62 protein-coding genes and 3 tRNA genes (2 of these 65 cut by a window edge) are annotated in these 55968 nt (G+C 53.3%); 29 read left to right on the forward strand and 36 right to left on the reverse strand.

Annotation, left to right across the window (positions count from 1 at the left end; all coding sequences use genetic code 11):
• On the forward strand, positions 1-156 hold the 3' end of the coding sequence (gene ydiJ / locus ACUTQ5_RS09715; RefSeq protein WP_445651077.1) for a D-2-hydroxyglutarate dehydrogenase YdiJ. The gene continues 2901 nt to the left of window position 1, outside the view; only the last 156 of its 3057 coding nucleotides appear in the window; its start codon lies beyond the left edge, outside the window; the stop codon is at positions 154-156.
• Positions 153-569, forward strand: a complete 417-nt coding sequence (gene menI, locus ACUTQ5_RS09720) for a 1,4-dihydroxy-2-naphthoyl-CoA hydrolase (protein WP_445651078.1) — start codon at positions 153-155, stop codon at positions 567-569. The genes ydiJ and menI overlap by 4 nt, the downstream gene beginning before the upstream one ends.
• 52 nt (positions 570-621) lie before the next feature.
• On the opposite strand, the gene ACUTQ5_RS09725 is transcribed toward menI, so the two are convergent.
• Both ACUTQ5_RS09725 and ACUTQ5_RS09730 read right to left on the reverse strand, forming a co-directional pair.
• A complete protein-coding gene (locus tag ACUTQ5_RS09725) occupies positions 622-1026 on the reverse strand; it encodes a hypothetical protein (RefSeq protein ID WP_445651079.1) in 405 nt (134 codons plus the stop codon).
• Between the two features lie 145 nt (positions 1027-1171).
• On the reverse strand, positions 1172-1531 hold the full coding sequence (locus ACUTQ5_RS09730) for a hypothetical protein (RefSeq protein WP_445651080.1): 360 nt from the start codon (positions 1529-1531) through the stop codon (positions 1172-1174).
• A gap of 50 nt (positions 1532-1581) precedes the next feature.
• Here ACUTQ5_RS09730 and sufA point away from each other — a divergent pair, with 50 nt between their 5' ends.
• The 7 genes from sufA to ACUTQ5_RS09765 all read left to right on the forward strand — a co-directional run bounded on the left by sufA (position 1582) and on the right by ACUTQ5_RS09765 (position 8548).
• Positions 1582-1953 carry a Fe-S cluster assembly scaffold SufA gene (sufA, locus tag ACUTQ5_RS09735; RefSeq protein WP_174352502.1) on the forward strand — a complete coding sequence of 124 codons (372 nt, stop codon included), beginning with the start codon at positions 1582-1584 and terminating at the stop codon, positions 1951-1953.
• 14 nt (positions 1954-1967) lie between these two features.
• The gene (gene sufB, locus ACUTQ5_RS09740; RefSeq protein ID WP_445651081.1) at positions 1968-3464 is read left to right on the forward strand and encodes a Fe-S cluster assembly protein SufB; all 1497 of its coding nucleotides are present in this window, start codon (positions 1968-1970) and stop codon (positions 3462-3464) included.
• 42 nt (positions 3465-3506) lie between these two features.
• Complete coding sequence (sufC, locus tag ACUTQ5_RS09745; protein ID WP_115184789.1) at positions 3507-4253, forward strand: Fe-S cluster assembly ATPase SufC; 747 nt, start codon at positions 3507-3509, stop codon at positions 4251-4253.
• Positions 4228-5514, forward strand: a complete 1287-nt coding sequence (sufD, locus tag ACUTQ5_RS09750; protein ID WP_445651082.1) for a Fe-S cluster assembly protein SufD — start codon at positions 4228-4230, stop codon at positions 5512-5514. The genes sufC and sufD overlap by 26 nt, the downstream gene beginning before the upstream one ends.
• Positions 5511-6731 (forward strand): cysteine desulfurase SufS, encoded by a 1221-nt coding sequence (gene sufS / locus ACUTQ5_RS09755; protein WP_445651083.1) that lies wholly within the window; start codon positions 5511-5513, stop codon positions 6729-6731. The genes sufD and sufS overlap by 4 nt, the downstream gene beginning before the upstream one ends.
• Before the next feature lie 95 nt (positions 6732-6826).
• On the forward strand, positions 6827-7240 hold the full coding sequence (gene sufE / locus ACUTQ5_RS09760) for a cysteine desulfuration protein SufE (RefSeq protein WP_445651084.1): 414 nt from the start codon (positions 6827-6829) through the stop codon (positions 7238-7240).
• Between the two features lie 294 nt (positions 7241-7534).
• Positions 7535-8548 (forward strand): L,D-transpeptidase family protein, encoded by a 1014-nt coding sequence (locus ACUTQ5_RS09765; protein WP_445651085.1) that lies wholly within the window; start codon positions 7535-7537, stop codon positions 8546-8548.
• A 147-nt stretch (positions 8549-8695) separates the two neighbouring features.
• On the opposite strand, the gene ACUTQ5_RS09770 is transcribed toward ACUTQ5_RS09765, so the two are convergent.
• From ACUTQ5_RS09770 to ACUTQ5_RS09800, 7 genes are all read right to left on the reverse strand, one after another.
• Positions 8696-8932, reverse strand: a complete 237-nt coding sequence (locus ACUTQ5_RS09770) for a major outer membrane lipoprotein (protein ID WP_005165631.1) — start codon at positions 8930-8932, stop codon at positions 8696-8698.
• A gap of 307 nt (positions 8933-9239) precedes the next feature.
• Positions 9240-10652, reverse strand: a complete 1413-nt coding sequence (gene pykF, locus ACUTQ5_RS09775; RefSeq protein ID WP_445651086.1) for a pyruvate kinase PykF — start codon at positions 10650-10652, stop codon at positions 9240-9242.
• Between the two features lie 401 nt (positions 10653-11053).
• Complete coding sequence (locus tag ACUTQ5_RS09780; RefSeq protein ID WP_445651087.1) at positions 11054-11359, reverse strand: cupin; 306 nt, start codon at positions 11357-11359, stop codon at positions 11054-11056.
• Positions 11360-11499: 140 nt separating this feature from the next.
• Positions 11500-11576, reverse strand: a tRNA-Val gene (locus ACUTQ5_RS09785).
• Between the two features lie 21 nt (positions 11577-11597).
• Positions 11598-11674: transfer RNA gene (locus tag ACUTQ5_RS09790), tRNA-Val, on the reverse strand.
• Positions 11675-11695: 21 nt separating this feature from the next.
• Positions 11696-11772 (reverse strand) — tRNA-Val (locus ACUTQ5_RS09795).
• A gap of 193 nt (positions 11773-11965) precedes the next feature.
• The gene (locus ACUTQ5_RS09800; protein ID WP_445651088.1) at positions 11966-13342 is read right to left on the reverse strand and encodes an MATE family efflux transporter; all 1377 of its coding nucleotides are present in this window, start codon (positions 13340-13342) and stop codon (positions 11966-11968) included.
• A 242-nt stretch (positions 13343-13584) separates the two neighbouring features.
• Here ACUTQ5_RS09800 and ACUTQ5_RS09805 point away from each other — a divergent pair, with 242 nt between their 5' ends.
• Together ACUTQ5_RS09805 and ACUTQ5_RS09810 are read left to right on the forward strand one after the other, a co-directional pair.
• Positions 13585-14235, forward strand: a complete 651-nt coding sequence (locus ACUTQ5_RS09805; protein ID WP_135316347.1) for a riboflavin synthase subunit alpha — start codon at positions 13585-13587, stop codon at positions 14233-14235.
• A gap of 29 nt (positions 14236-14264) precedes the next feature.
• Positions 14265-14561 (forward strand): I78 family peptidase inhibitor, encoded by a 297-nt coding sequence (locus ACUTQ5_RS09810; protein WP_174352494.1) that lies wholly within the window; start codon positions 14265-14267, stop codon positions 14559-14561.
• Between the two features lie 157 nt (positions 14562-14718).
• Here the strand turns inward: ACUTQ5_RS09810 and cfa are convergent, their stop codons facing one another.
• Positions 14719-15870, reverse strand: a complete 1152-nt coding sequence (cfa, locus tag ACUTQ5_RS09815) for a cyclopropane fatty acyl phospholipid synthase (protein ID WP_445651089.1) — start codon at positions 15868-15870, stop codon at positions 14719-14721.
• Positions 15871-16210: 340 nt separating this feature from the next.
• On the reverse strand, positions 16211-17419 hold the full coding sequence (gene punC / locus ACUTQ5_RS09820; protein WP_445651090.1) for a purine nucleoside transporter PunC: 1209 nt from the start codon (positions 17417-17419) through the stop codon (positions 16211-16213).
• Positions 17420-17542: 123 nt separating this feature from the next.
• Between punC and punR the strand changes: the two genes are divergently transcribed.
• The gene (gene punR, locus ACUTQ5_RS09825; protein ID WP_445651091.1) at positions 17543-18487 is read left to right on the forward strand and encodes a DNA-binding transcriptional activator PunR; all 945 of its coding nucleotides are present in this window, start codon (positions 17543-17545) and stop codon (positions 18485-18487) included.
• On the opposite strand, the gene purR is transcribed toward punR, so the two are convergent.
• Positions 18484-19509 (reverse strand): HTH-type transcriptional repressor PurR, encoded by a 1026-nt coding sequence (gene purR / locus ACUTQ5_RS09830; protein ID WP_135316351.1) that lies wholly within the window; start codon positions 19507-19509, stop codon positions 18484-18486. The genes punR and purR overlap by 4 nt on opposite strands.
• A gap of 323 nt (positions 19510-19832) precedes the next feature.
• Here purR and cydH point away from each other — a divergent pair, with 323 nt between their 5' ends.
• On the forward strand, positions 19833-19922 hold the full coding sequence (cydH, locus tag ACUTQ5_RS09835) for a cytochrome bd-I oxidase subunit CydH (RefSeq protein WP_004943739.1): 90 nt from the start codon (positions 19833-19835) through the stop codon (positions 19920-19922).
• Positions 19923-19975: 53 nt separating this feature from the next.
• On the opposite strand, the gene sodB is transcribed toward cydH, so the two are convergent.
• Positions 19976-20554, reverse strand: a complete 579-nt coding sequence (gene sodB, locus ACUTQ5_RS09840; RefSeq protein WP_445651092.1) for a superoxide dismutase [Fe] — start codon at positions 20552-20554, stop codon at positions 19976-19978.
• A 192-nt stretch (positions 20555-20746) separates the two neighbouring features.
• Positions 20747-21568, reverse strand: coding sequence for a C40 family peptidase (locus ACUTQ5_RS09845; RefSeq protein WP_445651093.1), 822 nt, complete (start codon positions 21566-21568; stop codon positions 20747-20749).
• Positions 21569-21982: 414 nt separating this feature from the next.
• Between ACUTQ5_RS09845 and ACUTQ5_RS09850 the strand changes: the two genes are divergently transcribed.
• Positions 21983-22330: a Grx4 family monothiol glutaredoxin gene (locus tag ACUTQ5_RS09850; protein ID WP_012144929.1), complete on the forward strand. Its 348-nt coding sequence runs from the start codon at positions 21983-21985 to the stop codon at positions 22328-22330.
• 70 nt (positions 22331-22400) lie between these two features.
• Here ACUTQ5_RS09850 and rnt read toward each other — a convergent pair whose 3' ends face one another.
• Together rnt and gloA are read right to left on the reverse strand one after the other, a co-directional pair.
• Positions 22401-23081, reverse strand: a complete 681-nt coding sequence (gene rnt, locus ACUTQ5_RS09855) for a ribonuclease T (protein ID WP_135316354.1) — start codon at positions 23079-23081, stop codon at positions 22401-22403.
• 78 nt (positions 23082-23159) lie between these two features.
• Positions 23160-23567 (reverse strand): lactoylglutathione lyase, encoded by a 408-nt coding sequence (gene gloA, locus ACUTQ5_RS09860; protein WP_153860638.1) that lies wholly within the window; start codon positions 23565-23567, stop codon positions 23160-23162.
• 338 nt (positions 23568-23905) lie between these two features.
• Here gloA and idi point away from each other — a divergent pair, with 338 nt between their 5' ends.
• A complete protein-coding gene (idi, locus tag ACUTQ5_RS09865; protein ID WP_445651094.1) occupies positions 23906-24445 on the forward strand; it encodes an isopentenyl-diphosphate Delta-isomerase in 540 nt (179 codons plus the stop codon).
• A gap of 69 nt (positions 24446-24514) precedes the next feature.
• Here the strand turns inward: idi and ACUTQ5_RS09870 are convergent, their stop codons facing one another.
• The 4 genes from ACUTQ5_RS09870 to ACUTQ5_RS09885 form a co-directional block, all read right to left on the reverse strand.
• The gene (locus ACUTQ5_RS09870; RefSeq protein WP_445651095.1) at positions 24515-25612 is read right to left on the reverse strand and encodes an alkene reductase; all 1098 of its coding nucleotides are present in this window, start codon (positions 25610-25612) and stop codon (positions 24515-24517) included.
• A gap of 87 nt (positions 25613-25699) precedes the next feature.
• Entirely contained in the window at positions 25700-26320 is a 621-nt protein-coding gene (locus ACUTQ5_RS09875; protein ID WP_012144934.1) for a TetR/AcrR family transcriptional regulator, read from the reverse strand.
• Between the two features lie 226 nt (positions 26321-26546).
• On the reverse strand, positions 26547-28184 hold the full coding sequence (gene eptA, locus ACUTQ5_RS09880) for a phosphoethanolamine transferase EptA (protein WP_445651096.1): 1638 nt from the start codon (positions 28182-28184) through the stop codon (positions 26547-26549).
• A gap of 156 nt (positions 28185-28340) precedes the next feature.
• Positions 28341-28982, reverse strand: coding sequence for an NAD(P)-dependent oxidoreductase (locus tag ACUTQ5_RS09885; protein WP_445651097.1), 642 nt, complete (start codon positions 28980-28982; stop codon positions 28341-28343).
• A 123-nt stretch (positions 28983-29105) separates the two neighbouring features.
• Here ACUTQ5_RS09885 and ACUTQ5_RS09890 point away from each other — a divergent pair, with 123 nt between their 5' ends.
• The 3 genes from ACUTQ5_RS09890 (at position 29106) to ACUTQ5_RS09900 (ending at position 31292) form a co-directional block, all read left to right on the forward strand.
• Positions 29106-30035 (forward strand): LysR substrate-binding domain-containing protein, encoded by a 930-nt coding sequence (locus tag ACUTQ5_RS09890; protein WP_445651098.1) that lies wholly within the window; start codon positions 29106-29108, stop codon positions 30033-30035.
• A gap of 21 nt (positions 30036-30056) precedes the next feature.
• A complete protein-coding gene (locus ACUTQ5_RS09895; protein ID WP_174352483.1) occupies positions 30057-30296 on the forward strand; it encodes a DUF1289 domain-containing protein in 240 nt (79 codons plus the stop codon).
• Positions 30297-30395: 99 nt separating this feature from the next.
• Positions 30396-31292: an aldo/keto reductase gene (locus ACUTQ5_RS09900; RefSeq protein WP_445651099.1), complete on the forward strand. Its 897-nt coding sequence runs from the start codon at positions 30396-30398 to the stop codon at positions 31290-31292.
• A gap of 67 nt (positions 31293-31359) precedes the next feature.
• Here ACUTQ5_RS09900 and ACUTQ5_RS09905 read toward each other — a convergent pair whose 3' ends face one another.
• Entirely contained in the window at positions 31360-33210 is a 1851-nt protein-coding gene (locus tag ACUTQ5_RS09905) for a polyurethane esterase (protein WP_445651100.1), read from the reverse strand.
• 241 nt (positions 33211-33451) lie between these two features.
• Here ACUTQ5_RS09905 and sodC point away from each other — a divergent pair, with 241 nt between their 5' ends.
• Positions 33452-33973: a superoxide dismutase [Cu-Zn] SodC gene (gene sodC, locus ACUTQ5_RS09910; protein WP_445651101.1), complete on the forward strand. Its 522-nt coding sequence runs from the start codon at positions 33452-33454 to the stop codon at positions 33971-33973.
• A 9-nt stretch (positions 33974-33982) separates the two neighbouring features.
• On the opposite strand, the gene ACUTQ5_RS09915 is transcribed toward sodC, so the two are convergent.
• Genes ACUTQ5_RS09915 through ACUTQ5_RS09925 form a run of 3 tightly spaced genes read right to left on the reverse strand, consistent with a single transcriptional unit; the run spans position 33983 to position 37117 of the window.
• Positions 33983-36010, reverse strand: coding sequence for an FUSC family protein (locus ACUTQ5_RS09915; protein WP_445651102.1), 2028 nt, complete (start codon positions 36008-36010; stop codon positions 33983-33985).
• Between the two features lie 9 nt (positions 36011-36019).
• A complete protein-coding gene (locus ACUTQ5_RS09920) occupies positions 36020-36877 on the reverse strand; it encodes an efflux RND transporter periplasmic adaptor subunit (protein WP_445651103.1) in 858 nt (285 codons plus the stop codon).
• Between the two features lie 3 nt (positions 36878-36880).
• The gene (locus tag ACUTQ5_RS09925) at positions 36881-37117 is read right to left on the reverse strand and encodes a DUF1656 domain-containing protein (protein WP_445651104.1); all 237 of its coding nucleotides are present in this window, start codon (positions 37115-37117) and stop codon (positions 36881-36883) included.
• A gap of 180 nt (positions 37118-37297) precedes the next feature.
• On the opposite strand from ACUTQ5_RS09925, the gene slyA reads away from it, so the two are divergent.
• Complete coding sequence (gene slyA / locus ACUTQ5_RS09930; RefSeq protein WP_445651105.1) at positions 37298-37732, forward strand: transcriptional regulator SlyA; 435 nt, start codon at positions 37298-37300, stop codon at positions 37730-37732.
• An 87-nt stretch (positions 37733-37819) separates the two neighbouring features.
• Here the strand turns inward: slyA and ACUTQ5_RS09935 are convergent, their stop codons facing one another.
• Positions 37820-38284, reverse strand: coding sequence for an outer membrane lipoprotein (locus ACUTQ5_RS09935; protein ID WP_445651106.1), 465 nt, complete (start codon positions 38282-38284; stop codon positions 37820-37822).
• Between the two features lie 368 nt (positions 38285-38652).
• Here ACUTQ5_RS09935 and anmK point away from each other — a divergent pair, with 368 nt between their 5' ends.
• From anmK to tyrS, 4 genes are all read left to right on the forward strand, one after another.
• On the forward strand, positions 38653-39774 hold the full coding sequence (gene anmK, locus ACUTQ5_RS09940) for an anhydro-N-acetylmuramic acid kinase (RefSeq protein ID WP_445651107.1): 1122 nt from the start codon (positions 38653-38655) through the stop codon (positions 39772-39774).
• 45 nt (positions 39775-39819) lie between these two features.
• Positions 39820-40122: an MliC family protein gene (locus tag ACUTQ5_RS09945; protein ID WP_017892676.1), complete on the forward strand. Its 303-nt coding sequence runs from the start codon at positions 39820-39822 to the stop codon at positions 40120-40122.
• 87 nt (positions 40123-40209) lie between these two features.
• Positions 40210-40863, forward strand: coding sequence for a pyridoxamine 5'-phosphate oxidase (pdxH, locus tag ACUTQ5_RS09950; RefSeq protein ID WP_445651108.1), 654 nt, complete (start codon positions 40210-40212; stop codon positions 40861-40863).
• 139 nt (positions 40864-41002) lie between these two features.
• Entirely contained in the window at positions 41003-42277 is a 1275-nt protein-coding gene (gene tyrS / locus ACUTQ5_RS09955) for a tyrosine--tRNA ligase (protein ID WP_115184778.1), read from the forward strand.
• Positions 42278-42374: 97 nt separating this feature from the next.
• Here the strand turns inward: tyrS and ACUTQ5_RS09960 are convergent, their stop codons facing one another.
• On the reverse strand, positions 42375-45473 hold the full coding sequence (locus ACUTQ5_RS09960) for a DUF4214 domain-containing protein (protein WP_445651109.1): 3099 nt from the start codon (positions 45471-45473) through the stop codon (positions 42375-42377).
• Between the two features lie 148 nt (positions 45474-45621).
• A complete protein-coding gene (locus tag ACUTQ5_RS09965) occupies positions 45622-45909 on the reverse strand; it encodes a hypothetical protein (protein ID WP_445651110.1) in 288 nt (95 codons plus the stop codon).
• A 229-nt stretch (positions 45910-46138) separates the two neighbouring features.
• Here ACUTQ5_RS09965 and pdxY point away from each other — a divergent pair, with 229 nt between their 5' ends.
• Positions 46139-46999: a pyridoxal kinase PdxY gene (pdxY, locus tag ACUTQ5_RS09970; RefSeq protein WP_445651111.1), complete on the forward strand. Its 861-nt coding sequence runs from the start codon at positions 46139-46141 to the stop codon at positions 46997-46999.
• A 48-nt stretch (positions 47000-47047) separates the two neighbouring features.
• Here pdxY and gstA read toward each other — a convergent pair whose 3' ends face one another.
• The 4 genes from gstA to ACUTQ5_RS09990 form a co-directional block, all read right to left on the reverse strand.
• Complete coding sequence (gstA, locus tag ACUTQ5_RS09975; RefSeq protein ID WP_445651112.1) at positions 47048-47653, reverse strand: glutathione transferase GstA; 606 nt, start codon at positions 47651-47653, stop codon at positions 47048-47050.
• Positions 47654-47745: 92 nt separating this feature from the next.
• Positions 47746-48630 (reverse strand): 4-hydroxy-tetrahydrodipicolinate synthase, encoded by an 885-nt coding sequence (dapA, locus tag ACUTQ5_RS09980; protein WP_445651113.1) that lies wholly within the window; start codon positions 48628-48630, stop codon positions 47746-47748.
• A gap of 201 nt (positions 48631-48831) precedes the next feature.
• Entirely contained in the window at positions 48832-49098 is a 267-nt protein-coding gene (locus ACUTQ5_RS09985) for a DUF3811 domain-containing protein (protein ID WP_445651114.1), read from the reverse strand.
• A 101-nt stretch (positions 49099-49199) separates the two neighbouring features.
• On the reverse strand, positions 49200-49865 hold the full coding sequence (locus ACUTQ5_RS09990; RefSeq protein ID WP_445651115.1) for an HD domain-containing protein: 666 nt from the start codon (positions 49863-49865) through the stop codon (positions 49200-49202).
• Between the two features lie 233 nt (positions 49866-50098).
• On the opposite strand from ACUTQ5_RS09990, the gene ACUTQ5_RS09995 reads away from it, so the two are divergent.
• Positions 50099-50494: a nuclear transport factor 2 family protein gene (locus ACUTQ5_RS09995; RefSeq protein ID WP_445651116.1), complete on the forward strand. Its 396-nt coding sequence runs from the start codon at positions 50099-50101 to the stop codon at positions 50492-50494.
• Here the strand turns inward: ACUTQ5_RS09995 and ACUTQ5_RS10000 are convergent.
• The gene (locus tag ACUTQ5_RS10000) at positions 50491-50760 is read right to left on the reverse strand and encodes a hypothetical protein (RefSeq protein WP_445651117.1); all 270 of its coding nucleotides are present in this window, start codon (positions 50758-50760) and stop codon (positions 50491-50493) included. The genes ACUTQ5_RS09995 and ACUTQ5_RS10000 overlap by 4 nt on opposite strands.
• 113 nt (positions 50761-50873) lie before the next feature.
• Positions 50874-51251 carry a RidA family protein gene (locus ACUTQ5_RS10005; protein WP_445651118.1) on the reverse strand — a complete coding sequence of 126 codons (378 nt, stop codon included), beginning with the start codon at positions 51249-51251 and terminating at the stop codon, positions 50874-50876.
• A 143-nt stretch (positions 51252-51394) separates the two neighbouring features.
• Here ACUTQ5_RS10005 and ACUTQ5_RS10010 point away from each other — a divergent pair, with 143 nt between their 5' ends.
• Complete coding sequence (locus ACUTQ5_RS10010; RefSeq protein WP_445651119.1) at positions 51395-52249, forward strand: aminoglycoside phosphotransferase family protein; 855 nt, start codon at positions 51395-51397, stop codon at positions 52247-52249.
• Here ACUTQ5_RS10010 and ACUTQ5_RS10015 read toward each other — a convergent pair.
• The 3 genes from ACUTQ5_RS10015 to ACUTQ5_RS10025 all read right to left on the reverse strand — a co-directional run bounded on the left by ACUTQ5_RS10015 (position 52214) and on the right by ACUTQ5_RS10025 (position 54571).
• Positions 52214-52717 (reverse strand): cupin domain-containing protein, encoded by a 504-nt coding sequence (locus tag ACUTQ5_RS10015; protein WP_445651120.1) that lies wholly within the window; start codon positions 52715-52717, stop codon positions 52214-52216. The genes ACUTQ5_RS10010 and ACUTQ5_RS10015 overlap by 36 nt on opposite strands.
• 76 nt (positions 52718-52793) lie before the next feature.
• Positions 52794-53273 (reverse strand): MEKHLA domain-containing protein, encoded by a 480-nt coding sequence (locus tag ACUTQ5_RS10020; protein WP_445651121.1) that lies wholly within the window; start codon positions 53271-53273, stop codon positions 52794-52796.
• Between the two features lie 104 nt (positions 53274-53377).
• Complete coding sequence (locus tag ACUTQ5_RS10025; RefSeq protein WP_445651122.1) at positions 53378-54571, reverse strand: benzoate/H(+) symporter BenE family transporter; 1194 nt, start codon at positions 54569-54571, stop codon at positions 53378-53380.
• Between the two features lie 113 nt (positions 54572-54684).
• Between ACUTQ5_RS10025 and ACUTQ5_RS10030 the strand changes: the two genes are divergently transcribed.
• Both ACUTQ5_RS10030 and ACUTQ5_RS10035 read left to right on the forward strand, forming a co-directional pair.
• Positions 54685-55248, forward strand: a complete 564-nt coding sequence (locus ACUTQ5_RS10030) for a helix-turn-helix domain-containing protein (protein WP_445651123.1) — start codon at positions 54685-54687, stop codon at positions 55246-55248.
• Positions 55249-55412: 164 nt separating this feature from the next.
• On the forward strand, positions 55413-55968 hold the start of the coding sequence (locus ACUTQ5_RS10035; RefSeq protein ID WP_445651124.1) for a prolyl oligopeptidase family serine peptidase. The gene runs 1535 nt beyond the window's last position; the window shows 556 of its 2091 coding nt (coding positions 1-556); it begins with the start codon at positions 55413-55415; its stop codon lies off the right edge, out of view.

The following is a 55968-nucleotide window of genomic DNA, read 5'->3' on the forward strand; positions in this document are numbered from 1 at the left end:
CTCGGCATTTATGAGCTATCATGGCACCAGGCGCTGCAACGTTTGCCACGGCAACGTTGCCTGGCGACCGGTTATTCCTGCCGTAGCCAGGTCAAACGCATTGAGGGTAACGCGGTACGTCACCCATTACAGGCACTTCTGGAGATGATCGAGTGAAACTGTGGAAAAGAGAAACGACGCTGGAGCAACTAAACCAGGCCGGTGAAGGCTGCATGGTCAGTCATGTCGGCATCCGGTTCACCCGGCTGGAGGACGACTACCTCGAGGCTACCATGCCGGTCGATCAGCGCACCCGGCAGCCATTTGGCCTGCTGCACGGCGGGGCATCGGTGGTGCTGGCAGAGTCGATGGGATCGATGGCCGGTTATCTGTGTTGCGAAGGTGAGCAGAAGGTGGTGGGGTTGGAAATCAACGCTAACCATTTGCGGGCAGCATTTGAAGGCGAAGTTCGCGGCGTGTGCCGTGCGCTGCACGTTGGCCGTCGTCATCAGGTGTGGCAGATAGAAATCTTCGATGCGCGCGATCGCCTTTGCTGCACCTCGCGCCTGACCACCGCCATTATCGACTAAGCGTTTCCCCCGCAGGCAGCCCTGTCTGCGGGTGTTTCTTCGTTGGGCTGGTTTACAGCTGAAAAGGCACCCGCTTGACGAAATCCTTCTGGAAGGCGTTGGCCTTCTCCCAGGTGCCTTCCATCGCATATTTCTGGCAGATAAGAGTCAGGGTACGGCGGGCAAAATGATAGCTCTGAACCCGGAACAGCTGGCAGCGCTGCGGATTGTTGATTTCCACGATCAGCCGGTTATGCAATTTGCTGAGCGCGTGCAGATAACTTTCATCATCGCCATTCTCCAGACACAGATTAGCCATGTTCAAACTGACATTGTTGTACCGTTTCAGGTGGTTGATATTGCATTCCGGCCGCCTGAGCGACGCCTCCGCCATGTAGAAATCTACCGTGGCGTCGCGCACGCTGAATTTGTAGTCATCAATTTTGCCCAACAGCCACGCATTCATCGAGATATTCATTTGCCCGCGCTCAATTGTAATTGAATGATAATTATTATCATATTTATTGGCGCGTTGGTGATCAATCATTCTGTTGAAATATTTATCATCGACAGGAGATGCATAGTGGCAGCCGCAACCCAATATAGCCAGCAACGACTAAACTTTAATCAGAGGTGGCCGCTTCTGTTGGTTCAGTTGGGTGAGTGGAATGGCGTGAAATGCGCCTTATTGTCGATAAACGCATTTTTAAGAAAGACAAAATGCAGAAATAGGTATTTTCTATGAATGTTTGAATCGACAGAAAAAGCACGGCCCTGTAAAGCGTTCGAGCCAATGGACAAGCGCAATGGTGATACAGGATGTGCAGTAAATTCATAAGGATAAAATGATTCCATTTCTGACCGGCAGCGCCTGGCGTGCTGACTGTCCCGCGCGCTTGCCGCATGCCGAAGTGAAAATCCAGGCTTTTAGCGGATACCCCTGTAAAACAAACGGTTGAAGTGATAATCGTTATCACTAACATAGTAGCAACCCAGATTGGCTGTGGAAAAACACGAGTGTGAGGTAGGCCATATGCAAACTGAAAATGTCGGCACCTTTTCTCTGGACGAAAATGTCTGGCAAGGCATTTTGCTCAGTGACAATGCCGTACAACAAATTACAAAACTCATGCAGCAGGACTCGCAGGTGAAAGGGCTGCAACTCGGGGTGAAGCAGTCAGGCTGCGCCGGGTTTGCCTATGTGCTGGATCTCACCCGTGCTCCTGCTGACGACGACCTGCTGTTTGAGCGTGATGGTGCCAAGCTGTATGTGCCGTTGAAAGCCATGCCGTTTATCGATGGCACCACGGTGGATTTTGTCCGTGAAGGGCTGAATCAGATATTCAAATTTAATAACCCTAAAGCTCAGCATGCCTGCGGTTGCGGCGAGAGTTTTGGCGTTTGAGCGATGCAATCAACATGACACGAAGCAATGTAGAAATGCCTAATGAAGTGCAGGCTTGGGTCAGCGAAGGTCGCTACAAAGAAGGTTTTTTTACCCAGTTGGCCACCGACGAGTTGGCGATGGGCATCAACGAAGACGTGGTGCGCGCGATCTCGGCCAAGCGTAACGAACCTGAGTGGATGCTGGAGTTTCGGCTGGAAGCCTATCGTGCCTGGCTGCAATTGGAAGAGCCGCACTGGCTGAAAGCGAACTATGAGCGCCTGAACTATCAGGATTACAGCTATTACTCGGCGCCGTCCTGCGGCAGTTGTGATGACGCTTGCGGCTCGCAGCCCGGCGCGGAGCAGCAACCTGGCGCGCCGACGGACAACAATTACCTGACCAGCGAGGTTGAACTGGCGTTTAACCAGCTCGGCGTCCCGGTGCGTGAAGGCAGCGAAGTGGCGGTAGACGCCATCTTCGACTCGGTCTCGGTTTCGACCACCTACCGTGAAAAACTGGCGGAGAGCGGGGTGATTTTTTGCTCGTTCGGCGAAGCTATCCATGAATACCCGGATCTGGTGCGCAAATACCTCGGTCGCGTAGTGCCTTCCAACGATAACTTTTTTGCTGCCCTGAATGCGGCAGTGGCCTCCGACGGGACCTTTGTCTATGTGCCGAAGGGCGTGCGCTGTCCGATGGAGCTGTCGACCTATTTCCGTATCAACGCCGCCAAAACCGGTCAGTTCGAGCGCACCATCCTGATTGCCGATGAAGGTAGCTATGTCAGCTACATCGAAGGCTGCTCGGCCCCGGTGCGCGACAGCTATCAGCTGCACGCGGCGGTGGTGGAAGTGATCCTGCACAAAGACGCCGAAGTGAAATATTCGACGGTGCAGAACTGGTTCTCTGGGGGGGACAGCAAGGGCGGCATCCTCAACTTTGTGACCAAACGCGCGCTGTGTGAAGGTACTGGCTCGAAGATGTCTTGGACCCAGTCGGAAACCGGTTCGGCAATCACCTGGAAATACCCAAGTGTGATCCTGCAGGGGGATAACTCTATCGGTGAATTCTTCTCGGTGGCACTGACCAGCGGCCATCAGCAGGCGGACACTGGCACCAAGATGATCCACATCGGCAAGAACACCCGTTCGACCATCATCGCCAAAGGCATTTCCGCCGGACACAGCGAGAATACCTATCGCGGGCTGGTGAAGATCCTGCCGGGTGCGGAAAACGCGCGTAACTTTACCCAGTGTGACTCGATGTTGATCGGGCCGGATAGCGGCGCTCATACCTTCCCGTATGTTGAAGCACGCAACAACAGTGCGCAGCTGGAACACGAGGCGACGACCTCAAAAATTGGTGATGACCAGCTGTTCTATTGTCTGCAGCGCGGCATCAGCGAAGACAATGCCATTTCGATGATCGTCAACGGATTCTGTAAGGACGTGTTCTCCGAGCTGCCGCTGGAGTTCGCCGTTGAGGCACAGAAGTTATTGGCCATCAGCCTGGAACACAGCGTGGGCTAACCGCCGGATTTACAGCGCGAAAGCGCGACCTAAGGACACTGCATGTTAAGTATCAAAAATTTAAAAGTCAGCGCGGAAGGCAACGAGATCCTCAAGGGCCTGGATCTGGAAATCAAACCGGGTGAAGTGCATGCCATCATGGGGCCGAACGGCTCGGGCAAAAGCACGCTTTCTGCGACCCTGGCCGGGCGCGAAGAGTACGAAGTGACCGCGGGTGAAGTGACCTTCAAAGGCAAGGACCTGCTTGAACTGGCACCGGAAGACCGTGCCGGTGAAGGAGTGTTCCTGGCGTTTCAGTATCCGGTGGAGATCCCCGGCGTCAGCAATCATTTCTTCCTGCAGACCTCGGTTAATGCGGTGCGTAAATATCGCGAGCAGGAGCCGCTCGATCGCTTCGATTTCGCTGATTTTATCGAAGAAAAAATCGAGCTGTTGAATATGCCGCCCGATCTGCTGACCCGTTCGGTTAACGTCGGCTTCTCCGGTGGCGAGAAAAAGCGCAATGACATCCTGCAGATGGCCGCGCTGGAACCGGACCTGTGCATTCTGGATGAAACCGACTCCGGTTTGGATATCGATGCGCTGAAAATTGTCGCCAACGGCGTTAACTCACTGCGGGACGGCAAGCGCTCGTTCATTATCGTCACGCACTACCAGCGCATTCTGGACTACATCAAACCGGATTACGTTCATGTTCTTTCTCAGGGGCGCATCGTCAAATCCGGCGATTTTACTCTGGTGAAACAGTTGGAGGAGCAGGGCTATGGCTGGCTTACCGACGAACAATAATTCGCGCGCGCTGCAGCAACTCTACAGTCTGTTTGAAGCCCGCGGCGGCGAGCATTCCGCCCATGCGCTGGCACACTGGCAACAGGCTTTGCGACTGGGCTGGCCGACCCGCAAGCATGAAAACTGGAAATACACCCCGCTGGAAGGCTTGCTGGCGCAACAGTTTCTTGAGCCGCAACTCGAGTCGATCACTGCCGCTCAGCGGGATGCATTGGCGCTGGATATCGACGCTTACCGTCTGGTGTTTATCGACGGGCGCTTCAGCGTGGCATTGAGCGACAGTGAACTGGGCGATTACCAGTTTGAGGTGGCTCCTTACGGCACGCTACAGGCCTTGCCGGAGCCGATCCAGGCTGAAATCTTCCTGCATCTGACCGAAAGCCTGGCGCAGGAAACTAGCATTATCCGCGTGGCGGCCGGCAAAATTGCAGAGCGGCCGCTGTATCTGCTGCATATCAGCAGCGGACGCGGCGCTGAAGGTGAAGTGAATACCGTCCATCACCGCCATCATCTTGAGATTGCGCGTAATGCGCAGGCTGAGGTGATCGAGCATTACGTCAGCCTTAACGACGCTGCGCATTTCACTGGCGCACGCCTGACCGCTAACGTGGGTGACAATGCTCAACTGCAGCACTGCAAACTGGCATTTGAAAGTCAGCCGAGTTACCACTTTGCCCATAACGATCTGGTGATTGGCCGCGACGCACGGGTGAAGAGCGACAGTTTCCTGCTCGGGGCGGGGCTGACGCGGCATAATACCAGCGCGCAGCTCAACGGTGAAGGCTCCAACCTGACGATCAACAGCCTGGTGTTGCCGGTCGGTAAAGAGGTCTGCGATACCCGCACTTACCTGGAGCACAACAAGGGTTACTGCGAGAGCCGCCAACTGCACAAAGTGGTGGTCAGCGATCGCGCCAAAGCGGTGTTTAACGGCATGATTAAAGTGGCCAAACACGCGATTAAAACCGATGGTCAGATGACCAACCACAACCTGCTGCTCGGCAAGGTGGCGGAGGTGGATACCAAGCCGCAACTGGAAATCTACGCTGACGACGTGAAGTGCAGTCACGGCGCGACCGTCGGGCGCATCGATGAAGAGCAGCTGTTTTATCTGCAATCGCGTGGGATCGACAAGCATGCGGCGCAGCAGATGATCATCTTTGCCTTTGCCGCGGAGCTGACCGAGGGGATTGGCAATGACACCATCCGTGAATCGGTGCTGGCACGGATTGCGCAGCGCCTGCCGGGGGAGGCTGCATGAGTTTTCCAATTGAACGGGTACGCAGTGAATTTCCGCTGTTGGCACGCGAGGTCAATGGCCAGCCGCTGGCTTACCTCGACAGCGCAGCCAGCGCGCAGAAACCGCAGGCAGTTATCGATCGCGAGCTGGATTTTTACCGTCATGGCTACGCGGCGGTACACCGGGGCATCCATACGTTAAGCGCCGAAGCGACGCAGGAAATGGAAGCGGTGCGTGAAAAGGTGGCGGCGTTTATCAATGCCGGCTCGGCGGAAGAGATTGTATTCGTCAAGGGCACCACCGAAGGCATCAATCTGGTAGCTAACAGTTTTGGCCGCCACTTTTTGCAGCCCGGTGACAGCATTATCATCACCGAGATGGAACACCACGCCAATATCGTACCCTGGCAGATGCTGGCGCAGGAACGCGGGTTGAACCTGCGCGTCTGGCCACTACAGCAAGATGGCACTCTGGATTTGGCTCAGTTGCCGGGCTTGATCGACGCGTCCACCAAACTATTGGCGCTAACCCAGATGTCCAACGTGTTGGGCACGGTGAACCCGGTGCAGGAAATAACGGCACAGGCAAAAGCGGCGGGCCTGAAGGTACTGATCGACGGTGCACAGGCGGTGATGCACCAGCGGGTGGATGTTCAGGCGCTGGATTGCGATTTCTACGTGTTCTCCGGGCATAAGCTGTATGGGCCTTCCGGCATCGGTATTCTTTACGGTCGTCAGGCGCTGTTGCAGCAAATGCCTCCCTGGGAAGGGGGCGGGTCGATGATCCAACAGGTCAGCCTGACGGCAGGAACTACCTACGTCGAGCCACCGTGGCGCTTTGAGGCCGGTTCACCCAACACAGCCGGTATGATGGGGTTGGGGGCGGCAATTGACTATGTGAATGCGCTGGGGCTGGAGGCGATTGGTGACTACGAGCAGTCGCTGATGCGTTACGCGCTGGAGGCTCTGCAACAGGTACCCCGGCTTAAAATCTACGGCCCGACAGAGCGTGCCGGCGTGATCGCCTTTAACCTGGGTGAGCACCACGCCTTTGACGTCGGCAGTTTCCTGGACCAGTACGGCATTGCCATTCGTACCGGACACCATTGCGCGATGCCGCTGATGGCGTTCTATAATGTGCCGAGCATGTGCCGCGCTTCGTTGGCGTTATATAATACGCGCGATGAAGTAGACCGGCTGGTGGCCGGGTTACAGCGCATCCAAAAACTGTTGGGATAGGACAGACCGGGGCTTAATCCCTCCGGGTGAATCAATACCTGTAGTCAGTGACATGGGGTCGGCATGCCGGCCCCTGAATGATTGAAAGGATCCTCATGGCGAATTTGCCGGACAAAGATAAGTTAGTGCGTAATTTCTCCCGCTGTCTGAATTGGGAAGATAAGTACCTGTATGTCATTGAGCTGGGCGCCAAGCTGCCGGCGCTTGACGATACGGAACGTCAGGCGGGCAATCTGATTTCCGGCTGTCAGAGCCAGGTATGGATTGTGATGCAGCTTGATGATCAAGGGCGTGTTGAATTCCATGGGGACAGTGATGCGGCCATCGTCAAAGGGTTGCTGGCCGTGGTGTTTATCCTTTATCACCAGATGACGCCGCAGCAGGTTGTCGATCTGGATGTTCGCCCTTTCTTCGCCGAATTGGCGCTGAGCCAGCACCTGACGCCGTCACGCTCGCAAGGGTTAGAGGCTATGATCCGCGCTATCCGCAGTCAGGCTGCCAAATTCTGACATAGCGGTGAGACTCATTGATACGTTTCTGGTATTTCCTGTGTCAATGAGTCTTTACAAACCCTCAACACCTCGTTCGTTCGCCCCGCAAATCAGTGACATATCAGCAGCTTACCCCTTGACGTTACATTGACAAATCCATAAAGCGATTACGTTATAACATGTTGATTTTTAGAGAACTTATTGCCTTTAACTGCAGCATTGCTAGTATTAATCAGGTCTTGTCTGATTTACCCGCCACCAAGTGCCCGTTAGCCTTGTGGCCGAACCGTAATAAGCATAATAGGGATGATAATGAAACGTGCGTTGAGTTTAATGGGCATGTTATTTGCCACCGTACTGACCGGCACCCAGGCCGCCAGTGCGAGCGAATACCCGCTGCCGCCGCCGGACAGCCGTCTGATTGGCGAGAACACCACCTATACTGTACCCAATGATGGCCGCCCGCTGGAGGCGATTGCCGCTGACTATAAAATTGGTTTGCTGGGCATGCTGGAGGCCAATCCGGGCACAGATCCCTTCCTGCCCAAGCCAGGTTCGGTATTAACTATCCCGACCCAGATGCTGTTGCCGGATACCAAGCGTGAGGGGATCGTGGTCAACCTGGCCGAACTGCGTCTGTACTACTATCCGAAAGGCGAAAATAAAGTGATTGTTTACCCTATCGGTATCGGCCAGACGGGGATGCACACGCCGTTGGAGGTGACCTCTGTCAGCCAAAAAATCCCGAACCCGACCTGGACGCCGACGGCCAATATCCGTAAACGCTACCTGGAAAAAGGGGTGAAACTGCCAGCCGTCGTACCGGCCGGGCCTGAAAATCCAATGGGCCTGTTTGCCCTGCGTCTGGCCATGGGGCACGGTGAATACCTGATCCACGGCACCAACGCCAACTTTGGTATCGGCATGCGCGTCAGCTCCGGCTGTATCCGCCTGCGCCCAACGGATATCGAAGCGTTGTTTAATATGGTTCCACGTGGCACCCGCGTGCAGGTAATCAATGATCCGGTAAAAATCTCCGTTGAGCCGGACGGTAAGCGTTACGTAGAAGTTCATCAGCCACTGTCGAGAGTTGAAAGCGACGATCCGCAGACCATGCCGATCACGTTGTCGAAAACCGAGAAAGCTTTTGTCGGGGATGCGCAGACCGATAAGGCCGTGTTCGATAGTGCGGTTGTACGCCGCTCTGGCATGCCGGTACTGGTTAACCTGGGGCAGAACCCATCTGAGGTCAGCTTAACGCCTGTAGCCCCACAGGAAGCGAAAAAAGGCCTATTCAAGAGCGCGCCCATCAGTTCGGTGAATTAAAACGCGGTCTTAATGGATAATCCTGAGGGGTTCAGCGTGCTGGGCCCTTTTTTCGTCTGTCGACAGGGGGGCATGGGGAGTAGGGGGAAATTTGCAGACAAAAAAAACGGCGCACATTGTGCGCCGTTTTCAATAACCGAAGCTATCTTACTTTTTGTAAGCGTGTGCTTGGTTGTCCAGACGCTGGTTAGCACGTGCTGCGTCGTCTTTGGCTGCTTGAACGTCAGAACGGATTGCGTTCACGTCGTTGCTCAGCTGGTCAACTTTAGCGTTCAGAGTCTGAACGTCAGAAGACAGTTGATCGATTTTAGCATTGCTTGAACAGCCAGCCAGCATAGTGGAAGCCAGGATTACCGCGCCCAGTACCAGTTTAGTACGATTCATTATAACACCCTCTAGATTGAGTTAATCTCCATGTAGCGTTACAAGTATTACACAAACTTTTTTCGAAAGAGAATAATTTTTTTGGATTGGAGTGCTTTATTTTGATCGTTCGCTCAAACTTGCATCTTCTTTTGAGGAGTAGTTAAAAAATGTAGGGAAAACAGCCGGATTCCATGGGACAACTCCGATTTGTAATTAGCCAAATAATGAGCAATCCACGGTTGCGTTTTTGAGGAAACGGTTTACCAGTGCTAAAAAAACGCCGCTAAGCGGCGTTTTTGTCAAAATAATTATGTCACGTTTTATATTAAAGCACGTGAACCGAGGCAGTATTGGTAGTGCCGCTTGGTACCAGTGCACCAGAAACCATCACTACAACGTCGCCTTTTTGAGCTAAACCGCTGGCCAATGCCGCTTCTTTACCGATGCGATAGAAGTCGTCGGTAGAGGCAATTTCCTTGACCATTTGTGGGATCACGCCCTTGGCCAGAATAAGCTGATGAGCAGTGGTTTCGTTGGTGGTCAGGGCCAGGATCACGGCATTAGGGAAGTATTTACGCACGGACTTGGCTGATTTACCGCCGCTGGTAGCAACCACGATCAGTGGTGCGTCCAGTTTCTCTGCGGTTTCAACGGCACCGCGGCATACGGCTTCGGTGATGCGCAGCTTGCGGTTGTCATGCAGGCTGTCGATACGGCTAGGCATCACGCGATCGGTGCGCTCACAGATGGTCGCCATGATGGTAACGGCTTCCAACGGGTACTTGCCCTTGGCGCTCTCGCCAGACAGCATCACAGCGTCGGTACCGTCCAGAATGGCGTTAGCAACGTCGCCGGCTTCTGCGCGGGTAGGGCGTGGGTTCTTGATCATGGAATCGAGCATTTGGGTGGCGGTGATCACCACTTTACGTGCACGGTTACATTTTTCGATCATCATCTTCTGAGCGAAGATCACTTCTTCTACCGGGATTTCAACGCCCAGATCGCCACGAGCAACCATGATGCCGTCAGAAGCTTCGAGGATTTCGTCGAAGTTGTTCAGGCCTTCCTGGTTTTCAATTTTGGAGATGATTTGGATCTGCGCGCCGCCGTGGGCCTTCAGGTGCTCACGAATTTCCAGCACGTCAGAACGCTTGCGGATGAAGGAAGCGGCAACGAAGTCCACGCCCTGTTCGCAGCCGAAAATCAGGTCGCGCTTGTCTTTCTCGGCCAGTGCAGGCAGCTGGATGGAAACGCCCGGCAGGTTAACGCCTTTGTTTTCGCCCAGGTCGCCGCTGTTCAGTACCTTACAGACAACTTCGCTTTCGGTCACATTGGTGACTTCCATGCCAATCAGGCCGTCATCCACCAACACGGTGTTGCCGATTTTCAGATCTGCGCTAAAGCCCGCGTAGGTTACTGCAACGCGTTCGTTGTTGCCGATAACGCTCTGATCGGTGGTGAAAGTGAAGGTCTGACCGGCAACCAGCGCCGCGTCTTTGCCGCCTTCCAGTTTCATGGTGCGAATTTCCGGGCCTTTGGTATCCAACAGGATGCCGGCGTTCTGACCGGTTTTCGCCATCACGGCGCGCATATTCTTGATGCGGTTGCCGTGCTCTTCATAATCGCCGTGGGAGAAGTTAAGGCGCATTACGTTCATGCCCGCATTCAGCAGGTTGGTCAGCATTTCTTCCGATTCGGTTTTTGGACCGATGGTACAAACAATTTTGGTCTTTTTCATGACGGAGTTTTCTACAAGTTGTGATGGATAATAAAACGAATAAAACCAGCGGTCAGGCCACTGATAAGGGATTTGAGTCGTGCCTGATGGTGCAAAACACTGTTAAGGATAGGTGACCAGAGTCGAAATGGGGCGGAAAAATTCAGCCCGCGCCGGGATGCGGGGATGCTGCGCAACGTGATGAGATGAAAATGTGTTGTTATTGCGTTTTCGCAGATCAAGGGCTGAAACCATTCAACTGAAAGACGTTGCGCATTATAAAGGCATTGTTATGGGAAACAAAATAAAAAACCGATGCAAAACCTCGGTTCTGTCAAATCAGTAGTAAATATGGCGAAATGCAAACCCTTAGCCGGTGTTTGTTGCGCAAATAACCGCTTTATTAATGCAGGTATTATCGATCAGTTTGTGGTGACAATTTCCCATAGGGTGCCTGCCGCCAGACAGAAACAACCGCTGGCGGTGTTGGCAGGAATCATGATGCTTTCACCGGCTACCACCACCTGAATGTCATTGCCCAGAGTGAATTCGAACTCACCGGAAACCACCTGCGTTTGCAGAGCGAAATCGCGCTTTTGCAACTGGCCAAAGGTTCCGGCATCAAATTTCACTTCGGTGGCACGGGCGCCGTTGCTCATGATGCCTTGTCGACGGATGAGGCCGTTGTCGAGTTTTTCGAACGGGGTCTGGGCGGTAAATGTCAGCATGGATTCGGTCCTGATAAGGTATTCGCCTCGATGATACCTGATACGGCTTGCGGTGACAGGAGCAAAGCTACGGGATCGTACCGGCGAGTTAACGGTGGAGGGGCGCGAGTCGATAGGGTGAAACTGGGGAAACAATGATTTGGTGCGTCCGAGTGGACTCGAACCACCGACCCCCACCATGTCAAGGTGGTGCTCTAACCAACTGAGCTACGGACGCACTGCACTGCTTTTAGATATTTGGTGCGTCCGAGTGGACTCGAACCACCGACCCCCACCATGTCAAGGTGGTGCTCTAACCAACTGAGCTACGGACGCACTGTACTGCTTTTAGGAATTTGGTGCGTCCGAGTGGACTCGAACCACCGACCCCCACCATGTCAAGGTGGTGCTCTAACCAACTGAGCTACGGACGCATCTTTTCCTGTCTGTCATGGCTGACAGCGGGGACGAATATTAACGAGCAACCTGCGTGCTGGCAAGGAGAAAAACGCAATTTTATCCGGTATTTCACGTGATTGCTGCGCTTATGTGCAGTGCGGTGGTTTTTTCTGCAAATCAGGGTAAGGAAGCTGTCGACCGGTTTGACTTGCCGGTCGACAGCGACCCTTAGCGGGTGGATCGCTGCAGGATCAGTACCGCCGGTTGTTTTTGCAGCCAGCGCATGCGCATGGCCATCATGATGGCGGCGAAGGTCAGGCCAATGATAAAGCCAATCCAGAATCCGCTTGGCCCCATAGCCGGTACCAGGATATCGGTCAGCGCCAGCACATAACCGCTCGGCAGACCCAGGATCCAATAGGCTATAAAGGTGATGAAGAAGATTGAACGGGTATCTTTATAGCCACGCAGAATGCCGCTGCCGATCACCTGAATAGAGTCAGAAATCTGGTAAATGGCCGCCAGCAGCATCAGGTGCGAGGCCATGGCAACCACCGCCGGGCTGTCGTTATACAGCAGGGCAATTTGCTCACGGAAGGTGGCGGTAAACAGCGCGGTGCAGCAGGCCATGGCGATACCTACGGCAATAGCCGCATAGGCGGCTATTCGCGCACCTTCAACCGAGCCTTCACCCAACCTATAGCCGACGCGGATAGTTGCGCTGACACCCAGTGACAATGGCAATACAAACATCAGTGCGCTGAAGTTAAGTGCAATCTGGTGTCCGGCCACGGAAACAATACCCAGTGGCGACACCAGCAGGGCGACGATAGCGAACAGCGTGACCTCAAAGAACAGTGCCAGCGCCACCGGCAGACCAATGCCGAACAGGCGTTTCATCGCCGACCAGTCAGGCCGCAGGTTGCTGCCTTCGTGCGGCAGAATGTCGCGTTGGGAAGGGGTGCGTTTTACGTACCAGCGCATCGCCAGGAACATAAACCAGTAGACGCTGCCGGTTGCCACGCCGCAACCGATGCCGCCCAGTTCCGGCATACCGAATTTACCGTAGATGAAAATATAGTTAATCGGGATATTCACCAGCAGGCCGAGAAAGCCAATTACCATGCCCGGTTTGGTTTTCGACAGGCCTTCGCATTGGCCGCGCAGCACCTGGAAGAACAGATAGCCCGGCGCGCCCCACATAATGGCATGCAGATAGCCCACCGCCTTATCCGCCAACTGCGGGTCGATGTTGTGCATCATGTCGATGACAAACTTGCTGTTATACAGCACGATAATCACCAGCATTGAGACGGCGGCCGCCAGCCAAAAGCCCTGACGAACCTGATGAGCGATGCGATCGCGTCGGCCAGCGCCGTTCAGCTGTGCAATCACCGGCGTTAGTGCCAGCAGCAGGCCATGGCCGAACAGGATGGCCGGTAGCCAGATTGAAGTGCCGACGGCAACCGCTGCCATATCTGTGGCGCTGTAGGCACCGGCCATAATGGTATCAACCACGCCCATTGCGGTTTGTGATATTTGCGCGATGATCACCGGGATAGCGAGGGCCAATAAACTACGCGCTTCAATTAAGTACTTCTGCACGCACACACCTTTTCTATTTATTTATGATGGAGGGAAGGGTCGTCGTGAAAGGACAACAATTAAAAATAGCGGAATTTTCTCAAAAAGATTGTACCCGCTCGGCGGGGTTAAGCAAATGCTGTGATGAAATAGTTATTAAATGCGCAACTGCAGATTTTTTGTCGCCTCGGGTTTGGTTTTCATCGTCAACTGGGGCAAACTGCCCCAAGCGCTTTAAACATTTTTAGAAAGAAGAGGCCTACATGTTCACCGGTATCGTACAAGGCACCGCGCCGCTGGTCGCCATTGATGAAAAATCCAACTTCCGTACTCACGTCATCGAGATGCCCACTGAACTGCTGCCCGGGCTGGAGCTTGGTGCGTCGGTGTCTCATAACGGTTGCTGCCTGACCGTCACCGCGGTAGAGGGCAACCGCGTCAGTTTTGACTTGATCAAAGAAACGCTGCGCCTGACCAACCTCGGTGAGCTGGCGTTGGGCGACGTGGTCAACATCGAAAGAGCGGCCAAATTTAATGATGAAATTGGCGGTCACCTGATGTCCGGCCATATTATCTGCACGGCAGAGGTTGCCAAGATTTATACCTCTGAGAATAATCGTCAGATATGGCTGCGCATGCCGGACGCGGAACTGATGAAATACGTTCTGCACAAAGGCTTCATTGGCATCGATGGTATTAGTCTGACCATCGGTGAAGTAGTGAATAACCGTTTTTGCGTACATTTGATCCCGGAAACCCTGGAGCGCACCACGCTGGGCAAAAAACGCTTGGGGGATAAGGTGAATATTGAGATCGATCCACAAACGCAGGCGGTGGTTGACACTGTCGAGCGGGTGTTGGCGAGCCGTGAAGCGGCAATGGCGGCGGCGAGTGCGCTGGCGCAGAAGATCTGACGAACGACAAACCAGAGAGGAGCTATCGCGTGAAGTTTTATGGGAAAACGTTGATGTTAACGGCGCTGTTGGCGCTGAGTGCTTGTAGCAGCTCGCCGGAACAGGGTACGGCCAACACAGCGGCGGATGCAGAGAACGATACCTGCGGCGCGGCGCAATATCAGAATTATGTCGGCAAACCGATGTCAGCGCTGGAAGGCGTGCAGATTGAGTCGCAAGTGCGCGCTATACCGTATAACTCTGCGGTCACGATGGACTTTAACCTGCGCCGGCTGAATTTCCTCGGCGATAGTGATGATAAAATCATCCGGGTGTATTGCGGCTGATATACCCGTCGTCTTTTAAGTTGCAGCGTTCAAATCGGCTCCCGGCAGATTTGTCACCCCCAGTTACTTACTCAAGTAAGCGCCTGGGGGTGAGCGAGCTGGGCGCCTAGCTGCAACTCGAAATCCATAGGGTATAGTCGTTTACGCTGCAGGATAATTAACGTGTTACGCGAATACCGCCGTCGACCCCTTTAGGGCTGAATACCACTTGCCACAGTTGAATATCACGTGCGCGGAAGGCTCCAGCGCAGGCGTTCAGATAATAGCTGAACATGCGTTCGAAACGATCCGAATAACGCTGGGCAAGCAGTGGCCACGCCTGTTTGAAGCGTTCGTACCAGGCCATCAGGGTGCGATCATAATCGGTGCCAATATTATGCCAATCTTCCATCACGAAATGCCCCTCACTGGCCTGGGCAATATGCGAGACCGACGGCAGGCAGCCATTCGGGAAGATATATTTGTTGATCCACGGGTCAACATTCATATCTGTCCGATTCGAGCCAATGGTGTGCAGCAGGAACAGACCGTCCGGTTTTAAATTACGCTCCACCACTTTAAAATAGGTGTGGTAATTTTTCGGACCGACGTGTTCGAACATGCCGACAGAAACAATACGGTCAAACTGCAGGTGTAAATCGCGGTAGTCTTGCAATCGGATTTCAACGTCCAGTCCGACGCAGTGCTCCTGTGCCAGTTTTTGCTGTTCGGCGGAAATGGTCACGCCCACCACCGAAACACCATAGTTTTTCGCCGCATAGGCGGAAAGCCCGCCCCAGCCACAACCAATATCCAGCAGGCTCATGCCCGGCTGCAGCTGCAGTTTCTCGCAAATCATCCGCAGCTTGGCTTCTTGCGCTTCTTCCAGCGTAGTGGCTTCTTTCCAGTAGGCGCAGGAATATTGCATATGCGGATCGAGCATCTGCGTAAACAGATCGTTCCCCAGATCGTAATGTTCTTTACCGACTATCCAGGCGCGTTTCTTCGATTGCAAATTGGTGAGTCGCGCGGCGGCAATACGCAGGGTATCTTTTAAATGGCGGGGGAGTTTCTTTTCCAGCCCGGCACGGACCACGTGTTGAAAGAATATATCCAGCCGTTCACATTCCCACCAGCCGTCCATATAGCTTTCGCCCAGGCCAAGAGAACCTTCCTGCAGCACGCGTTTAAAAAAATCGGGATTTTTAACCTGAATATCGAAAGGGCGTGAGCCGTTTATTTCAATACCGGCCATGCTGAGCATTTCATTAGCGATGCGATACCATTGGTTGTCCTGGATGCTCACATCTTCTATACACGATGAACTCATAGCTTCTCCATCACTTTCTTCTGACTTATGACCCGCCAAAAAATAGCTTAGACAAATTCTGCGGGTGCATACGTTTATCTACGGCAAAAAGTTCCGTGGTGCCTGATATCCGACTATGAACAGAGGAAAATTTTAAGAAGGTTCCTGCGCAAGAAACGCTGGAAAGACAATCCTTAAAAAAGTGTGACGCCATTCGCGTACACAACAGCAATTTGTGATAAAGAAATTATAAAGGTGTTATTTTAAAAGGTCGTTTTGAGTATAGGCTTGCCGAGACGCTTACTCAACTGTAAATCGCACTCGGCAAAAATATTGTTTAAGTGATTATTAATACATACAATTATGACGCTGAGTTAGCATGTTCCTGCCGCGTCGCCTGCTGTTCATCCATCACTTTTCCCCGTTGCAGCATATAGCCCAATGCGGCTAATACTACCATAGAAACCATCACCGTCACCGTTGCCAACAACGGCTGGCTGATAAAGGCCGATACCAGCATGCTGGCGACAAAACACAGGCCCAACTGCAGGGTATTTTGCAGCGCTGCGGCTTTGCCTGTGCCTGCCGGGAACGGGGTTAACGCATTTGCCACTACGATTGGGTAGGTGGCACCGTTGGCCAGCGCCATCACGCAGAACGGGAGCAGCAGCGTGGTAAGCGTGGGTTCGGTCAGCGTGGCAACCAGATATAACGTCACCATACTGATGCCATAAGCTACCAGCAGCCACGGCAGTAAGGTGTTGCCATTAATGCGATTTAACGCGGTGCGGCAGCCATAACCCCCTAACAGGAAGGCCAGGGTCTGTGGCACATAACTCAGGCCGATATCATTTGGGCTGTACCCCATATCGCCAAGAATAAAGGGTGAACCGGTCAGCCAGGCGAAGAAGCCGGCGGAGCAGGCGGCAAAGATGATAACGCTGCCGCTGAATACCGGAGATTTCAGTAGTTGCCAGAAGGTCAGGGCGTTTTTATTTTCTGCGGAAGGCAAAGATTTGGCGTTTTCTTTCAACAGCAGAGTCGGTAGCAAGAGAATGACGGTAATGCCCAGCAGCACGGCGAAAATGGCACGCCAGCCCATGTGGTTCAGTAGCCAGGCACCGACCAGTGGCGCCAGAGCCGGTGAGAGGGCTACCAGCGGCATAATGGTGGCGAATACGCGGTTTGCCTTGCCTTCACGGTAGCGGTCGATCACCAGTGCCTGCCAAGTGACGGCGGCGGAACAGACGCCAATCGCCTGGATAAACCGCAGTGACCACAGTTGAACGGCATTTTGTACCCACAGCATGCCCAGGCATCCCAGCGCAAATAGCGCCAGGCCAATCAGCAATACCGGTTTACGGCCAAGACGGTCGGAAAGCGGACCCCATAGCAGTTGAGCAAAGGCAAAGCCGGCCAGGAAGATACTGAGGCTGGCACTGATCGCCCCGGCGGAAATTTGCAGATCTTGCTGCATTACACCAAAGGCGGGCAGGTACATGTCGGTGGCCAGGTAACCCAGCATACTCAGGCCGGCAAGGTAGAACATAAAACCAAAGGAATTTCTCATGGTATTTCTCGTTAATATTTTAATGTCGCAGGTTTTTAGCGCCGGCAAGTGTATCCGGCTGGATCTCTGCTTGTGAAACGGTAATATTTGCGAAGTGCTGTTAAAAAAATTGAAGGCAAGATTGTGTGGTCTGAATATTCTCTCGATGTGGTAGATGCGGTCGCCCGCACAGGTAGTTTCAGCGCAGCGGCGCAGGAACTGCACCGAGTGCCCTCGGCGGTCAGTTATACCGTGCGGCAATTGGAACAATGGCTGGCAGTTCCGCTGTTTGAACGGCGGCATCGTGACGTGGAACTGACCCCGGCCGGCGTGGTATTTGTGCAGGAAGCGCGCAGTGTCATCAAAAAAATGCTCGACACTCGCCGCCAGTGCCAGCAGGTGGCTAACGGTTGGCGTGGTCAACTAAAAATTGCGGTAGACATCATTGTTAAACCCCAGCGTTGTCGCCAACTGGTGCTGGATTTTTATCGCCATTTTCCCGACGTAGAACTTTTGGTTCAACTGGAAGTGTTTAACGGCGTCTGGGATGCGCTGGTGGACGGACGTGCTGATATGGCGATTGGGGCGACGCGTGCGGTGCCGGTCGGCGGCGGCTTTGCCTTTCGCGATATGGGCGACATGCGCTGGCTGTGTGTGGTCAGTCCGCAACATCCGCTGGCGGCGTTGGACGGCCTGTTGAATGATGATCAACTGCGGCCTTTCCCGTCCCTGTGTCTGGAAGATACCTCGCGTAATCTGCCCAAGCGGGTCACCTGGACACTGGATAACCAACGGCGGCTGGTGGTGCCGGACTGGGCCTCGGCGCTGGACTGTCTGTGTGCCGGCCTATGCGTTGGCATGATGCCGGCGCATCAGGCCTTGCCATTGGTGCAGCGTGGGGAACTGGTAGCGTTGCAGCTGCAGCAGCCGTTTCCGGCCAGCCCCTGTTGCCTGACCTGGCAGCAGAATAGGCCATCACCGGCGATGGCCTGGCTGTTGGATTACCTGGGGGACAGTGAAACGCTGAATCAGGAATGGCTAAGCGAAGTGGTGCCGGAAGCCACAGCGGCTTCCGGCGATAGCAATTAGCGGCGGTAATCGATGAATGGGCCGTCAGCGACCGAACGGCGCTCAATCAGCTTTGGATGCACTTCAATCACCTGCGACTCTTCGCGCTTGCTGATTATACGGTCCAGCAACATGGTGAACGCCATCTCACCCAAACGCTCTTTGGGTTGATGAATGGTGGTCAGCGCCGGGGTGAAATAGCGGGCGTTACGCACGTTATCGTAGCCAATTACCGAAATGTCTTGTGGCACCCGCAGCCCAAGTTCGTCGGCGGCGCAGATCGCGCCCATCGCCATGATGTCGCCGCCGCAGAATACCGCGGTCGGCCGATGCTTCTGCGACAAGATCTGGTGCATGGCCTTGTAACCGGATTCCGGCTCAAAGTCGCCCTGAACAATCCACTCGTCGCGTACTTCGATATTGGCTTCTTCCATGGCTTTTAAAAAACCCTGATGGCGGCCGCCACCGGTATTGCGCGACAGTTGGCCTGGAATGGCACCGATATCGCGGTGACCGCGTTCAATCAGATAACGCCCGGCCAGATAGCCGCCTTCGAAGGCGTTATCAATAATGCTATCGGTAAAATCACCGCGGGCTGCGCCCCAGTCCATGACGACCATTGGAATATTGCGATAGTCTTCCAGCATACCCAGCAGTTGGTCTGGATATTCCGAACACATTACCAGCAGGCCATCGACACGTTTTTGTGCCAGCATCGCCAGATAGGCCCGCTGTTTGTCCAGATTGTTGTGCGAGTTGCACAAAATCAGCGTATAGCCTTTGCTGTAGCAGCTGTTTTCTACCGCCTCGATTACTTCGGCAAAGTAGGGGGCTTCGCTGGAGGTGGCCAGCAGGCCAATCGATTTGGTGTGATTGACCTTCAGGCTGCGCGCTACGGCGCTGGGTGAGTAATGCAGCTCTTTAATCGCAGCGCCAACGGCCGCTTTAGTCTCTTCGGCGACGAAACGAGTCTTATTGATGACGTGCGAAACGGTGGTGGTGGAAACGCCAGCGCGTTTGGCCACATCTTTAATCGTTGCCATGTAAAGAATGACTCCTGAACTCACATGTTGCAGTATGTAAGTATGATGTTAATCGTTTGCCTGCGTAGATCCTTCTCCAAAGAAGCGAAAACTGAGTTTTTAGTGTGTTGAAGTCGTCAGCGCTTGGTCAGGAGGGGCATTTTGCCGGTACACAGTTGTGAACTGCGAATTTTGTCCCATATTGAGCCAAAGTGGAAGAGGTAATCGGTATAATAAACCGGGAAATGATAACAAGATTTTATTGTTTAACTGTGTGAAAATGGTTTGACGCATTAATTGTGTGCCTTTTACCCTTGGGCAACCCAATCTGAAAAGGAGTTGTAATGGATACCGATCTGAAAATGTCACTGTTCACCACCGTTTGTGCGCTGGCCGTGATTATTGCTTTCAGCTTCACCGCTGCTTTGAACTGATCCCCTCAAGTAAAACAGGCGCAGCTCGCTGCGCCTGATTGTTTTTCCCCGCGTTACGCCAGGTTCTTTTCCACAAATGCCCAGTTAACCAGTGACCAGAAATTTTCCAGGTAGGCAGGTCGCGCGTTGCGGTAATCGATGTAGTAAGCGTGTTCCCAAACGTCGACGGTCAGCAGTGGTTTATCATCACCGGTCAGCGGTGTCGCCGCGTTCGAGGTGTTAACAATAGCCAGCGAACTCTCTGGCGTTTTCACCAGCCAGGTCCAGCCTGCGCCAAAGTTTTTCACTGCGGCGTCGCTGAATTGCTGCTTAAAGGCGGCGAAAGAACCAAATGCCTGATTTATTGCCTCAGCCAGTTTACCTTCAGGCTCACCGCCGCCCTGTGGCGACAGACAGTGCCAATAGAAAGTGTGGTTCCATATCTGGGCTGCATTGTTGAAGATGCCGCCGTCAGAGGCCTTAACGATTTCTTCCAGGGACAACCCTTCAAACTTACTGCCTTTCAGCAGATTGTTCAGGTTCACCACGTAGGCGTTGTGATGCTTGCCATAATGGTATTCCAGGGTTTCTGCGGAAATGTGCGGTTCGAGGGCGTTTTTTTCATAAGGTAATGCAGGAAGTTCAAACGACATTGCTTTCTCCTTGTACAGTGCCAGTCCACCGACGTAACAATGGGCGATAGATTGACCTGTTTTTATTGTGGGTATTTAGATTAGCAATTTTCGCGATGAAATACAGGGGAACGGGTAAGGGATTGAATACAACAATGAGGTTTGCGGGAACTATTAGGGGAGAGCGGCTGACAGCGCCAGCCGCAAAAGAGATTATCGAATGGTTTTTGGCGTGACAACCCGGCGTGCGCCGATGTAGTGGTTTTGCCAGTAGTCGTTGTCGAGTTGGCTGATGCGGATTTCTTCACCGGTACGCGGTGACTGAATGAATTTACCGTTGCCCAGATAAACCCCAACATGGTCAGCCACACCGCGGTTGTTAATGCGGAAGAACACCAGGTCGCCACTTTCCAGTTCACTCTTCTTGATTGGCGCTGCGTCACGCAGGTGATACATCTCGTTGGCAGTACGCGGCATTTTAATTTTAACGATGTCTTTATAGGCGTAATAAATCAGGCCGCTGCAATCAAAGCCGGTTCTTGGCGAGGTGCCCCCCCAGCGATAAGGTTTACCCATTTGATCCATCAGCTTGGCCATCGCGGTTTGCTTGGCATGCTGGTAGCGTTTTTTGTGTGCCGGGCTGAGCTTCAGCGGCTTTTCGTCACCCACCAATTTGGCGGTTGCCATGCCGGTTTTGCGATGGCGGCCATAGCCTTTTTTATAACCCTTCTTCGGCGGAGTCACTTTAATTTTGGCTATTTTATGAGTTTTGTTTTTCGATTTTGTGCTAACGATCTTTTTAGCGGCTTTTTCTGTTTTGGCTTTGGAGACCTTGGCGGTTTTCTGCGGAGTAGTGACTTTCACTTTTTTGCTGCTGGCTTTAACCGCTTTCTTTTTCTTGCGGTCATCCGGCCGGGCTTCGTTTACGTGGCTCTTGCGCTGCTCAGCGGCAACACGCGACTGTGGCGCTGCGTGCGCCAGATTAAAGAATAGCTGTGTAAACAACAGCACAAAAAGCGTAAGAATTAAACGCATGTCGACGTTACCAACCTTGGCCCCGGAACAGATATCGAATGAGTGACAGTATTCCCGAATTTCGCCATATAAAACAGCGAAGAACCCATAAATGATAATCCATATTGTGAGAAAACGTTAATAGCATTTTTTTTGCCGAAAAATCAAACCGTTGATGTATAAAAAACCAACAACGACCACCAGGGAACTTATTAAGTGGCGTTTTTTGACAGGAAATATATTAGTGAAATGGCCGGATTAAAAATGTTATTCTGCGCATATGTTTTGACCGGAAAGGCCTTGCCGGTGAGACGCGACTGACAACGGGGGAATGCCCTTGCAAAAGATGGCGTTTTCTTGCAACTGTTCCAGCCGCTACAATAGCCAGTGTGATGCATGTTGTAGCCATGAGATTTGGCTTGAGGAAGCAATATAATGACGACGACGATTGAAAAAATTCAGCACCAGATCACTGAGAACCCAATTCTGCTGTACATGAAAGGTTCACCGAAATTGCCAAACTGCGGTTTCTCGGCGCAAGCCGTGCAGGCACTGTCTGCCTGTGGCGAACGCTTTGCTTATGTTGATATTCTGCAGAACCCGGACATCCGTTCCGAGTTGCCGAAATACGCCAACTGGCCGACTTTCCCACAGCTGTGGGTAGACGGTGAGCTGGTCGGCGGCTGTGATATCATCATGGAAATGTATCAGCGCGGTGAATTGCAGCAGCTGATCAAAGAAACGGCAGAGAAGTACAAACAGCAGGAAGACCAGCAGCCATAATCGGCTTGGTTTTATTGTTGCAAGTCATCGGGCGGTGCCAGCTAATACTGGGCCGCCCGATTTTTTTGTCTTAGTCGGTATTAGTGGCGGCCAGTGGCCAACCGCCAAGACGCTTCCAGCGGTTAACCAGCTCGCAGAACAGCTGAGCGGTTTGCTCGGTGTCATACAGCGCTGAATGCGCCTGGGCACTATCGAAGGGAATATCGGCGGCAATGCAGGCTTTGGCCAGTACCGTCTGTCCCAACACCAGTCCGCTTAACGCCGCGGTATCAAAGGTGGCGAAAGGGTGGAAAGGATTGCGTTTCAGGCTGGCGCGCTCGGCGGCTGCCATCAAGAAGCTGTGATCAAAATTGGCGTTATGCGCCACAATTATCGCCCGGTTACAGCCGCGATCCTTAATGCCCTTGCGTACCGCTTTAAAAATAGCGTGCAGTGCATCGTACTCACTGACCGCACCGCGCAGGGGATTACTCGGATCTATGCCGTTAAACGCCAGCGCTTCGGGCTGCAGGTTGGCACCTTCAAAAGGCTCCACGTGAAAGTGCAGGGTTTCGTCCTGCTGCAACCAGCCGTCTTCATCCATTTTTAACGTAACGGCGGCAATCTCCAGCAACGCGTCAGTTTTGGCATTAAATCCGGCAGTTTCTATATCTATCACTACGGGGTAAAACCCACGAAAACGGCCACTCAGGGCGTTAAGATCACTTTTTTCGGCCATCAGTTTCTTATCTTCATCGAATGCAGCGCGCATTATGGCAAATTTTGCGCCCGGTTGCAGGCGGTTATCACGCGGAAAAAACAAGGGCGCAGAAAGCGCCCCTGGTTGACCTTAGTGGCCGAGGCCATGGCCGGCGTGTTTGTTCTCGATCAGTTCGATTTTATAACCGTCCGGATCTTCAACAAAGGCGATAACCGTGGTGCCGCCCTTGACCGGGCCGGCTTCGCGAGTGACCTTGCCGCCGGCATGACGAATGCTGTCACAGGTTGCGGCGACATCATCCACGCCCAGGGCCAGGTGGCCGAATGCGGTGCCCATCTCGTAGCTGTCGGTGCCCCAGTTATAGGTCAGTTCAATCACCGCACCTTCACTTTCATCGGTATAGCCTACAAACGCCAGTGAGTACTTGTATTCCGGGTTCTCGCTGGTACGCAGCAAGCGCATGCCTAATACCTTGGTATAGAAGTCGATGGAGCGTTGCAGGTCACCGACGCGGATCATGGTATGGAGTAAGCGCATAATTCCTCTGATTGGATGTGCCGTTGCCAATGGCGGATGGATTGAAGCAAATCCAGTATAGCGTTGTCGCATAAGGGATTTCAATGTATGCCACGGCAGGGAGCATTATGACATCAGTGACGTTGTCACTCAGGAATTCGGCAGGGTAACACTACCGCACACTTTGTCGCCGTGCATAACATGGAAATAAGTACTATAACCGCTGTCAGGAACAGAGCGTCACGATAACGATTTAGCGCCCGGATTGGACAGGGCTAATTTATAAATTTGGATCAGATTAATAATGACGGTTTATATTTTCACAGCAGGAACATCAGGTTTGCCGAAGGAGCCGCTTAATGGATGAAATGCTGATTCTGGTTGATGCTGATGATAATCCGATTGGCTCCCAAAGCAAAATGCGGGTACACCAACAGGGGTTACTGCACCGGGCATTTTCAATTTTTATCTTTGATAGCCAGGGCCGCCTGCTGTTGCAACAGCGGGCATTCAGTAAGTATCACTCGGCCGGGCTATGGACCAACAGCTGTTGTGGCCACCCGCGCTGGGGCGAGTCAACGCTGGCTGCGGCACAGCGTCGCCTGCAGGAAGAGATGGGTTTCAGCACTGAACTACAACAAGTTTCCAGCTTTACCTATCAGTCTGCGGTACCCGGCAATTTAATTGAGCATGAATTCGATCATATCTACGTGGGTTTATTTGATGGCAAGCCGCAGGGAGCGCCTGAAGAGGCCCATAGTTGGTCGTGGACTGATATTCAGCAATTAATGGATGAAACAACGCGTAATCCTGAAAAGTTTACCGTTTGGTTTCTCACCATAATGAAGGATCTTGGAACCAATGAAATGGAACGTTGGGCGAGGTTGGCGGCGAGCTAACTGACAGATATCCCCTCAATGGCAAAAAGCCCGCCGGTATTAGTCTACCGGCGGGCTTTGCTATTTTACTTACAGCGTTGGATAGTCGGTATAGCCTTCAGCACCACCACCATAGAACGTTTCCGGTTTAGGTTCGTTCAGCTCCGCGCTCAGTTTGAAGCGCTCAACCAGGTCCGGGTTGGCGATATAGCTACGGCCAAAGGCCACGGCATCGATAAAGCCTTTATTAATTAACTCTTCTGCTTTCTCGCCGGTATAGGCACCGGCCCCGACAATCACCCCTTTAAAGTGGGCGCGTACCGAGTCACGGAAGGCGTCGGAATAAGGCTTGCCACCCGCCCAGTCAGGCTCGGAAATGTGTAGATAGGCGATGTTACGCTTGTTCAGCTCTTCCACCAGATACAGGGCTGCATCTTCCTGATCTTCACCATTGTCCAGGCCGTTGAACGGACCCAGCGGTGAAATACGGATACCAATGTGCTCTGAACCCCATTCAGCGATGCTGGCATCAACCACTTCCAGTGTCAGACGCGTGCGGTTTTCGATGCTGCCGCCGTACTGATCGGTACGCTGATTAGATGCCGGAGCCATAAACTGGTGCAGCAGATAGCCGTGCGCCGCATGCAGTTCGATAAAGTCGAAACCGGCCTCACGTGCGTTGGCAGTCGCCTGGCGGAAATCGTTAATGATGCCTGGGATCTCTTCAGTTTCCAGGGCGCGAGGGGTAGAGGTTGGCACTCGTACCCAGGCACCAGTTTCGTCACGCACGGTAGTGCGTGTGTCGGCATTGATCGCAGAAGGGGCGACCGGAGCCTGCTGGCCCGGCTGCAGGCTGTTATGGGAGATACGGCCCACGTGCCACAGCTGAACGGCGATATGGCCGTTTTTTTCATGCACAGCTTGGGTGATCTTTTTCCACGCGGCGATCTGCTCTGGGGTATGCAGCCCCGGTGCGCCGGCATAGCCTTTCGCCTGGAAAGAAATCTGGGTGGCTTCGGTGACAATCAGACCCGCGCTGGCGCGTTGGGCATAGTATTCCCCCATCAATGGCGTCGGGATATCACCTGGCTCAATGCTGCGCAGGCGCGTCAGCGGGGCCATAAACACGCGGTTTGGCAGGATTACAGCGCCAACCTTCAGCGGGGAGAACAACTTTTCAATCTTCATAGTGCATCCTATATTAATAGACCGGTCGACTAGTGATAAATATAAAACCGCCCAATGTGGCAATTCATGATAAGTCAGGGCATTTTTTTAGCGCTGCGCCGGACGCAGCAACAGTTCAATACTTTCCAGCGCGCTGGTCAGCGGGGCGACCGAATGGCGGATTTTGGCGCGCAAAGAGGCGCCAAGCCACAGGGAATACAGCGTTTCCGCCGTGGCCGCCGGACTCATGGCCAGCGACAATGAACCTTCGCGGATCCCGCGTTCAATCGTATCCTGCAGGTGACCAATCACCCGGGCACTGCCGGTTTCCAGCGCATGACGCATGGGCTCCGACAGGTCGCTCACCTCGGCAGACAATTTCACCGCCAGGCAGGCGTTATGGCATTCGCTGCGGCAGTGATAGCTGATCGCCTGAGCGTAATAGCTTAACAATTGGTGGCGTGCATCACCTTTATCATCGGCAAACAGCTGTTGCATTGCCGCATCATAGTGTTCGAAATAACGCTGTAGCATCGCTTCGCCAAAAACTTCCTTCGACCGGAAGTAGTGGTAGAACGAACCTTTTGGCACGCCCGCCGTGCTCAGCAGTTCGCTCAGTCCCATACCGGTAAAACCGAGACGCAGGCTGAGGGTCTCGCCGGTAGCGAGCAAATGTTCACGGGTATCTGTAGGGCAGTGCGCATGTTTAGTCATAATGGGTGTCAGCATAATAGACCGACTGGTCTAGGTCAATAACAATAAAAAAACCGGCATAAAATGCCGGTCAGACTGATGACAAATCTCATTCCTGCCCAGAGCGAGTAGAGGCCGATAAATAAAAATCAGGAAAATCAATTTATTGATTTTCGGCTGCTTTGTCAGCAACATAACCAGCATAAAAATGCCGGTTATGATGAGTGATACTTTGCCTGAATAAAGCGCGGAAGTTAAGCCCTTAGGCGGCTCCCCGGCAGCGTTGCAGAATATCCAGCTGCGGTTGATATTCACGGGTTTGTATGTTCAGCATGCCGAGCAGGGTATGGAACAGGTTGTCTTGTGAGACTTCGTCCTTTTCCGCCATATTGTTCAGACACTGGCGATCGATCTTGAAGTTGCGCTCATAGTCTGCTGACATCCACATCAGGAAGGGAACCTGGGTCTGCTGGCTTGGAGCGAAGACATAGGGCGTACCGTGCAGGTACATGCCGTTTTCACCCAATGATTCACCGTGGTCGGAAAGGTACACCAGCGCCGTGTTGAATTTCCCGCTGTACTGCTCCAGCAGTTTGATGGTGTCGTCCAGCATGGCATCGGTATACAGCAGTGAGTTGTCATAGGTATTCACCAACTGCTCGTGGCTGCAATCCTGGATCTGATTGCTGTTGCAGGTGGGTGAAAACTTCTGGAACTCTGGCGTGCTGCGCCGGTAATAGGCCGGACCGTGACTGCCCATCTGGTGCAGCACAATCACGCTGTCGTCTTTCAAGCTGTTGATGTAGTCATTCAGTTTATACAGCAGCACGTTATCCATACAGACGTCACTGTCGCAATCCTGCGGCAGTTTCAACTTGGTCATGTCAATGTGCGGCACGCGATCGCAGGCACCTTTGCATCCGCCGTCGTTTTCACGCCACAACACATTGACCCCGGCATGCACCAGTACGTCAAGCATGCCTTCCTGATGGGTAGCCTGGCTGGCGTCATAATCCTGGCGTGGCATGTTGGAGAACATGCAAGGAACGGAGATCGCCGTTTCGGTGCCACAGGAACTGGCGTTTTTAAAATACACCACGTTGTCCTGCTTCAGGCGTGGGTTGGTTTCACGCTCATAACCGCCTAATGAGAAGTTCTCGGCACGCGCCGTTTCTCCAACCACCAGGATCACCAAGGTTTTCTTTTTTTGTGTAGTAATCAGTGGCCCTTTACGTGCATCCTCACCGATTTTCACCAGTGGCAAATTGCGGGTGAAGTAACGCTGCTGGGTAAATTTGATGGTGCCGGAAACGAAGTTCGACGGCGTCAGCATTTTCACCACGCTTTTGTTATTACGGATAAGCGACGCGTAATCCTTATAAAACAGGGCGGCGATAATCAGGATCACCACCACCGAGAGCATCACGTTAGCGGCGCGCAACCCGACCATGTACCACCATGGGCGAGTTTTACGGATTTCGATAAAGCACACCAATACCGCAGGCAGAATACCCAGCAGCAACAGCCACAGGCCCATACGTGGCGTCAACAGCGCCGTGGCTTCCTGAGGATTGGTTTCGAAGGCGTTCTGCATCATATTGCCGTCGATCACCACGCCGTAACTGAACATAAAGTAGTTGGCGGTCGCGCTGCCGATCAGGAAGAAAATCATCAGTGGCTTGCGTAAGAACGGCACGGTCAGCACGCTGAAGATAATATTCAGCGCACAGAAAATCACCACCGGCATGGTGGCGGCGAAAATCACGCTGTGGACGTTATCGAAGGTGATATACGACCAGGCTTTATGAAGGAATAACGCATTCTGGAACAGAGTGAAGAATAAGGCACTGGCGAGGATAAAACCCAGGCTGTTGCACTGTAAGCGTTGACGAAACGACATTGCCAAATCTGAATCCTGATATTGAGTAATGCGCTGAAATTTACAGGATGAAACTTAAGAAAACCTTAGAGATTTATCATGGTTCTGGGGGGAGTTGGGTTTAGTTTGAGAGACGCCAGACCGAGCGGGTCTGGCGTAGGGGGAAGGTGAGAATGATTAATAGGCGGCGGTAAATTGCGCTTTAACAAACTGCGGTTTTTCGATTTCATCGGTAATCGCTACCGCCAGGTCTTCCACCGAGATACCGGCCGGGGCCTGGCCGTTCATCAGCAGTTTGGTGGTTCCCAGACGGAACTGACCGGTACGTTTGCCAGGCTCCAGCAGAGCTGCAGGAGACAAATAGGTCCAGTCGAGTTGGGCGTCATTGCGCAATTTATTGCGTAAATCACGCACGGCCTGAGCACCCGGGCGGATATTTTCCGGGAACTGTGGGGTATCGACCAGTTCAACGCCAGGCGCCACTTCCAGGCTGCCGGCACCGCCAACCACCAACAGGCGTTTTACGCCGGATTTTTTCACCGCGTCCAGGATCTGTTGTGAGCCTCTGGTGGTTTTCTCATACAGATTTTCTTCCGCCCAACCCGGATTAAAGGCGCTGATTATTGCATCCTGACCGGTTAGCTGTTTCGCCAGCCATTCGGTGTCGGCGACGTCGCCCAAAGCGATGGTCAGGTTTGCATTGTCGGGCAAATCTTTTTGCTGACGTGCAATCGCCGTGACCTGTAAACCGCGGTTCAGCGCTTCATCCACCACGCGGCGGCCAACAAAACCTGTTGCTCCAATAATGGCTACTTTCATCTGTTTGCTCCTGTCGTTTATCAGCTCAGATCCACCTGAGCGCGTATCTACAATGTAGTACTTAACAATAGGCTTGATTAGTGCCATATTCATGCTTTCTTGAGTAAGTAAAACTTCATAATCGTGGATAAACTGAATCGAATGGCGGTTTTTGCTACCGTGGTGGCGGAAGGTTCCTTTGCCGGAGCTGCCCGGCGGCTGGGCATGACGCCATCGGCGGTCAGCCAGCATATGCGTTCGCTGGAAAAAGCGCTCGGTGTGCCGTTATTACATCGTTCTACGCGACGCCTGGCGCTGACCGAGGCAGGGGCGGCATTTCACCCCGGCTGCGAGGCAATGCTGTTTCAGGCACAGCAGGCTGAACAACGGCTGGCCGAGCTGCGTGACACTTTGGTGGGGGAGCTGCGTATCGCAACCACCATTGGCATCGGCGGCCGTCCGCTCGCAGAGGCGCTGGCACCGCTGTTGCAGACGCATCCCAAACTGACTCTGCGGGTGTTGGCGGACGATCGGATAGTCGACATGATCGAACAAAGGATCGACATTGCATTACGGGTCAATCGTCAACTGGCTGATGCCAATATGATTGCCCATCCGTTGGCCGAATGGCCGATGGTACTGTGTGCCGCTCCGCGCTACCTTAGCCAGCATGGGGTACCCGAGACGCCGCAGGATCTGGTACAGCACCGCTGGATCTCCGGCGCTTTCAGCGGCGCGCATCTGGATTTGCATCATCAGAGTGGGCAGCAGCTCAAATTGCGCCTGGCGGAGGGGCAGATCGTCAGCGACAGCATGAACGTAATGCGCGCCTTCACCCGCAGCGGTCTGGGGATATCGATTCAACCGCTGTATGAAATAGAGGATGAATTGCAGCGCGGTGAACTGATCCAACTTATGCCTGAATGGCGACCGGCACCGTTGCGGCTGCACGCCATGACGCTCGAACGGGCAATGCCGGAGAAAAATCGTCAGGCGCTGCGTTATTTACGCGACTATTTTCACCGTCATGCCGAAAAGTTACTTGCCAGCGGCGCCGATGGCGTCTTCAATTAGCAAGAAAACGCAGGAGGACGTGTGGCGCAGCAGCTCGAGTTTTTTGACATCCCCAGCCCGTGTCGCGGCATTTGTCAGGCCGACGATCGCGGCTTTTGCCGTGGTTGCCTGCGCAGCCGCGAGGAACGCTTTGGCTGGATGCAAATGAGCGATGCACAAAAACGCGACGTGCTGCGCCTGTGCCACCAACGCTTGCTGCGCCTGCAGCGTGCTAATAAACAACCGGACGAACCCTTGCCGGAACAACCGTCGCTGTTCTAGGTCATTTCTGATCTGCCGCACGTGAGCGCGGCTTTCCGCTTCCCACCGAGTTATCCGCTTGTGTATGCTGGCATGAAACAATGTCATGAGGTTTCAACAATGGTAAACCGTGTACAGCTCGCGCCGCAGGGGCCTGAATTTTCCCGCATGATTTGCGGATACTGGCGTTTGATGGAGTGGGGCATGTCGCCGCAGCAGTTGCTGGCGTTTATTGAGCAGCATATTGAGCTGGGTGTCACTACCGCCGACCATGCGGATATTTACGGCGGCTATGCCTGCGAACAAGCCTTTGGTGAGGCGATGCGTCTGAAGCCTTCACTGCGTCAATCGATGGAACTGGTGTCCAAATTTGGCATCGCCACCACCGCTAAACCGGGTAACCTGATTGGCCACTACATTACTGACCGTGAACATATCGTTTATAGCGCGGAACGCTCGCTGGCACATTTGCATACCGATTACCTTGATCTGCTGCTTATCCACCGTCCGGATCCATTAATGGACGCCGATGAGGTGGCCGAAGCCTTTGTGGCGCTGCATAAAAGCGGCAAAGTGCGCCATTTTGGCGTATCCAACTTCACCACCACGCAGTTTACGCTGCTGCAGTCGCGTCTGCCGTTCTCCCTGGTGACCAATCAACTGGAAATTTCGCCGATCCATCAACCGGCTATTCTGGACGGTACCCTGGATCAGTGCCAGCAATTGCGCATCAAGCCGATGGCCTGGTCTTGTCTGGGTGGTGGCCGCCTGTTCAACGACGCCGAGTTCCAGCCGCTGCGTGATGAGCTGCAGGCGGTGGCACTGGAGATTGGCGCCGAGACTATCGAGCAGGTGGTGTACGCCTGGGTGATGCGTTTGCCGTCGTCACCTTTGCCGATTATTGGCTCCGGCAAGATTGAGCGCGTGCGTTCGGCGCTGAAAGCACAGCAGTTGACGTTGAGTCGTCAGCAGTGGTTCCGTATTCGCAAGGCAGCTCTGGGTTACGACGTCCCATAAATCTCTATGACCATAAGAAACCGGGCAACCGTGGCTGCCCGGTTTTACTTTCTGATATCCCACAACCTCAGGCCAGCACCACCTGGCCGTCCGACAGGCTGCTTAGCCCCAGTCCGACCAGCGTGACCGTATTGCCGCCAAAGTTAAACACCAGATTGTCGTTCACTTCAGAAACGAAATCGCGGAAGTTACCGCCCGCGCTGCTGCCATCGGTGCCCATAAAGACCAGTTTGTCCTGCGCCTGATAGCCGTAAATCTGGTCCTGACCAAAGTCACCGCTGAACAGGAAGGTATTGTTGCCGCCTTGACTGTGTATGACGTCGTTACCGGTGCTGCCGACGAAGGTTAAATTACCGCCAGCATGGCCAAGCAGAGTGTCGTTGCCATCGTTGCCGAACAGCCATTTATCATTGGCACGCGCTTGCAAGATATCATCGCCGGAACCGCCGTTGAGTGATGAAGCATAGGCCTTCAGCCCTTCGCTCGATTTTAATCCGGCGCTGGTAACCTGATGATCCAACTCTTTGCTGAAGATGACCCAAGAGGTTTCTTTAGTTCGCAGTGTGCCAATATCATCGGCTAGGGTGATACCGCCTTTGGCGTCACGCAGGTAGAGCGTATTGCCGTCGTAGGCAACCTCGCTATTTTTCAATTCATGCTGCAGATCCAGAGTGTTATTGCCTTCGCCGCCGGAAATAATATTGAAACCGCCATTGTCGCGGAAAGTGTCATTACCGGCGCGGCCCTCAAGGTAATCGTTCCCAGTGCCGCCTTTGATTAAATCATTACTGTCACTGCCAACAATAAAGGTCGGGCCGCTGTGTTTTTCAGCATTGCGATTGAGATCCTCAACCCAGGTAGTACCGCGGGTGATATCCGAGAGGTTGGAAACAATCACCGTTGAGTCTTTGCCGGTCAGCGAATAAAACTCTGAGTTTAGTACCCGCATCAACCCGTCCTGATAAAAGAAGGGCAGATGGGATAGCCAGGTTGGAATATTCAGGATTGAGAAGGGCAGAATATTCCAGGCGTCAGAAGCATAATGATCGTTGAAATTAACGATATTATTGGTGGCGGACTCCCGTGGGCTATCATGGACTCCCAATGAGGATAATGTCAGGTTGGTGCCGTCCAGCGCGCGGAATACCGGGTCGTTTTCATAACCGATATTAATCACCTTGTCGCCAGTCTCGTATTGCGTTGGTGAGGCGAACGCCACATAGTTCGATGGCGCGTAGAAGCCACCCCAATTATCGTCGCTGAGTGCTGCCATGCTATTTACCGCCAGTCCACCCAGGCTGTGGCCGCTGATGGTCACATCATCGCCGCTCAGCCCGTGTGCCTGGGCGAATTTGGCGACATCACTTAGCAGGGTACCGAAGGCCTTCAGACTGTAATTATCGGCATAACCGGCAGGACCAAAACCCGCCAGCAAATCATTAATCAAATCTCCAATGCTATCGGTAATCAGGGATTCACGCGGGCCGCTGGTGCCACGAAAAGCAATACCAATGGAGGTGAGATTACCTTCACTGTCATATTTTCCCAAAACTTCGGCCTGTGCGGTGGTGTAACCCAGGATTTCACCGTAATAGGTACCACGCGCGTCGGTTTTACCGGTATAACCCAATTGGTCGGCCCCTATCACTGACCACCCGGCGTTATTTACCGTTTCCAGTGCCGCCTTTTCCGAGTCGGGGTTCCAGGGAATACCGGGTAACCCACCCTGTGACTGCGTGCTGCCAATTAACGCCGTCACCAGCGTTAACGGTAAACCCAATCCAAAACCGGTATTGTGGTAGCCCTCATCAAAGCCATTGTCGATATTGTGATAGGCATAAGTGGAAATCGCAAGAGCGTCAGTGAATAACGCCTTGGATTTTTCCTCGTCGAGCCCTTGATAATTAAAGATTCCCATATCAGTTCCTTATGAACTAGCTGCAGTGCCGGGGTGATCTTTGAATAGCTATTGCAGCTTGTGCTGGTAGAGAGGATATACCGAACGGCAGCTGGTCAGAGGACCGATATCGGCAGAATTATTATTAGTATGAATTATTCAGAATGCGAATTTGATCGGCAAAATTGTGCGCATTTTGTGCGATTGCGTCACAGATTCCCCTATACTTGAACACTCACAGGTATTCCAAGGAGATTGATTGATGAAACATTATTTTTATGCGGCCTTCGGTTTGATGGCTTGCGGAGCCGCTCAGGCGGCGACGGTGGATGTTGACATGAATCTGGTGACCGGACAGGGAATTGGTCAGGAAATTGGCAAAGTGACGATCAGCGAAACGCCTTATGGCCTGCTGTTTACTCCACAACTCAAAGCGTTACCGGCTGGCGTGCACGGTTTCCACGTTCATGAGAACGGCAGTTGCGAGCCGGGGATGAAAGAGGGCAAAGCGGTTGCCGCACTAGCAGCGGGCGGGCATTTTGATCCGCAAAAAACCGGTAAACACCTTGGTCCCTATGCCGATGGCCATTTGGGCGACCTGCCGGCGATTTACGTAACGGACGATGGCATGGCCAGTGATCCGGTATTGGCTCCACGGCTGAAAAAAATCAGTGAAGTAACCGGCAGGGCGCTGATGGTACATGCTGGTGGCGATAACCACTCCGATCATCCGAAACCCCTGGGGGGTGGTGGCGAGCGTTTCGCCTGTGGCGTTATTAAGTGATAAAGCCACTTAGCCCGCGGTTGCCGCTGCACTGTCAGGCGGGGTGATAGCCTGCTGTAACTGTTGCAACGAACAATAAAGTCGCCAAATTAATCCGGCAAGATCGCGCGCTGCCTGTTCCGGGTGGTGCGCCAGTGCATTACTCATGCGTTGCAGCTCTTGTAAGCTGGCGTCCAGCGAACTGTGCTGTACGCCTTTTACCGTCATAATGCCCCGCAAACAGTGAATACAGACGTCACGCACCGCCGAGAGCGGATCGGAGCGGGTCTGCCAGTCGCGCAGTTGCCAGACGATATGGCTGCAGTTGAGCAGCACCACGCCCCAGCGTAATAACCAACTGCGTGCCTCTTGATCCTGGCTTTGATTCAATTGGCTGACGCGGTGATAAATCAGCGATTCAAACAGGCTCTCGCTTTGCTGCGGCTTTTTACTCAGCTGATCGATAAAGTCTCGTCGCAGGGCGCGGATAATGCGCCGGCTTTTGCGCTTGTCTGAGCTCGGCCGCAAGATCTGGAATGCCAGACCGGCCAACAGCACGCCGACAATTTTGCCGATGCTGTCATTGATAAACGACTGATAATCGTAGCTTGGCGGGTTGGTAACGGACAAAAACGAGCCCATAAACACGATCAGTTGCCCCCAGAGTGCAGCATAGGAGGGATTCTGCAGCTTGAGCATCTGCATGGTGACCAGTACTGGGAACAGGAAGGCACAGAACAACCATAAGTCATCTATCTGAACCATCAGGCCAAACTTCACCAAAAAACAGACTATAGAAAGCAGTGTCACTGCCTTGAGCAGGGTGGTGATGCTGTTGATAGGGGACGGCGTGGAGGAATAGAGCACACAACTGATGGCAATCAGCGTCAGTGCCGTACTGCCGGCATCCCACTGGGTGTTAATCCAGTAAGCACAGCCGAGGATAATGCACAGAAAAGTGCGCAGGCCATTATAGGCGGCCTCGTAACTGTCGGTATGACGAGCCAGAGAAGTCACGCGTGGCGGTTGTATCTCGCTGACCGGAGTGGCGCTCTCCAGCCGTTGCAGCCAGCGGCTGCAGTTAAGGTACAACCAGCAGAAATTGCGCAGGCGTAGCCAAAAGGCACGATGGCGGTAATCGGCAGGATCCTGTGGGGCGATCTGCTGCAGGATGCGGGCCAACCGGTATTTATCGGTATGGGGATTACGCAGTTCGTTCAGCAGTTGATCCAAAACGGTCGCCAGGTTGGCCGGGCGTTCCGGCCAGTTCAGCAGCATGCGGCGCAGGCTGGAGATCACGCTGGTAATGCGCAGTTGCTGATGCAGCATATAGTTGAGCAGGTTATTCTGCCGACGCAGCCGGTAGTGGCTCCAGAAGGCCTGAATACGCAACAGGTTCATGGTCAGGATCTGGCCGATGACCCCTTCATGTGACGTGCGCATCTGTACGGTAATCTCGGGTTGCCACAGCATCGCCGCGTGCTCCAGCAACCGCAGGTGCATGCGCCGCAGAGAGGTCAATAGCGCTTCACCGTCCGAAGTGCTGGGCAGGATCATCATCATCAGTCCGCCGCACAGAATACCGGTGATCACCTCGCAAACGCGTGCCTGGGCGATATCAAAGATTTGCTGGGTGTCGGTAACGTTGACCGTACTAAAGGCGATGATGGCGGCGGTATAGCCTGCCAGCGCAAAGGCGTAGGAGACGTTGTTTTGATAATGATTGGAAATATAGGTGCACAGGCCGATCCAGGCGGCAATGAACAGCGTGAACAGCCAGGGATCGTTGAGGCAATGACCGGCAATCGCCACCGACGCGGCAGCACCGACCAGGCTACCGAAAACGCGCCCGATGCTTTTACTGATCACACCCCCGACGGTGGGGAAACTGACCACTGCCGCTGAGGTGAGTGCCCAGTAAGGCTCATCAAGATTGAGGACGAACGCTACCCATAACGCAAGACACATCGCCAGCGAATTGCGCAGCGCATAACGCCATTGCCCAGCGCTGGCTTTCCCCCAGGGGGTACGCTTCCATTCCAAAAAAGGCAGGTTCACTGGTTAGCCTTACTGATGAATGGAGATGGTGCAGGTGGTGCCGGCCACCAGGGGTAAATCAGCGGGCGCATTCAGTAGTTTTATCCGTACCGGAACGCGCTGTGCCAGCCGTACCCAAGGCACGTTGGGCTTCACGTCCATTAATAAATCACTGCTGCTTTCAACGCTCTGATCGTAAATGGCACGGCCAATGCTTTCTACTTCGCCCTGGAGAGGGGTGTTGCCATTATATAAAACGATATCCGCTTTATTGCCTTCTTTTATATGCTTTAGCTTGGTTTCTTCAAAATAGCCGAGGACATAAAAAGAGTGTACGTCGACCAGTGCGACCAGTGGCATACCGACGCTGGCATAGTTTCCAACCCGGGTTTGTAAGTTGGTGATATAGCCATCGGTAGGGGCATAAATTTTAGTTTTACTTAAATTCCATTTGGCCTGTTCCAGATTGGCCTGGGCGGCTTTATAGGCAGCTTTCATTGCCTGTGCTGCTAAATTTGACTCATCCATGTCTTCTGCGGAAATAACATTTTTGGGCAGGCTACGACGGCGGGCTGCCTCATGGTCGGCTTTGGCCATATCGGACTGCGCTTTTGCCAGCGCGGCCTCTGCATTGTCGAGCGCTATCTGGTATGGCACGGGGTCGATCGCAAAAATCAGACTTCCCGCAGGTATGAACTGATTGTCATGAACGGTTATTTTCTCTAATCTTCCAGAAACTTCTGGTGTGATATTGACGAGCTCGGCGCGTACTTTTCCATCACGGGTCCACGGGGATTGCATATAATAATTCCATAACCACCAGCCGGCACAGATGGCAATGGCGCAGACGATTACCGTAGAAAAATATTTTAATGTTTTATGTGTCATCGGTTACCAACTTGCTAAAAGCCACAGGGCGCCGCTGACGGCAATGACGAAAATAGACAAATCCATCAGCATGGGATGCCAAATTTCGCCGGAATAAATCCATTCTCGCAACAGGTGGTGTACCAGTAGCCATAAAACCAGGCCAAGCAACACAGCCTTAAATATGGGTGGAAAATAAAGCGAGGCGCCCAGCACCAAATCGGGTAGCGGGGACGAGGCATGGAGCCATGAAGTATTCACATTAACAATCCCGATGAGTGAATATGTTGAGTTTTTGCATAGAGAATAAACAATAACTGGCCAAAATGGTGGCTAATTCCACAATATATATTATATACATTTGTGTTTTTAATGTTAGTTACTCAAAATAGTCTAAACTGTGGGAGGGTATGTTAGCATGCTAATTATAAGGAGGGGTAAGTGGAGTCAACATTAGGTTCCGATTTAGCACGATTAGTTCGTGTTTGGCGCGCGCTGATCGATCATCGGCTCAAGCCGCTGGCGCTGACGCAAACACATTGGGTAACCCTGCACAGTATCAATCGTTTACCGCCGGAGCAGTCGCAGATCCAGCTGGCCAAGGCGATCGGCATTGAGCAACCGTCATTGGTTCGTACCCTGGACCAGTTAGAAGAAAAGGGGCTGATTACTCGCCACACTTGCGCCAACGACCGGCGTGCGAAGCGTATCAAGCTGACTGAAGCTGCCGATCCCATTATCCGAGAGGTGGACAGTGTGATCAGTTCGACGCGGGGCGAAATTTTGAGTGGGATTTCCACTGATGAAGTGCAATTGTTGGTAGATCTGATTGGCAAGTTGGAACAAAACATCACTGAACTGCAAAATAAACAATAAGAACTTCTTCTTTATACGATTAGATTTCACAGCATCGGAAATGAAACCGGAGGCCTAAAGCCTCCGGTTTTACCTGCTGAGTTCAGCTTACAGTGGGGATACGGTGATGGTATCGCCAGTGCGAGCCATACGAACACGTTGCCCTGGGCTGAACTTGGTGTCGCCCGCCTTCTGAACCACCACGATGTTCTCTTTCTGGTCGGTCTTGATTTCCAGCTCATAGCCTGAAGTACGGCCGGCAGCTTCACCGATGCTGTTACCGGCTACGCCACCTGCTACAGCGCCGGCTGCAGTCGCCAGGCTACGGCCAGTGCCGCCGCCGACGGTGTTACCGAGGAAGCCACCCAGCACGGCACCACCGATGGTGCCAATGGTGTTCGATGTTTCACTACCCTGGATCTTGACCGGGCGCACAGAAACCAGCGTGCCGTAAGTCACGGTTTGCACCTGTTTGGCCTGCGAAGCGGAATAAACGTCGCCGGACATGGAGTCATTGGCGCACCCTGCCAGCGTAACTGCGGCGATGGCAACGACGAGAAGACGCTTGATCATATAAAACTCCTGTTGGTAGTAGTCCATAACCTGGGGAACCTTGCCAGGCCAGATTCATAAAAATGATAGACAAAGTATGGCTTAAACGCACGCATATAACCATAACCCGCTACTGCACGCAGCTTAGCTTTGCTCTGTTCAACCAATAATAAACGGTGGTTTAGTTTTATAACAGCGTTGGAAGAAATTCCATTGCATGTTGAAGCCCTGCTTAGCCGTACTTATCAATATTCGGTGTGGGCTAAAAACAGGCACATTGCTCACAGAGGTGAGAAAATACAACATATTTCATGGCGTTAATGTGGCAATTCTGGTTTATTTGTCAGGTCAAAATTTTTGCTTCCCCATATAGGGTAAAGGATGTAGCTATGAAGTCAGGCCGCTATATAGGTGTTATGTCTGGCACCAGTCTGGATGGTGTCGACGTGGTACTCGCTGCGATTGACGGACGTATGGTGGCGCAACAGGCCAGTTACAGCCATCCGATGCCGCTCCAACTGAAGCATGATATTCTCGGGATGTGCCAGGGCCAGCAGACCACGCTTTCTGCGGTCGGGCGGCTGGATGCGCAGCTTGGTACGCTGTTCGGTGAGGCGGTACTGGGCTTGCTGAAGCAAACCGGCGTGGCGGCGCACGACATCACCGCCATCGGTTGTCATGGCCAGACGGTTTGGCATGAACCCGAGGGGGATGTGCGTTTTTCTATGCAGTTGGGCGACAATAATCGCATTGCCGCACTGACCAACATCACCACCGTTGGCGATTTTCGCCGACGTGACATGGCCTACGGCGGTCAGGGAGCCCCGTTGGTACCTGCCTTCCATCAGGCACTGCTGTCGCACCCGGTAGAGCGCCGTATGGTGCTGAATATCGGTGGCATAGCCAATCTGTCGATGCTACTGCCGGGGGCTGCGGTGCGTGGCTTTGATACCGGGCCGGGCAATATGCTGATGGATGCCTGGATATGGCGTCATCAATCAAAGCCTTACGATAAGGATGGTGGCTGGGCGATGGCGGGACGCGTTTGCTTGCCGCTGTTGCAACAGATGCTGGCCGATCCTTACTTCTCGCTACCTGCACCGAAAAGCACCGGGCGTGAATATTTCAACACGACCTGGCTGGAACGTCAGCTCGCGGGCCTGGCGGCAGTCAGCCCGGTGGATGTGCAAACCACATTGACGGAATTGACGGCAGTCACCATTTGCGAACAGGTTCAGTTGGCAGGGGGCTGTGAACGACTGCTGGTCTGCGGCGGTGGGGCGCGGAATCTGTTGCTGATGGCACGGATGTCGGCGTTGTTGCCAGGAACCGAGGTCTGTCTGACGGATGACTTCGGCATTAGCGGCGATGATATGGAGGCGCTGGCCTTTGCCTGGCTGGCGTTTCGTACCTTGTCCGGGCAGCCCGGCAACCTGCCTTCGGTGACCGGTGCCAGCTGTGAAACCCTGCTGGGTGGGATTTATCCGGTTTTGCCTTTGAGGGGGCGTTAGCTCTGTTAGGATAGAAATCGATGGATTTCCCTAAGGAGCAACAGCATGAAAAAAATCATTATTGCCGCCGGCACATTGGTGCTGGCTGGCTGCAGTTATGTTCTGCCGCAAAATAGCCAAACCTTGCATTACCAGTGCGGCACCACGCCGTTGACAGTGTCACTGGACGGTAAGGAAAGTACCGTCAGCCTGCTTATGGACGGTGAGCAACTGAAGCTGAAACAGGTACTGGCCATGTCCGGTGCAAAATACAGCGATGATAAATACACCTTTTGGTCGAAGGGCCAAAACGCCTATCTTGAGCGCAATGGCAAAGTGATTATGAGCGACTGTACGCTGACGAATTGATCCGGCAGTTGCGGCGTCAGAGCGATTGAGATCCTGACGCCGCTGGCGCAGAATAGAATCACGATTTTTCAGTTGGTTGATAACCGAATGATTGAAAATAATGAATTTGATGTTGCGGACATGCGCCGCGAATATACTCGTGGCGGCCTGCGCCGTAAGGACCTGACCTCCAACCCCCTGGAACTGTTCGAACATTGGCTGAAACAGGCCTGTGATGCCCGTCTGGCAGATCCGACCGCCATGTGTGTGGCCACGGTGGACGAAAACGGCCAACCTTACCAGCGTATTGTGTTGCTCAAGCATTTTGATGACAAAGGGTTGGTGTTCTACACCAACCTGGGCAGCCGCAAGGCGCAGCAACTGGCGAATAACTCGCACATCAGTCTGCTGTTCCCGTGGCACATGCTCGATCGTCAGGTGATTTTCCTCGGTAAAGCGGAGCGCCTGTCCACCTTCGAAGTCATGAAGTACTTCGCCAGCCGGCCGAAAGACAGCCAGATCGGTGCCTGGGTATCCCAGCAGTCATCGCGTATTTCTGCGCGCGGCGTGCTGGAGAGCAAATTCCTCGAACTGAAGCAAAAATTCCAACAGGGCGAAGTGCCATTGCCGAGTTTCTGGGGGGGGTTCCGGGTTAATTTCGACTCCGTCGAGTTCTGGCAGGGTGGCGCCAACCGTCTGCATGACCGTTTCCTGTATCAACGGGACGGTAATGACTGGAAAATTGACCGACTGGCGCCCTGAACGGTGAAAATCCCCCTTAAGCGCTGGCACTGATGTCGCCGGCGCTTTATTCTATGCGTCATTCTGAATTTAATATTTCGCCAGTGGGCGAAAGGTCGTGTACCGACAAAGGTGCATTCGTTTATACATGGAGTCATTGATGGCAAGCAGCAACTTGATTAAACAACTGCAAGAGCGGGGCCTCGTTGCCCAGGTTACGGATGAAGAAGCGTTAGCAGAGCGACTGGCGCAAGGGCCAATTGCACTGTATTGCGGTTTCGATCCGACCGCTGACAGCTTGCATTTGGGCCATCTGGTTCCTCTGTTGTGCCTGAAGCGCTTCCAGCTTGCAGGCCACAAGCCGGTAGCCTTGGTGGGGGGGGCTACTGGTCTGATTGGTGATCCGAGCTTCAAGGCGGCTGAGCGTAAGCTCAATACCACCGAAACGGTGAACGAGTGGGTGGATAAAATCCGCAAACAGGTTTCTCCGTTCCTCGATTTCGACTGCGGTAGCAATAGCGCGATTGCCGCCAATAACTACGACTGGTTCGGCGGCATGAACGTGCTGACCTTCCTGCGTGACATCGGCAAGCATTTCTCCGTCAACCAGATGATCAACAAGGAAGCGGTAAAGCAGCGCCTGAACCGTGACGACTCGGGCATTTCTTTCACTGAGTTCTCCTACAACCTGTTGCAGGGCTTCGACTTCTCCGAGCTGTACAACCGTCATCAGGTTGAACTGCAGATTGGCGGTTCCGACCAGTGGGGCAATATCACCTCTGGCATCGATCTGACCCGCCGCATGCACCAGCAGCAGGTATTCGGCCTGACCGTGCCGTTGATCACCAAGGCTGACGGCACCAAGTTTGGCAAGACCGAAGGCGGCGCAGTCTGGCTGGCACCAGAAAAAACCAGCCCGTACAAGTTCTACCAGTTTTGGATCAATACCGCCGATGCTGACGTGTATCGCTTCCTGAAGTTCTTCACCTTTATGGATCTGGCCGAAATCAACGCGCTGGAAGAAGAAGACAAGAACAGCGGCAAGGCACCGCGTGCCCAGTATGTGCTGGCAGAAGAAGTGACCGGTATGGTGCACGGTGCGGAAGGTTTAGCTGCGGCCAAGCGTATCACCCAGAGCCTGTTCTCTGGCGCGTTGCACGAAATGACCGAAGCAGACTTTGCCCAATTGGCACAGGACGGTATGCCGACCATCAAGCTCGATGGCGATGCCGATCTGCAGCAGGCGTTGGTTAACGCCGAGCTGGTGCCTTCACGCGGCCAGGCGCGCACCATGATCGGTTCCAATGCGGTGACCATCAACGGTGAGAAACAGTCCAACGCCGAATACAGCTTCAGTGATGCCGATCGCCTGTTCGGTCGCTACACGCTGCTGCGCCGTGGCAAAAAGCATTACTGCCTGGTCGATTGGCAGTAAGCGCGTCTGTCTGAATGAAGAAGCTCGGGGGATAACCTCCGGGCTTTTTTTATTTTCAGCGACGTTTGACACAGGCTAACTAATCGCTAATCAGTCTTCAGGCCATTTCCTCCACCAGATGCGTTCCTGCCGCTGCGCCGTTGATGGTAATCGCCGGTGCCTGGTAGTGCAGGGAAACGGCGGCCAGGTACGGGTCCTGATTACCGATCGAGAACACCAGATCATCGGCATCAAAAGTCTGGTTGTGGTTATTGTCCACAATGACGTACACCGATTTATCCAGCTTAAGCAAGCCGACTTCAGACAGGTTATTGGTGCTGGTTCCGTTGGTGATGTTGGCCAATACCTGTGAGAACAGATCCTGAGCGTTGTCGGTTGCCGTCAGGCCGTTAAAAGCATTGTTAAGCTCAGTGGCCGTGGTCGCGCTGCCGTACAGCGTGGCGGTTTTGTCACCGGTTTTGGAGAAAACCCATTGATTGCCGACGTCACCGGCGGTAATGACGCTGTTCTGGTAGCCGGTATTCAGGGTGACCATGTTATCGATAGTACTGTCGTTAAAGATCAACTCTCGCGAGGAATCCAGAGTGGTGTTGCCTTTAACGTCGGCCGAATGCACTATCAGACCGGCATCTTTCACACTGAGTTGGTAGCCCGCCAGTGTGTCGATGATATGGCTAAAGTCACTTTTGTTAGCGAGAGCGTTAAGGGTTTTGTAGAAACTCCCACCGCCGGTGCCGCTTTTTTCAGATACCAGGTTGAGATCTATTTTAGCGATTTGTGTCCCTGAAAAGATGCTGGTGCCGGTAATGGTTTGCAGATTATTGCCGAAATCAGCGGCAATGGTCAGATTGAGTGACTTAGGGCTGCCATACTTATCAGTGGTAACCTCCAGCAGCAACTTGGATATTGAGTTATCCCCTCCGCTAAGCGTCAGCGTTTGGTTCTGTCCCGCATTGCCATATCCGATTATTCTAATTTCCAACAGGTCTTTATGGTCGGAGGTCAGGCTAAAGCTCCCCATATCCAGATTGTGACTTTGCCCGGCAGGGGGGGAGAGAGTCAGAGTGAAACGGGTATCGCTTTTTGCCGTATCGTAAATATGGATGTTACTGTCTTTGGTCAACTCGTCGTTAATTATAAAGCCAGTGTGGTTGTAGTTGAGTAGCGTTAAATCACCGGAGTAATCGGAGATTTTGGCGAGCCCCATACCGGTAAACTTGCCCTCAAAACTGGTTGGTAATTGAGCTTGTTGCAGATAGTTGACGTTGTCGTAGGCAGGATTATAAATGCTGGCATTTTGGCTGAATAAACCAAAGTCAAAAACATTACTGCCTTCGGTAGCGACCAACTTACCATCCAGATAAATTTCGCCCGTACCGCGATAATGGGTCAAATCTATGATGGAGTAATATAAAAACTGGTTGAGGTTACTGACGATACTGGCATCAAGGCCGCCGCTATCATTGGTGGTCAAATAAATCGATTTTGTAATAAAATTAGCTGATATTGGGTAGGAAGAGTACGAAATATTGTGAGATTCGGCGTGAAAGCCGCTACCAATATGGTTTGCTCCGCCGTTGACGCTGTTTCCATCCCAATATAACCGATCCACTAACAGACTGATTTTCGCATCGCTTAAGCTTGCGTCAGCCTCTACCTCCACCCTGGCATGCTTCACGTCTAACGGCAGGGCTGCGTTCGCGTTTGCGATATTTTTGTCGTTAAGCAATATTTCAATAGGCTTATAACCCAATGGTTTTAGCACTGTGGCGCTGGTGGCATAGTCGCCAGAAAGCACTATTTTGTAGTTATAAGAGACTTTGAATTTCACCAGACTGAGGTCTACCGCGATATCGACATTGGCATTGATATTCAACAGGCCCAACGGCGCCAGATAAGCCATTTCTGTGGCAGTCACTTCATGAGACGCTCGCGCATTGAGGTCCGCCATCAGTTTGCCACTGTCAGAAAGGATAAATGTGCCGTTAAATACTTTTTGATAGCCCAATGATCCACCTAACTTCGCCTCAAAGTGCTGCAGCGGATAGGGTGACGGTGGAGCGGGATTATTGTCCAGGGGATATTTACCGTCACGGAATGCGTCGATGATCAGTGAGCTGGCTTTGATTTTATCGTTCCCGGCCTTAAGCAGGATCGCCTGAGCTGAAGTGCTGTCGAGCGCGAGGCCATAAAGCTTCAAATAAATATTCTGGTAATCGCTGGCATTGCGGAATTGATAGGCACCGGAGAGGATTTTTAGCAGTTGGTCGTTCGTCGTGCCGCTGGCAAGCAGACGACTATAAGTATCCAATGCGGTAGCATCTGCCGCCACCCCCGCAACCGTCAGATAAAGTGACATCACGGTTTCGGTAAATTGTGCAGCCGGAAGTTCGCCTGGCGCATAAACATGGGTTGCCGCCATGAAGTTCTGTTTGGCCGCCTCATGGCTGGTATCATTTCTGATATCGGCCATCATACGCATAATCACATCACCGCGAGTTTCGCTTTGATTATTCAGGCCAGTGATGTAATTTTGCACATCGCTGTTGCTGGCGGAGGTTCCAAAGGCTTCGGAAAAGATTTTCTTCACAAAGTCTTCGTTGTTAAGAGAGCTGATGTAACTTTTGGACGCGGCAAAATAATTAGCGATATCTGCGGCAGTTTTTTTACCGCTGTCCAGAATGCCGCTCCAGTAATTGATGGCCGTAGAGTTGGTCATGCTGCCGAGCAGATAATAAATACCCTGTATGTCCGCCGCTGCATCAATCTGTGCCGGTTGCTCGACTTGCGACGGATATAACGTGGTGTTGATGACGTTTTCCAGATGCTGTTGCTGGCTTTGAGGCCGCGTATCACTACCGGCATAATTTTTGGTTTCGCTAATTAAGGTGGTGGTCAGGCTGCCCAATGTTTTACCGGCATCGACCTGCGCGGTCAGCGCGCTTAGCGTTGCGGCATCCGGTGGGGTGCCATTGGTATTTTGATAGATGTACTGCACTTTTTGGCTGGTGGTCAGGCCATCGTAACGGTGTTGACCATCTTGAGAGAGAATAAATTTACTGGCTAACTCATTCTGGGTGTAAGCACCGCTTTCAAGTTTTTTAGCAAAGTAGTTCAAGGCCTTATCGTCGGCTTTTTTTCCCAGAGTGGCGTAGAAAAGGATGGCAACATCCTGCTGTAACGTTAATAGACTCATTGTCTTTCCCTGTGTGGTTTTTTAGAGGAAGGGTCACCTCCAAGTACAGTTCAAAATCTGTCGATTGCAATAGAGTAGGGACTAAGGAAATTCTGGTTTTCGCAAAAGAAACGGTCACACTGAATTGGCCGTATAAATAAAGCGAGATTCAGACAAAATTAGCAGCAAGTTGGCTGCTACCATTTACCACCACAATTGGCGTCTGGTCATGAGGATTGTCAGAAATATCAGGAATATCTTTGTTGCTGAATGAGAAAATAATATCCTGGGCGTCCATTTTCTGGTTGTGATTATTATCAATGATAATATAAGCATCGGTGCCGAATTTCATAATGCCGACATTCAATGAGTTAAGTCGGTACGGTTTGCCGTGGGACCAAAGGATTGGAAAGATCTGCTTCACGAAATACAGCCCAAAATCTGCTGATTGCGACATGAGAGTGTCCAGGGACAGAGTGGGCTCACGACGGAAAGCTGAATGATGTTCTGGCTATCTGCTTTTTTTGCCCGCGAGCATTCGTTACAATGCCCCGCCGCCAAAAAAATAAAAAAGTCCTCTAATTTCTTGTTTTTAGACGCGCCGGCATAACGTTTCATTACGTTATTTATTCATTCTATTTCGCCGCGGGCTGATGCACACGGCATGGCGAGGTCAGGTTGTTCCAATGAAAAACATTCTATCTATTCAATCTCATGTGGTGTTTGGCCATGCAGGCAACAGCGCGGCAGAGTTTCCGATGCGCCGTATGGGCGTTAACGTCTGGCCGCTGAATACCGTGCAGTTTTCCAATCACACTCAGTACGGCAAGTGGACCGGTTGCGTGATGCCGGCCAGCCATCTGACCGAGATTGCCCAGGGTATTGCGGATATCGATCAACTCAAGCACTGCGATGCGGTGCTGAGTGGTTATATCGGTTCGCTGGAGCAGGGTAGCCATATCCTAGCGATTGTGCGCCAGGTCAAGCAGGCCAATCCCAACGCCTGGTATTTCTGCGATCCGGTGATGGGGCATCCGGAAAAAGGCTGCATTGTGGCACCGGGCGTAGCGGAATTTCATTGTCAGCAGGCGTTGCCGTGCAGTGACATGATTGCCCCCAACCTGCTGGAGCTGGAATTGCTGAGCCAGCGCACCGTGGCCAACGTGGAGCAGGCGGTCAACGCTGCACGCGAATTGATTGCCAAAGGGCCGAAGCTGGTGCTGGTCAAGCATCTGAGCCGCGCCGGTTATAATATCGACTGTTTCGAAATGCTGTTGGTCACGGCGAGCCAGGCCTGGCACATCAGCCGTCCGCTGGTGGACTTCGGTGAGCGTCAACCGGTGGGCGTTGGTGACCTGACCAGTGGTCTGCTGCTGGTTAATTTGCTGAAGGGTGAGGCGTTGGACAAAGCACTCGAGCATGTCACGGCGGCGGTGTATGAAGTGATGCTGACGACCCAGGCGATGGGGGAGTATGAGTTGCAGGTGGTGGCGGCTCAGGAACGTATCGTGCAGCCGAGCTGCGAGTTTAAGGCGGTAAAACTATAACGCTGTTGGCAGAGTGCCCTGGCGGACTATCGCGCCGGGGCGCAGGTATTATTTCAAACCTTCCGCATTCAACGTCGCATCCACCGCAGGTCGTGCGGCTACGCGATCAAAATAGGCCGCAAGCTGGCTGCGCTTTTTGATATCAAACTGCAGGGCGATGGCCCAACGCAGAATGGTGAACAAATAGGCGTCCGCCACGCTGAACTTGTTGCCTAACAAGAAATGCTGCTTCGTCAGTACTGAATCCAGGTAGTCGAACTGCTTGTCCAGTTTTTCCCGCGCGATGGTTTTGTATTCATCAGGCGTTTTCGGGTTAAACAGTGGACTGAATCCCTTGTGCAACTCAGTGGCGATATAGTTCAGCCATTCAATCGCATGATAGCGTGACAGCGTACCTGCCGCGGGGATCAGACCGCGATCCGGCACGCGATCCGCCAGATATTGCACAATTGCCACGCCTTCGGTCAGCAGGCTGCCATCATCGAGCAGCAGCGCCGGAACCTGTCCTTTCGGGTTGATGGTCAGATAGTCTGCACCGCTTTCGGTCTTTTTCAGTGACAGATCGACCTTTTCTGCGGTGAAGTCCAGGCCTGCTTCGCGCAATACAATATGGGGAGACAGAGAACAGGCACCGGCTTTATAGAACAGTTTCATCGAAAGCTCCTTGATAGTGATGAGTGACAGGCATGCTTAACCTCTGATCCTAGCCCTATAACGCCAAAATTACAGCGCCTTAATCGACAAATTTAACTTATCAGTGCGGCTTGCGGTTGCAACTGCGCCAGGGTATCGCCAATTTGCTGCTGCAACGCTTGCGGCACGGCTTGCATTGGCGAGCGCAGTTCGTTGCGGATCAACCCTTGCTGCGCCAGTGCGGCTTTTACCGGCGCCGGGTTAGGGAAGCTAAACATCTGATGGATCATCGGCAGCAGGGCGTAGAAGTTGGCGCGTGCAGCAATCAAATCGCCTTCTGCGACCTGTTGCACCAAGTGTACAAAGCGTTCTGGATGAATGTGTGCGGAAGCCGAGATTGCACCGGTGCCACCCAGGCACAGTGTAGTCAGAATCAGATTATCCTCACCGGTCAGCACGTCGATTTCACCGTCATTAATCAGCGCCATCATGGTGTCAGGATTACCGCTGCACTCCTTAATCGCTTTTACCCGCGGATGACGCGCGATCTGACGCAGGGTGGCCAGTTCGATAGTGATGCCGGTGCGTTGCGGAATGTTATACAGGATCACCGGCACGCTTGAGGCATCGGCAAGCTGGGTAAAGTAGTCCACCAGGCCACATTGCGACGGGCGAATATAATAGGGGGCCGGGATCAATACGCCGGCAATATCACGTAGTTGGATGGCTTTCTGCATTTGCAAGGTGTCGACCATGTTATTGCCGGACAGGCCCATCATCACCTGATGAGCCGGGGTGACGGCCAACACCGCGTCGAGCACCGCCAACTGTTCGTCCTGGCTTAACGCGGCCGCCTCACCGGTCGTGCCGCAGACCACCAGCCCATCAACGCCGGAGGCAATAAGATGTTGAGCCAACCGTTGGGTGGCTGGCAGGTCGACAGCGTGATGATTAAATGGGGTAACCAGCGCCACCCAAATACCGGAAAATGAGGCCATAGTAAGTTCCTTCAGTGCGAGCAATAAGAAGCCAGATAAGAAAACAAGCGAGGAGCGATGCGCTGATAATGAATATTCTGCATGAGGCTGTCAATTTACAACCGCTTGATAACAGGGTTAATCATGATTTAGCGGTAAAGATGAGTTTGGCTAATAAAATGGGGAAAATAAAAAACCCCGCCTTGGCAGGGTTTTCGGGGGTTAGCGCGGACGGCGGGTGTTGTTGATCGAGGCTGTCCAGTTGAAGGTTTCGCCAGTGGGTTGAATACGATTGGCTTTACGCTCGGCCCGGGTGGCTTTTTCAATTTTCGCACGGGCGGCAGTAATACGCGCCACCACTTCGTCCTTGATTTTGTTATTTTCGGCATTGGTTAAAGCCCTGCCGAGGTTTTTGCGTGCCTTGTCCAGCTCGGTTTTTACTTCACGTTGCTCGCTTTCCGTCATGTCTTTCAGCGTCAGTTTTTTCATCGTTATAGCCTGGTCAGTGAAGATGTCAGCCAGTGTACCGCAATTAGCTGGCTGAAGATGCTGTTGCTGTAACGGAAATGCCAGTCACGTGAATCACTCAGTTACATCTCGTCTTGCAACTCATTGAGGAAACGCCGCATTCTTTCGCTGCGTTCCAGTGCCATTTTCTTGCCCGTTGCGGTTTGAAAGCCTTCCTGTAGTTTAAACAGCTTGGTTTCGAAATGATCAAGACAATAGTGTTTATCGTCATATTGACGCTGTTGTGCCAGCGGATCGGCTGCATCGTATAACGCACTGCGCATGCGCCCACCAATATAGAAACAACGGGCTACGCCAATCATGCCAATGGCATCCAGGCGATCGGCGTCCTGGAGAATTTTGGCTTCCAACGTTTCCGGGGTAAGAGCGGCGGAGAAACTGTGAGCTTCAATGGCATGGGCGGTTCTGGTGATATCCTGTGGCACCCAACCCAGTTGTGTCAGCATCAGCGAGGCTTTTTCCGCCGCCATGCGTGAGGCCAGGTGTCGCTGTGGTGAGTTTTTCTCCACCGCAACACAGTCATGCAACAGCACCGCCGCGCACAAAATACGGCTGTCACCGCCTTCGTGGCTGCTGATATAACGGGTATTTTTCCATACGCGGTGTAAATGAGCTACGTCATGAGAGCCGTCATCTGAATCGAGTGTCAGTGGCAACAAGGCCTGCGCCAGTTCCAGATGGGGTGAGAAGGGCTGCAGTAAGGCCTGTGGCAGGGTCGAAAAATGCACGCTTTGCTCCTTGTGGTCGAAAACCTCGAATAATAGCGGCCATTGATGAGGGGGGTATGACATTGCAAAAAACTATTGTTTACTCTACTGCAACAGACTATTGCCGTAATCACGGTTTTTATGCCGGAATAAGCAACTTACAATGAACGCATTCCGGTCATCCCCGCTTGGTGTTAAGCCTGTGTCTGCGGGGTATGGCTGGAATATCCCGCTCATGCTACCGGAGATATCCCATGCCAACGAATCTTGAAATTGTACGCGCTACCTATGAAGGTGGCAGTGCCGAGGAGAATGGTCGTAACCTGTTGGCGGCATTAGCGCCTGACGCACAGTGGACCGAAGCCGCAGGCTTTCCCTATGCCGGCACCTATATTGGCCCGCAGGCGATTTTCAAAAATGTTCATCAACGTCTGGGTACGGAATGGCAGGGCTACCGCGCCGATGTCGACCATTTCTATGATGCTGGTGAGAACGTCATCGCCCAGGGCTTCTACCATGGCACCTATGGCGCGACCGGCAAATCATTTACCGCATCCTTTGCGCATATTTATCAACTGCGCGCCGGGAAAATCATCAAGTTTGTGCAAATCGTTGACAGTGCAAAAGTGCTGGAAGCCATGCAGGGCTAAAGGCCGCTGTGTTTGCCAAATTTGCGATCGTACTCCCGTCGGTAACCGCGCGCCTTGTTGCGATCGCGGATCCACAAATAGCCACATACCAGCGCGACGGTGCCTGAAAAGGTAATGTTGCGCATATCCCGGTCATAAAAATACACCAGCACTGCGTCCATCGCCGCGATAAAGGCAATCCATTTGTACATATGGGATTGTCGTCGCGTGGCGGCATTGAGGCGCTTTAACTGTCTGGCTTCGTGCATAACCGGCTTTTGCTGCATAACGTCTCGTCGGTAATAAATTTCTTAGTGGTAAGTTAGCAGAAGTTTCCTGTTGGTGGTAAAGACAAACGTGCGCCGGGTCGGTTTTTATAGGGGGCGTTTAGCCGCCAATTTCATAACGCCACTACGGCCTCGATCTCCACGCTGACCTGCGGTGAGAACAGTGCGCTGACTGCGACCAGTGAGCAGGCCGGCAGTGCCCCATCAAAATAATCAAACAGCACCGGCCGTATGGCAGGCAGATCGCCGATATCGGTTAAAAATACCGTGATTTTAATCAGCGCCTTTAAATTCGTTCCCTCGTCGGCGGTGATGGTCGCCAACTGCTCCAGAATGGCCTGCGTCTGTTGTTGTGTGGCTTGCCCTTGCGCTTCGGTGGCAAATGCCGTCAGGCCGGAAATGTACAGCGTATCACCATGGCACACGGCATGGACATAGGGCCCGCCCGGCGTGGGCAACTGTGGATAATTAATGCGCTTTAATGATGTCATGGTAAAAACCCCGAGAGATTAATTAAAAAAATAAACAAACTTGGTTAGGATGGAGCGATGAACATCGGAAGTACGCTGGGATATATTGTTTTTTAATAATATCACTGACATTCAATTCTAACCGTGAAGGACGTTTCAGGGTAATGAATCAGGCCTTAATTCCCTATATGCAACGCTGGCAGTTGCAGCCCGACGGCCAGGCATTTGAAACTCACAGCAGCCTACTGATGCCGGTACGCTATCAGGGCACCGCGGCCATGTTGAAAATTGCCCGCGAACAGGAAGAAAAGTTCGGTGGGTTATTGATGTGCTGGTGGCAGGGCGAGGGGGCGGCACGCGTGCTGGCCTGGCACCAAGACGGCATTTTATTGGAGCGTGCGCAAGGCCGCCTCTCGTTGGCGCAGATGGTACGCGATGGCGAAGATCGACAGGCCACGGCGATTTTGTGCCAGGTGGTTGCCCGCCTGCATGCGCCGCGTGCCGAGCCTTTGCCGGAGCTTATTCCCCTGGAGCAGTGGTTCAATTCACTGTGGCCGGCGGCGCAGGCGCATGGCGGCATGTTGCGGCTCAGTGCCACCGTCGCGGCTGAGCTACTGACCAGCCCACGCGAACAGACGGTGCTGCACGGCGACATTCACCATGACAACGTGCTGGACTTCGCTGAGCGCGGCTGGTTGGCGATCGATCCCAAACGTCTGTATGGCGAGCGTGCTTTCGATTACGCCAATATCTTCTGCAACCCCAACTACGGTATTGCCACCGATCCTGATATTTTCCTTTGCCGGGTCGATCAGGTCTGCCGGTTGGCCAGACTGGATCGCCAGCGGCTGCTGCGATGGATCCTCGCCTGGGCCGGATTGTCCGCAGCCTGGTTTATGGAAGACGGCGAGGCGGCGGATATCGACTTTCGCGTCGCGGAGCAGGCCGCACGCGCGTTAGGGCTTTCGCTACCGGAAGGGGATTCAGGGTTCATCCTGCCAATAATCGAGCGAGGCTGAAGGGCGTTGTATATAGCGCACCGGCTCACCATTTTCGCCCAAGGCCATCGCCTGAAACTTGCCGGAGTCCGGATATTCCACCAGTTCGGGTTGTTCGCGGGTACTGATGGAAAGGTATTTCAACGGCGCGTCCGATGTATTGATGATCTGATGCGGGTATTCCGGCCCCGGCGGGATAAAAATAACGTCACCGCTTTTGATTGGCAGCTGTTCCCCGGCAACCCGCAAGGTACCGCTTCCCTCCAGTACGATAAACATTTCCTCCTGCGCATAGTGGAAGTGATAGGGGCAGGAGCGCATGCCCGGCGCGACTATATCAATAGACGCACCCAGCTTGCCGGCTGCGGTGCCGGTACCCAAACGGGCACCAAGGCTGTCATACAGCGGCGGGCGGGAGTCGTGATTTTTTTCAGCCTGATCGAAATTACGGATCAGGCGCTGGGTTAGCAGCGCGGCTCGGTCATTCATGGCTACCCTCGTGACATTGTCACTTAATGGTTGATGAAGTCGATAGACAACCCGGCAACAGCAAGGTTTCCAGCCATTATCGAATCGCAGGTTCCTGAGGGTTATACCAACCCGGTCGGCGTTTCGGCTGTGGCCAGAACAGCGCAGCCTGACCTCCGCCTGGGATCTGCCACACCTCGCAGTCATAAATAGTGAAAGTGTCGCCGAATTTGTCGACACGCAGGCCACGATACCCCTGTGCAATCCCTTGCTCAGTGACCTTATCCAGCAATTGTTGGCGTTCTGCGCGGTCTGCCGGAGAAGCGCTTAGGCGGGAGGGCAGCGCAATAAACTCCTCGAAGGAATAACCAAAGCACTGCTGTGCGCAGTGGTTGGCATAGATAAACACCGGATCGCCGCCGCCGGTGTGGGCCAGCAGGCTGTAGGGCGCTTGTTGATGCAGCCAGGACAAGCGTTCGCCGACTGCGGTCTGTGGGCCTGGCAATCCGTCCCCCGTCCAGTGGCGGTAGGCGGCGTCTATCTGTTGAATCAGGTCAATCTGCGCAGAAGATGGCATAGAAACTCCCTTAACGATCCCTGGAGGGCAACGTTCGTCCCTCTCTCAGTTAAGCAGAAGATCGCCAAAGGGGAAAAAATTACCGGTTGTAGCACGGTGCCGACTCAAACTCCCGAGCGGTTCGCGCGCTGCGGTAACGACAGGATGATATGGGCAATTGCGCCGCCAATAATCCCCCAAAAGGCAGAGCCGGCGCCGAGCAGCGTCACACCGGACGCGGTGATCAAAAAAGCGATCAGTGCGGCGTCACGTTGCTTTTCATCCTGCAATGCACGCTGCAGACTGCCGGCGATAGTGCCCAGCAGGGCCAGCCCGGCAATGGTGTGGATCAGGGCCACGGGCAAGGCGCTGAACAACATACCGATAACGCCGCCAAACAGGCCGGCCAGCAGATAAAACACCCCGGCGGCGACGGCAGCCATATAGCGGCGCTGTGGATTGGGATGCACGTCCGGCCCCATACAAATGGCGGCAGTAATGGCGGCAATACATACCGAGAACCCACCAAAAGGGGCCAGCAGCAGTGCGGTCAGCGCGGTCCAGCTAATCAGTGGCGAAGTGGGCACGTTGTAACCGGCCGCCTTTAGTGTGGCGATGCCAGGGGCGTTTTGTGACGCCATGGTGACAACAAAGAACGGTACGCCAATCCCCAGCAGTGTCGACCAGCTAAAATGCGGCGCAATAAATTCCGGCATGGCGAAAATTAACGGTTGTTGTGAAAGATGAATGTTGCCCTGCAGCGCCGCAATCGCCAGCCCGGCCAGCAGCGTCAGTACAATCGCATAACGCGCCAGATAACGCCGCGTCACCAGATACACGAGTCCCATTGCGGCGCTGAGTACGAAATTGACCTGTAGCGAGGCAAATGCATCCAGCCCAAAGCGCAGCAGGATCCCTGCCAACATCGCCGCCGAAATAGCCTGCGGAATATAATCCATCAGCCGGGCGAACAGCCCGGTCACGCCGCACAGCAGGATCAGCCCGGAGGCAAAGATAAATACGCCAATCGCTTCGTTAATCGGCGTGCCGGGCAGGCTGGTGACCAGCAGCGCTGCGCCGGGGGTCGACCAGGCGGCCAGAATCGGCGTGCGGTAATACAGCGAAAGCCCGAGCGAGGTAATGCCCATTCCCAGCCCCAAAATGCTCAGCCAGCCGCCAATCTGCAAGGGGGTAGCACCGGCAGCCGCAGCCGCCTGGAAGATAATGGCAGCAGAACTGGTATAGCCGACCAATACCGCAACAAACCCCGCCATAACGGCAGGCAGAGACAGATGACGCAGAGAGATGGCTGGGCGCATGGTACACTCCGGCAGAGTTTGTGCGTTATAACGCACTATAAGTGGCGAGCATAGCACCGTGCGTTATAGCGCACAAGTGGCTATAATCAGTCGCTATATCAGGGGAGAAAAACATGCAGGAACTGTCTGGCCATCTGGCACAAACGCTTCGTTCTCTACGCAGCCAGCGCGGCTGGAGTCTGGCGCAGGCGGCCGAAAACACTGGCGTCAGCAAGGCGATGCTGGGGCAGATCGAACGGGGGGAGTCAAGTCCGACGGTGGCGACCTTGTGGAGAATCGCCACTGGTTTTAACGTGGCTTTTTCCGCCTTTCTGGAGAGCTCGCCGTTGCAACAGCAAGCCACGCTACATCGCTATGACGATGCTCCGGTATTCAATCAAGGCAACGCCGACATGCGGGTGGTGCCGCTGTTTCCGTTCGACCGACAATTGGGCTTTGACATGTTTGTTATCGATCTGGTGCCGGGTGCGCTCAGCGAGTCTTCGGCCCATGAGCCGGGAGTGATTGAACACGTGATTGTCATCAGCGGTGAACTGGATCTGGCGGTTGACGGCCAATGGCGCCATCTGACCAGCGGTGAGGCGATGCGCTTTCAGGCCGACCGACCCCACGCCTACCGTAATAACAGTCAGCAGACTGTGCGCATTCACGATCTGATCCACTATCCTAAATTTTGACTCAACGGCATGGGCGCAGGCTTTGACTCGGCCTCGTCAAACGCCTACTTTATTGAAAATGATTCGTATTAACTGTCAAAGGGAGTTTGATTTTGCCCATCAACCACAGTAACCGCCGCCAATTTCTTAAACTCAGCGCACAAACCGCAGGAGCCGTATTCGCGATGACTTCATTACCTAACAGTATCCGCCTGGCGATGGCGGCAGAAGGCGGCGCCAGCGCCACCGATGAATTTTTATGGCTGGAAGAGTTGCAGGGCAAGGCCGTACAGGCGTGGATAAAACAGGAAAATCAGCGCACCACCGCGCGTTTCGCCCAGGGTGAAGGCTTCCTGCGGGTGGAAAAACAGGTGCTGGACATTCTCAATAAAGAGAGCCAAATTCCGTGGGTCGCCAAACGCGGCGATTACTATTACAACTTCTGGCAGGATCAAACCAATCCGCGTGGCTTATGGCGGCGCACCACGCTGCAGGAATACCGTAAAGCCAAGCCGGTTTGGGAAACGGTGCTGGATATTGACGCTCTGGGCAAGGCGGAGGGCAAAGACTGGGTATTCCACGGCTCGCAGTCGCTGGCACCGGAATACCGCTATTGCCTGCTGGAACTGTCGCCGGACGGCGGTGATGCCACCGAAATCCGTGAGTTTGATTTGGTCAGCAAACAGTTTGTCAAAGACGGCTTTGTTCTGCCGGTGGCGAAAAGCCAGGCCTCGTGGATTG

The organism is Serratia sp. NA_112.1, assembly GCF_052691715.1.

Coding starts and splice junctions, on each gene's coding strand:
- ACUTQ5_RS09725 (WP_445651079.1), bottom strand. CDS start 1,026: ATGAATATCTCGATGAATGCGTGGCTGTTGGGCAAAATTGATGACTAC.
- ACUTQ5_RS09730 (WP_445651080.1), bottom strand. CDS start 1,531: ATGTTAGTGATAACGATTATCACTTCAACCGTTTGTTTTACAGGGGTA.
- sufA (WP_174352502.1), top strand. CDS start 1,582: ATGCAAACTGAAAATGTCGGCACCTTTTCTCTGGACGAAAATGTCTGG.
- sufB (WP_445651081.1), top strand. CDS start 1,968: ATGACACGAAGCAATGTAGAAATGCCTAATGAAGTGCAGGCTTGGGTC.
- sufC (WP_115184789.1), top strand. CDS start 3,507: ATGTTAAGTATCAAAAATTTAAAAGTCAGCGCGGAAGGCAACGAGATC.
- sufD (WP_445651082.1), top strand. CDS start 4,228: ATGGCTGGCTTACCGACGAACAATAATTCGCGCGCGCTGCAGCAACTC.
- sufS (WP_445651083.1), top strand. CDS start 5,511: ATGAGTTTTCCAATTGAACGGGTACGCAGTGAATTTCCGCTGTTGGCA.
- sufE (WP_445651084.1), top strand. CDS start 6,827: ATGGCGAATTTGCCGGACAAAGATAAGTTAGTGCGTAATTTCTCCCGC.
- ACUTQ5_RS09765 (WP_445651085.1), top strand. CDS start 7,535: ATGAAACGTGCGTTGAGTTTAATGGGCATGTTATTTGCCACCGTACTG.
- ACUTQ5_RS09770 (WP_005165631.1), bottom strand. CDS start 8,932: ATGAATCGTACTAAACTGGTACTGGGCGCGGTAATCCTGGCTTCCACT.
- pykF (WP_445651086.1), bottom strand. CDS start 10,652: ATGAAAAAGACCAAAATTGTTTGTACCATCGGTCCAAAAACCGAATCG.
- ACUTQ5_RS09780 (WP_445651087.1), bottom strand. CDS start 11,359: ATGCTGACATTTACCGCCCAGACCCCGTTCGAAAAACTCGACAACGGC.
- ACUTQ5_RS09805 (WP_135316347.1), top strand. CDS start 13,585: ATGTTCACCGGTATCGTACAAGGCACCGCGCCGCTGGTCGCCATTGAT.
- cfa (WP_445651089.1), bottom strand. CDS start 15,870: ATGAGTTCATCGTGTATAGAAGATGTGAGCATCCAGGACAACCAATGG.
- punC (WP_445651090.1), bottom strand. CDS start 17,419: ATGAGAAATTCCTTTGGTTTTATGTTCTACCTTGCCGGCCTGAGTATG.
- purR (WP_135316351.1), bottom strand. CDS start 19,509: ATGGCAACGATTAAAGATGTGGCCAAACGCGCTGGCGTTTCCACCACC.
- cydH (WP_004943739.1), top strand. CDS start 19,833: ATGGATACCGATCTGAAAATGTCACTGTTCACCACCGTTTGTGCGCTG.
- sodB (WP_445651092.1), bottom strand. CDS start 20,554: ATGTCGTTTGAACTTCCTGCATTACCTTATGAAAAAAACGCCCTCGAA.
- ACUTQ5_RS09845 (WP_445651093.1), bottom strand. CDS start 21,568: ATGCGTTTAATTCTTACGCTTTTTGTGCTGTTGTTTACACAGCTATTC.
- ACUTQ5_RS09850 (WP_012144929.1), top strand. CDS start 21,983: ATGACGACGACGATTGAAAAAATTCAGCACCAGATCACTGAGAACCCA.
- rnt (WP_135316354.1), bottom strand. CDS start 23,081: ATGCGCGCTGCATTCGATGAAGATAAGAAACTGATGGCCGAAAAAAGT.
- gloA (WP_153860638.1), bottom strand. CDS start 23,567: ATGCGCTTACTCCATACCATGATCCGCGTCGGTGACCTGCAACGCTCC.
- idi (WP_445651094.1), top strand. CDS start 23,906: ATGGATGAAATGCTGATTCTGGTTGATGCTGATGATAATCCGATTGGC.
- ACUTQ5_RS09870 (WP_445651095.1), bottom strand. CDS start 25,612: ATGAAGATTGAAAAGTTGTTCTCCCCGCTGAAGGTTGGCGCTGTAATC.
- ACUTQ5_RS09875 (WP_012144934.1), bottom strand. CDS start 26,320: ATGCTGACACCCATTATGACTAAACATGCGCACTGCCCTACAGATACC.
- eptA (WP_445651096.1), bottom strand. CDS start 28,184: ATGTCGTTTCGTCAACGCTTACAGTGCAACAGCCTGGGTTTTATCCTC.
- ACUTQ5_RS09885 (WP_445651097.1), bottom strand. CDS start 28,982: ATGAAAGTAGCCATTATTGGAGCAACAGGTTTTGTTGGCCGCCGCGTG.
- ACUTQ5_RS09900 (WP_445651099.1), top strand. CDS start 30,396: ATGGTAAACCGTGTACAGCTCGCGCCGCAGGGGCCTGAATTTTCCCGC.
- ACUTQ5_RS09905 (WP_445651100.1), bottom strand. CDS start 33,210: ATGGGAATCTTTAATTATCAAGGGCTCGACGAGGAAAAATCCAAGGCG.
- sodC (WP_445651101.1), top strand. CDS start 33,452: ATGAAACATTATTTTTATGCGGCCTTCGGTTTGATGGCTTGCGGAGCC.
- ACUTQ5_RS09920 (WP_445651103.1), bottom strand. CDS start 36,877: ATGACACATAAAACATTAAAATATTTTTCTACGGTAATCGTCTGCGCC.
- ACUTQ5_RS09935 (WP_445651106.1), bottom strand. CDS start 38,284: ATGATCAAGCGTCTTCTCGTCGTTGCCATCGCCGCAGTTACGCTGGCA.
- anmK (WP_445651107.1), top strand. CDS start 38,653: ATGAAGTCAGGCCGCTATATAGGTGTTATGTCTGGCACCAGTCTGGAT.
- ACUTQ5_RS09945 (WP_017892676.1), top strand. CDS start 39,820: ATGAAAAAAATCATTATTGCCGCCGGCACATTGGTGCTGGCTGGCTGC.
- pdxH (WP_445651108.1), top strand. CDS start 40,210: ATGATTGAAAATAATGAATTTGATGTTGCGGACATGCGCCGCGAATAT.
- tyrS (WP_115184778.1), top strand. CDS start 41,003: ATGGCAAGCAGCAACTTGATTAAACAACTGCAAGAGCGGGGCCTCGTT.
- ACUTQ5_RS09960 (WP_445651109.1), bottom strand. CDS start 45,473: ATGAGTCTATTAACGTTACAGCAGGATGTTGCCATCCTTTTCTACGCC.
- ACUTQ5_RS09965 (WP_445651110.1), bottom strand. CDS start 45,909: ATGTCGCAATCAGCAGATTTTGGGCTGTATTTCGTGAAGCAGATCTTT.
- pdxY (WP_445651111.1), top strand. CDS start 46,139: ATGAAAAACATTCTATCTATTCAATCTCATGTGGTGTTTGGCCATGCA.
- gstA (WP_445651112.1), bottom strand. CDS start 47,653: ATGAAACTGTTCTATAAAGCCGGTGCCTGTTCTCTGTCTCCCCATATT.
- dapA (WP_445651113.1), bottom strand. CDS start 48,630: ATGGCCTCATTTTCCGGTATTTGGGTGGCGCTGGTTACCCCATTTAAT.
- ACUTQ5_RS09985 (WP_445651114.1), bottom strand. CDS start 49,098: ATGAAAAAACTGACGCTGAAAGACATGACGGAAAGCGAGCAACGTGAA.
- ACUTQ5_RS09995 (WP_445651116.1), top strand. CDS start 50,099: ATGCCAACGAATCTTGAAATTGTACGCGCTACCTATGAAGGTGGCAGT.
- ACUTQ5_RS10000 (WP_445651117.1), bottom strand. CDS start 50,760: ATGCAGCAAAAGCCGGTTATGCACGAAGCCAGACAGTTAAAGCGCCTC.
- ACUTQ5_RS10005 (WP_445651118.1), bottom strand. CDS start 51,251: ATGACATCATTAAAGCGCATTAATTATCCACAGTTGCCCACGCCGGGC.
- ACUTQ5_RS10010 (WP_445651119.1), top strand. CDS start 51,395: ATGAATCAGGCCTTAATTCCCTATATGCAACGCTGGCAGTTGCAGCCC.
- ACUTQ5_RS10015 (WP_445651120.1), bottom strand. CDS start 52,717: ATGAATGACCGAGCCGCGCTGCTAACCCAGCGCCTGATCCGTAATTTC.
- ACUTQ5_RS10020 (WP_445651121.1), bottom strand. CDS start 53,273: ATGCCATCTTCTGCGCAGATTGACCTGATTCAACAGATAGACGCCGCC.
- ACUTQ5_RS10025 (WP_445651122.1), bottom strand. CDS start 54,571: ATGCGCCCAGCCATCTCTCTGCGTCATCTGTCTCTGCCTGCCGTTATG.
- ACUTQ5_RS10030 (WP_445651123.1), top strand. CDS start 54,685: ATGCAGGAACTGTCTGGCCATCTGGCACAAACGCTTCGTTCTCTACGC.